61 protein-coding genes, 3 tRNA genes, 1 pseudogene and 1 riboswitch (1 of these 66 cut by a window edge) are annotated in these 56098 nt (G+C 40.8%); of the genes and pseudogenes, 33 read left to right on the forward strand and 32 right to left on the reverse strand.

Going from position 1 to position 56098, the window contains the following annotated elements; genetic code table 11:
• Both FK004_RS18430 and FK004_RS18435 read right to left on the reverse strand, forming a co-directional pair.
• Window positions 1-423, reverse strand: the 5' portion of a protein-coding gene (locus tag FK004_RS18430; protein WP_108738576.1) for an MFS transporter. The gene continues 798 nt to the left of window position 1, outside the view; only the first 423 of its 1221 coding nucleotides appear in the window; the start codon lies at window positions 421-423; its stop codon lies off the left edge, out of view.
• 284 nt (window positions 424-707) lie between these two features.
• Window positions 708-1415 carry a hypothetical protein gene (locus tag FK004_RS18435; protein ID WP_108738577.1) on the reverse strand — a complete coding sequence of 236 codons (708 nt, stop codon included), beginning with the start codon at window positions 1413-1415 and terminating at the stop codon, window positions 708-710.
• Window positions 1416-1992: 577 nt separating this feature from the next.
• On the opposite strand from FK004_RS18435, the gene FK004_RS18440 reads away from it, so the two are divergent.
• The gene (locus FK004_RS18440; protein ID WP_108738578.1) at window positions 1993-2841 is read left to right on the forward strand and encodes a transketolase; all 849 of its coding nucleotides are present in this window, start codon (window positions 1993-1995) and stop codon (window positions 2839-2841) included.
• 42 nt (window positions 2842-2883) lie between these two features.
• The gene (locus tag FK004_RS18445) at window positions 2884-3837 is read left to right on the forward strand and encodes a transketolase family protein (RefSeq protein ID WP_108738579.1); all 954 of its coding nucleotides are present in this window, start codon (window positions 2884-2886) and stop codon (window positions 3835-3837) included.
• A 77-nt stretch (window positions 3838-3914) separates the two neighbouring features.
• On the opposite strand, the gene FK004_RS18450 is transcribed toward FK004_RS18445, so the two are convergent.
• Entirely contained in the window at window positions 3915-4817 is a 903-nt protein-coding gene (locus FK004_RS18450) for an FKBP-type peptidyl-prolyl cis-trans isomerase (protein ID WP_108738580.1), read from the reverse strand.
• 79 nt (window positions 4818-4896) lie between these two features.
• On the opposite strand from FK004_RS18450, the gene FK004_RS18455 reads away from it, so the two are divergent.
• Window positions 4897-5286 (forward strand): RNA-binding S4 domain-containing protein, encoded by a 390-nt coding sequence (locus FK004_RS18455; RefSeq protein WP_108738581.1) that lies wholly within the window; start codon window positions 4897-4899, stop codon window positions 5284-5286.
• 62 nt (window positions 5287-5348) lie between these two features.
• Window positions 5349-5846 carry a phosphoribosyltransferase family protein gene (locus tag FK004_RS18460; RefSeq protein ID WP_108738582.1) on the forward strand — a complete coding sequence of 166 codons (498 nt, stop codon included), beginning with the start codon at window positions 5349-5351 and terminating at the stop codon, window positions 5844-5846.
• On the opposite strand, the gene FK004_RS18465 is transcribed toward FK004_RS18460, so the two are convergent.
• Both FK004_RS18465 and FK004_RS18470 read right to left on the reverse strand, forming a co-directional pair.
• Window positions 5843-6568, reverse strand: coding sequence for a YqjF family protein (locus FK004_RS18465; RefSeq protein WP_108738583.1), 726 nt, complete (start codon window positions 6566-6568; stop codon window positions 5843-5845). The genes FK004_RS18460 and FK004_RS18465 overlap by 4 nt on opposite strands.
• A gap of 11 nt (window positions 6569-6579) precedes the next feature.
• Entirely contained in the window at window positions 6580-7095 is a 516-nt protein-coding gene (locus FK004_RS18470; protein ID WP_108738584.1) for a shikimate kinase, read from the reverse strand.
• Window positions 7096-7224: 129 nt separating this feature from the next.
• Here FK004_RS18470 and FK004_RS18475 point away from each other — a divergent pair.
• From FK004_RS18475 to FK004_RS18485, 3 genes are all read left to right on the forward strand, one after another.
• Window positions 7225-7297: transfer RNA gene (locus FK004_RS18475), tRNA-Lys, on the forward strand.
• Between the two features lie 32 nt (window positions 7298-7329).
• Window positions 7330-7402, forward strand: a tRNA-Lys gene (locus FK004_RS18480).
• Window positions 7403-7441: 39 nt separating this feature from the next.
• Window positions 7442-7525, forward strand: a tRNA-Leu gene (locus tag FK004_RS18485).
• A 116-nt stretch (window positions 7526-7641) separates the two neighbouring features.
• Here FK004_RS18485 and FK004_RS18490 read toward each other — a convergent pair.
• The gene (locus FK004_RS18490) at window positions 7642-8625 is read right to left on the reverse strand and encodes an ISAon1 family transposase (protein ID WP_108737667.1); all 984 of its coding nucleotides are present in this window, start codon (window positions 8623-8625) and stop codon (window positions 7642-7644) included.
• Complete coding sequence (locus FK004_RS18495) at window positions 8618-8965, reverse strand: ISAon1 family transposase N-terminal region protein (protein WP_108736801.1); 348 nt, start codon at window positions 8963-8965, stop codon at window positions 8618-8620. Before FK004_RS18495 ends, FK004_RS18490 begins: the two co-directional genes overlap by 8 nt.
• Before the next feature lie 130 nt (window positions 8966-9095).
• On the opposite strand from FK004_RS18495, the gene FK004_RS18500 reads away from it, so the two are divergent.
• Both FK004_RS18500 and FK004_RS18505 read left to right on the forward strand, forming a co-directional pair.
• The gene (locus tag FK004_RS18500) at window positions 9096-9281 is read left to right on the forward strand and encodes an HNH endonuclease (protein WP_108738585.1); all 186 of its coding nucleotides are present in this window, start codon (window positions 9096-9098) and stop codon (window positions 9279-9281) included.
• A gap of 36 nt (window positions 9282-9317) precedes the next feature.
• On the forward strand, window positions 9318-9704 hold the full coding sequence (locus FK004_RS18505) for an SMI1/KNR4 family protein (RefSeq protein WP_227871732.1): 387 nt from the start codon (window positions 9318-9320) through the stop codon (window positions 9702-9704).
• 350 nt (window positions 9705-10054) lie between these two features.
• On the opposite strand, the gene FK004_RS18510 is transcribed toward FK004_RS18505, so the two are convergent.
• Window positions 10055-11104: a serine hydrolase domain-containing protein gene (locus FK004_RS18510; protein WP_108738587.1), complete on the reverse strand. Its 1050-nt coding sequence runs from the start codon at window positions 11102-11104 to the stop codon at window positions 10055-10057.
• 189 nt (window positions 11105-11293) lie between these two features.
• On the opposite strand from FK004_RS18510, the gene FK004_RS18515 reads away from it, so the two are divergent.
• Window positions 11294-11815 carry a Crp/Fnr family transcriptional regulator gene (locus FK004_RS18515; protein WP_108738588.1) on the forward strand — a complete coding sequence of 174 codons (522 nt, stop codon included), beginning with the start codon at window positions 11294-11296 and terminating at the stop codon, window positions 11813-11815.
• Window positions 11816-11883: 68 nt separating this feature from the next.
• Window positions 11884-12840 (forward strand): quinone oxidoreductase family protein, encoded by a 957-nt coding sequence (locus FK004_RS18520; RefSeq protein WP_108738589.1) that lies wholly within the window; start codon window positions 11884-11886, stop codon window positions 12838-12840.
• Window positions 12841-12921: 81 nt separating this feature from the next.
• Here the strand turns inward: FK004_RS18520 and FK004_RS18525 are convergent, their stop codons facing one another.
• The 4 genes from FK004_RS18525 to FK004_RS18540 form a co-directional block, all read right to left on the reverse strand.
• Complete coding sequence (locus FK004_RS18525; protein ID WP_108738908.1) at window positions 12922-13311, reverse strand: RidA family protein; 390 nt, start codon at window positions 13309-13311, stop codon at window positions 12922-12924.
• A 174-nt stretch (window positions 13312-13485) separates the two neighbouring features.
• Complete coding sequence (locus FK004_RS18530; RefSeq protein ID WP_108738590.1) at window positions 13486-14049, reverse strand: Crp/Fnr family transcriptional regulator; 564 nt, start codon at window positions 14047-14049, stop codon at window positions 13486-13488.
• A gap of 160 nt (window positions 14050-14209) precedes the next feature.
• Entirely contained in the window at window positions 14210-15190 is a 981-nt protein-coding gene (locus FK004_RS18535) for an alpha/beta fold hydrolase (protein WP_108738591.1), read from the reverse strand.
• A gap of 48 nt (window positions 15191-15238) precedes the next feature.
• Window positions 15239-16324 (reverse strand): alkene reductase, encoded by a 1086-nt coding sequence (locus FK004_RS18540; RefSeq protein ID WP_108738592.1) that lies wholly within the window; start codon window positions 16322-16324, stop codon window positions 15239-15241.
• Window positions 16325-16533: 209 nt separating this feature from the next.
• Between FK004_RS18540 and FK004_RS18545 the strand changes: the two genes are divergently transcribed.
• From FK004_RS18545 to FK004_RS18555, 3 genes are all read left to right on the forward strand, one after another.
• Window positions 16534-16839, forward strand: a complete 306-nt coding sequence (locus FK004_RS18545; protein WP_227871638.1) for a winged helix-turn-helix transcriptional regulator — start codon at window positions 16534-16536, stop codon at window positions 16837-16839.
• A gap of 100 nt (window positions 16840-16939) precedes the next feature.
• Window positions 16940-17515, forward strand: coding sequence for a DUF4256 domain-containing protein (locus tag FK004_RS18550; RefSeq protein ID WP_108738594.1), 576 nt, complete (start codon window positions 16940-16942; stop codon window positions 17513-17515).
• A gap of 124 nt (window positions 17516-17639) precedes the next feature.
• Window positions 17640-19337 (forward strand): carbamoyltransferase family protein, encoded by a 1698-nt coding sequence (locus tag FK004_RS18555; protein ID WP_108738595.1) that lies wholly within the window; start codon window positions 17640-17642, stop codon window positions 19335-19337.
• A 1-nt stretch (window position 19338) separates the two neighbouring features.
• Here the strand turns inward: FK004_RS18555 and FK004_RS18560 are convergent, their stop codons facing one another.
• On the reverse strand, window positions 19339-20031 hold the full coding sequence (locus FK004_RS18560) for an aspartyl/asparaginyl beta-hydroxylase domain-containing protein (protein ID WP_108738596.1): 693 nt from the start codon (window positions 20029-20031) through the stop codon (window positions 19339-19341).
• A gap of 185 nt (window positions 20032-20216) precedes the next feature.
• On the opposite strand from FK004_RS18560, the gene FK004_RS18565 reads away from it, so the two are divergent.
• Entirely contained in the window at window positions 20217-20849 is a 633-nt protein-coding gene (locus FK004_RS18565; RefSeq protein ID WP_108738597.1) for a hypothetical protein, read from the forward strand.
• A 157-nt stretch (window positions 20850-21006) separates the two neighbouring features.
• On the forward strand, window positions 21007-21963 hold the full coding sequence (locus FK004_RS18570; protein ID WP_108738598.1) for a bifunctional helix-turn-helix transcriptional regulator/GNAT family N-acetyltransferase: 957 nt from the start codon (window positions 21007-21009) through the stop codon (window positions 21961-21963).
• Between the two features lie 287 nt (window positions 21964-22250).
• On the opposite strand, the pseudogene FK004_RS18575 reads toward FK004_RS18570, so the two are convergent.
• Window positions 22251-23463: pseudogene (locus FK004_RS18575) on the reverse strand (IS256 family transposase).
• A 163-nt stretch (window positions 23464-23626) separates the two neighbouring features.
• Here FK004_RS18575 and FK004_RS18580 point away from each other — a divergent pair.
• Entirely contained in the window at window positions 23627-23956 is a 330-nt protein-coding gene (locus FK004_RS18580; RefSeq protein WP_157956152.1) for a T9SS type A sorting domain-containing protein, read from the forward strand.
• A gap of 158 nt (window positions 23957-24114) precedes the next feature.
• Here FK004_RS18580 and FK004_RS18585 read toward each other — a convergent pair whose 3' ends face one another.
• The gene (locus FK004_RS18585) at window positions 24115-25101 is read right to left on the reverse strand and encodes a hypothetical protein (RefSeq protein ID WP_108738600.1); all 987 of its coding nucleotides are present in this window, start codon (window positions 25099-25101) and stop codon (window positions 24115-24117) included.
• A gap of 311 nt (window positions 25102-25412) precedes the next feature.
• Here FK004_RS18585 and FK004_RS19295 point away from each other — a divergent pair, with 311 nt between their 5' ends.
• Window positions 25413-25694 (forward strand): hypothetical protein, encoded by a 282-nt coding sequence (locus FK004_RS19295; RefSeq protein WP_157956153.1) that lies wholly within the window; start codon window positions 25413-25415, stop codon window positions 25692-25694.
• Window positions 25695-25746: 52 nt separating this feature from the next.
• Here the strand turns inward: FK004_RS19295 and FK004_RS18590 are convergent, their stop codons facing one another.
• Window positions 25747-27189: a S41 family peptidase gene (locus FK004_RS18590; protein WP_108738601.1), complete on the reverse strand. Its 1443-nt coding sequence runs from the start codon at window positions 27187-27189 to the stop codon at window positions 25747-25749.
• Between the two features lie 118 nt (window positions 27190-27307).
• Here FK004_RS18590 and FK004_RS18595 point away from each other — a divergent pair, with 118 nt between their 5' ends.
• From FK004_RS18595 to FK004_RS18610, 4 genes are read left to right on the forward strand one after another with little or no spacing between them, the layout of a single operon-like run.
• Window positions 27308-27823 carry an RNA polymerase sigma factor gene (locus FK004_RS18595; protein ID WP_108738602.1) on the forward strand — a complete coding sequence of 172 codons (516 nt, stop codon included), beginning with the start codon at window positions 27308-27310 and terminating at the stop codon, window positions 27821-27823.
• Window positions 27804-28247, forward strand: a complete 444-nt coding sequence (locus FK004_RS18600) for a hypothetical protein (RefSeq protein ID WP_108738603.1) — start codon at window positions 27804-27806, stop codon at window positions 28245-28247. Before FK004_RS18595 ends, FK004_RS18600 begins: the two co-directional genes overlap by 20 nt.
• A gap of 12 nt (window positions 28248-28259) precedes the next feature.
• Window positions 28260-28787, forward strand: coding sequence for a DUF4252 domain-containing protein (locus tag FK004_RS18605; RefSeq protein ID WP_108738604.1), 528 nt, complete (start codon window positions 28260-28262; stop codon window positions 28785-28787).
• Between the two features lie 6 nt (window positions 28788-28793).
• On the forward strand, window positions 28794-29324 hold the full coding sequence (locus tag FK004_RS18610; protein ID WP_108738605.1) for a DUF4252 domain-containing protein: 531 nt from the start codon (window positions 28794-28796) through the stop codon (window positions 29322-29324).
• 45 nt (window positions 29325-29369) lie between these two features.
• On the opposite strand, the gene FK004_RS18615 is transcribed toward FK004_RS18610, so the two are convergent.
• From FK004_RS18615 to FK004_RS18630, 4 genes are read right to left on the reverse strand one after another with little or no spacing between them, the layout of a single operon-like run.
• Window positions 29370-29813, reverse strand: a complete 444-nt coding sequence (locus tag FK004_RS18615) for a sterol desaturase family protein (RefSeq protein WP_108738606.1) — start codon at window positions 29811-29813, stop codon at window positions 29370-29372.
• A gap of 37 nt (window positions 29814-29850) precedes the next feature.
• Window positions 29851-30687 (reverse strand): phytoene/squalene synthase family protein, encoded by an 837-nt coding sequence (locus FK004_RS18620; RefSeq protein WP_108738607.1) that lies wholly within the window; start codon window positions 30685-30687, stop codon window positions 29851-29853.
• Between the two features lie 27 nt (window positions 30688-30714).
• On the reverse strand, window positions 30715-32175 hold the full coding sequence (locus FK004_RS18625; RefSeq protein ID WP_108738608.1) for a phytoene desaturase family protein: 1461 nt from the start codon (window positions 32173-32175) through the stop codon (window positions 30715-30717).
• Window positions 32176-32231: 56 nt separating this feature from the next.
• The gene (locus FK004_RS18630) at window positions 32232-33131 is read right to left on the reverse strand and encodes a MerR family transcriptional regulator (protein WP_108738609.1); all 900 of its coding nucleotides are present in this window, start codon (window positions 33129-33131) and stop codon (window positions 32232-32234) included.
• A gap of 437 nt (window positions 33132-33568) precedes the next feature.
• Here FK004_RS18630 and FK004_RS18635 point away from each other — a divergent pair, with 437 nt between their 5' ends.
• The gene (locus tag FK004_RS18635) at window positions 33569-34327 is read left to right on the forward strand and encodes a hypothetical protein (protein WP_108738610.1); all 759 of its coding nucleotides are present in this window, start codon (window positions 33569-33571) and stop codon (window positions 34325-34327) included.
• A gap of 89 nt (window positions 34328-34416) precedes the next feature.
• On the opposite strand, the gene FK004_RS18640 is transcribed toward FK004_RS18635, so the two are convergent.
• The 7 genes from FK004_RS18640 to FK004_RS18670 all read right to left on the reverse strand — a co-directional run bounded on the left by FK004_RS18640 (window position 34417) and on the right by FK004_RS18670 (window position 42695).
• The gene (locus FK004_RS18640) at window positions 34417-35826 is read right to left on the reverse strand and encodes a DUF5689 domain-containing protein (protein ID WP_157956154.1); all 1410 of its coding nucleotides are present in this window, start codon (window positions 35824-35826) and stop codon (window positions 34417-34419) included.
• A gap of 21 nt (window positions 35827-35847) precedes the next feature.
• A complete protein-coding gene (locus FK004_RS18645; protein WP_193844345.1) occupies window positions 35848-36417 on the reverse strand; it encodes a hypothetical protein in 570 nt (189 codons plus the stop codon).
• Window positions 36418-36491: 74 nt separating this feature from the next.
• The gene (locus FK004_RS18650) at window positions 36492-37703 is read right to left on the reverse strand and encodes an IS256 family transposase (protein WP_108735429.1); all 1212 of its coding nucleotides are present in this window, start codon (window positions 37701-37703) and stop codon (window positions 36492-36494) included.
• Between the two features lie 102 nt (window positions 37704-37805).
• On the reverse strand, window positions 37806-38474 hold the full coding sequence (locus FK004_RS18655) for a PEP-CTERM sorting domain-containing protein (protein ID WP_108738612.1): 669 nt from the start codon (window positions 38472-38474) through the stop codon (window positions 37806-37808).
• 1 nt (window position 38475) lies between these two features.
• The gene (locus tag FK004_RS18660) at window positions 38476-39783 is read right to left on the reverse strand and encodes a T9SS type A sorting domain-containing protein (RefSeq protein ID WP_108738613.1); all 1308 of its coding nucleotides are present in this window, start codon (window positions 39781-39783) and stop codon (window positions 38476-38478) included.
• Window positions 39784-39817: 34 nt separating this feature from the next.
• Window positions 39818-40861, reverse strand: coding sequence for an NHL repeat-containing protein (locus FK004_RS18665; RefSeq protein ID WP_108738614.1), 1044 nt, complete (start codon window positions 40859-40861; stop codon window positions 39818-39820).
• 1 nt (window position 40862) lies between these two features.
• Window positions 40863-42695, reverse strand: a complete 1833-nt coding sequence (locus FK004_RS18670) for a TonB-dependent receptor plug domain-containing protein (protein WP_108738615.1) — start codon at window positions 42693-42695, stop codon at window positions 40863-40865.
• Between the two features lie 30 nt (window positions 42696-42725).
• Window positions 42726-42968, reverse strand: a riboswitch (cobalamin riboswitch).
• A 94-nt stretch (window positions 42969-43062) separates the two neighbouring features.
• Here FK004_RS18670 and FK004_RS18675 point away from each other — a divergent pair.
• The 4 genes from FK004_RS18675 to FK004_RS18690 all read left to right on the forward strand — a co-directional run bounded on the left by FK004_RS18675 (window position 43063) and on the right by FK004_RS18690 (window position 46382).
• On the forward strand, window positions 43063-44205 hold the full coding sequence (locus tag FK004_RS18675; RefSeq protein ID WP_108738616.1) for an ABC transporter substrate-binding protein: 1143 nt from the start codon (window positions 43063-43065) through the stop codon (window positions 44203-44205).
• 28 nt (window positions 44206-44233) lie between these two features.
• Entirely contained in the window at window positions 44234-45253 is a 1020-nt protein-coding gene (locus tag FK004_RS18680; protein WP_108738617.1) for an iron ABC transporter permease, read from the forward strand.
• Window positions 45253-46038, forward strand: coding sequence for an ABC transporter ATP-binding protein (locus FK004_RS18685; RefSeq protein ID WP_108738618.1), 786 nt, complete (start codon window positions 45253-45255; stop codon window positions 46036-46038). The genes FK004_RS18680 and FK004_RS18685 overlap by 1 nt, the downstream gene beginning before the upstream one ends.
• A gap of 89 nt (window positions 46039-46127) precedes the next feature.
• Entirely contained in the window at window positions 46128-46382 is a 255-nt protein-coding gene (locus FK004_RS18690) for a hypothetical protein (protein WP_108738619.1), read from the forward strand.
• A gap of 1 nt (window position 46383) precedes the next feature.
• Here the strand turns inward: FK004_RS18690 and FK004_RS18695 are convergent, their stop codons facing one another.
• Window positions 46384-46842, reverse strand: a complete 459-nt coding sequence (locus tag FK004_RS18695) for a tRNA (cytidine(34)-2'-O)-methyltransferase (RefSeq protein ID WP_108738620.1) — start codon at window positions 46840-46842, stop codon at window positions 46384-46386.
• Between the two features lie 152 nt (window positions 46843-46994).
• On the opposite strand from FK004_RS18695, the gene FK004_RS18700 reads away from it, so the two are divergent.
• On the forward strand, window positions 46995-47393 hold the full coding sequence (locus tag FK004_RS18700; RefSeq protein ID WP_108738621.1) for a hypothetical protein: 399 nt from the start codon (window positions 46995-46997) through the stop codon (window positions 47391-47393).
• 48 nt (window positions 47394-47441) lie between these two features.
• Here the strand turns inward: FK004_RS18700 and FK004_RS18705 are convergent, their stop codons facing one another.
• The gene (locus tag FK004_RS18705; RefSeq protein WP_108738622.1) at window positions 47442-48008 is read right to left on the reverse strand and encodes an NADPH-dependent FMN reductase; all 567 of its coding nucleotides are present in this window, start codon (window positions 48006-48008) and stop codon (window positions 47442-47444) included.
• Between the two features lie 46 nt (window positions 48009-48054).
• Window positions 48055-48492: a DUF6526 family protein gene (locus FK004_RS18710; RefSeq protein ID WP_108738623.1), complete on the reverse strand. Its 438-nt coding sequence runs from the start codon at window positions 48490-48492 to the stop codon at window positions 48055-48057.
• A 228-nt stretch (window positions 48493-48720) separates the two neighbouring features.
• Between FK004_RS18710 and FK004_RS19300 the strand changes: the two genes are divergently transcribed.
• Complete coding sequence (locus tag FK004_RS19300; RefSeq protein WP_157956155.1) at window positions 48721-48864, forward strand: hypothetical protein; 144 nt, start codon at window positions 48721-48723, stop codon at window positions 48862-48864.
• 94 nt (window positions 48865-48958) lie between these two features.
• On the opposite strand, the gene FK004_RS18715 is transcribed toward FK004_RS19300, so the two are convergent.
• Window positions 48959-49801 carry an endonuclease/exonuclease/phosphatase family protein gene (locus FK004_RS18715; protein WP_108738624.1) on the reverse strand — a complete coding sequence of 281 codons (843 nt, stop codon included), beginning with the start codon at window positions 49799-49801 and terminating at the stop codon, window positions 48959-48961.
• 167 nt (window positions 49802-49968) lie between these two features.
• On the opposite strand from FK004_RS18715, the gene FK004_RS18720 reads away from it, so the two are divergent.
• The 4 genes from FK004_RS18720 to FK004_RS18735 are packed head-to-tail and all read left to right on the forward strand — an operon-like array spanning window position 49969 to window position 53053.
• Window positions 49969-51375: a DNA recombination protein RmuC gene (locus FK004_RS18720; protein ID WP_108738909.1), complete on the forward strand. Its 1407-nt coding sequence runs from the start codon at window positions 49969-49971 to the stop codon at window positions 51373-51375.
• 5 nt (window positions 51376-51380) lie between these two features.
• Window positions 51381-51746, forward strand: coding sequence for a 6-phosphogluconate dehydrogenase (locus tag FK004_RS18725; RefSeq protein ID WP_108738625.1), 366 nt, complete (start codon window positions 51381-51383; stop codon window positions 51744-51746).
• A gap of 4 nt (window positions 51747-51750) precedes the next feature.
• Window positions 51751-52308 carry an acyl-CoA thioesterase gene (locus tag FK004_RS18730; RefSeq protein WP_108738626.1) on the forward strand — a complete coding sequence of 186 codons (558 nt, stop codon included), beginning with the start codon at window positions 51751-51753 and terminating at the stop codon, window positions 52306-52308.
• 13 nt (window positions 52309-52321) lie between these two features.
• A complete protein-coding gene (locus FK004_RS18735) occupies window positions 52322-53053 on the forward strand; it encodes a hypothetical protein (RefSeq protein ID WP_108738627.1) in 732 nt (243 codons plus the stop codon).
• A gap of 39 nt (window positions 53054-53092) precedes the next feature.
• Here the strand turns inward: FK004_RS18735 and carB are convergent, their stop codons facing one another.
• Window positions 53093-55945 (reverse strand): carbamoyl-phosphate synthase large subunit, encoded by a 2853-nt coding sequence (gene carB / locus FK004_RS18740; protein ID WP_108738628.1) that lies wholly within the window; start codon window positions 55943-55945, stop codon window positions 53093-53095.
• Window positions 55946-56098 lie beyond the last annotated feature (153 nt).

Here is a 56098-nt window from a genome sequence, read left to right on the forward strand (position 1 = left end):
GCGGGTGATATTTTCAGGCTTGGCATAATAAGCAACCGATACGGAATTCGCAGGACGAAACGTATCGGTAATAATACTTAAGATAAATACACCGAGCGCCAAAGAAAGCACAGTAGTAAACAAGGGCAGCAGTAAAAATGCCGGAACAGAAACAAACAAGCTGAGTGCCTGGGTACGAAAGTGGCCAAAGCGATCTGTCAGCCATCCGCCAAGCCAGGAACCGATAACAGCGCCCACACCATAACAACTCAATACAATCCCGGTATCTTCCATTTCGAAATGCAACGATTGTGTCATGTAGATACCCAGAAAAGGCAGTACCATAGCCCCACTCCTATTAATAAATATGACCAAAGCAAGCATCCATGCCGGCTGGGATAATCCCCGGTAAGAATCCAAATAGAGCTGTATGAATTTTTTCATAAATAATAATAATTAGCAATATGGTTTTATTTCTGAAGGCAAGTGCAAAAATATCACTTTTAGCACAATTCATTCAAATAATATAACATTATTTTATGTCGTATAACGAGTTGGGTCAACCAATATATAGCATTAGCGACAATCAGAAAAATACGTATTGATTCCAGATAGCGAAAACATGCACATCAATTGGAACTTATAATAATACAGATAGTAGTGTGGGGGGAACTATCATAAAAGGGGGGATTCTTATGACACTAAAAGCAAAGAAGGGGATTTTTTGCTTAAAAACGGTATTGTTTCACTTTTACAAACTGCAGTGAACACAGTCCATATTGTTTGCGGACATCATCAATTAGCTGCGCTACAATATCCTGTAACTGACGGTATTTATCAAGCCTTTCAAAATAATTGTGCTTAGCGACCAGGTAGGCATCCCTTACAGCATTATTCGCTGCGACAGCATCATTATGCAAAGCAATCAACTGTGAAATCTTTATGGCCGGATGGGAAGGCTTATACTGTGACCGTAATTGGATCAGTTTTGCCACAAGATCTGAAAAAAGCCGGGTTTGCACCTGATAAGCATGAAAAGCATTTCGCATTAGGGTTTCATCTGTTGTCGCTCCTGGCTTTCGTCTCCTGTTGCTTCGCATTTCAACAATAATCATCTCTACTGAGACCGCTTCTCTACTATCTTTCCCAAAGAGAGCCTTCACCTGTACATTTATTTTTACCACCACTTTGTTAATTGAATTTTCTGATTTATTCAAAAATTTGGTAATGCGCAATTCTACTGCTTTGACATAAGATTCTTTTATCGGATCGATCCGGACATTCAGCTTCCTGATTTCTTCCAATACTTCCGCAAGGGGACGGGTTATTTTTTGCGGGTTTTCCGACCCGGATTTTCCAAACGAGACGACCGTTTCCAGCAGGTTTTCTGCCTTGTCAAGCTCGGATTCGTATTCCATTTTCAGTAAAAACTCCATAAGCGTGTAACAAATTAAGTGTTAATATTATCGCAAAATAAAGCAAAAATTGCGACATTCGTGTTATAAAAATACATTTTAGAATATTTTTTGTTTATTAAAAACAAACTCCGGTTTTTTCCTCACATAAAACTTTTCTTTTTATCCCATCTTTTTCGGCAGCATTTCTATTTGATATTCAGCATTTCTATTCCGTAAAACCAAATGCATATCCTGCTTTAGTATGAAAACGATCCCTTGCTACACTTTGTCCTGACACCAAAAATAGATACCGCTTTTTAAATCCCAAAAGCATCACGACACAACCGGATACGCAATTACAATCCCTTTTATCAGTCATATTTAGAACAACACAAATTCCATTAAGAGGAAGAATCACGGTTATAATTAGTTGTCCTGAATACTTTTACCATTTTCAGCCTGACTTAATACGCCCATTAGCTGTAGTTTAGAAAATAACGAACGCCCACAGCGCAATCGTTTTATTGATGCAAACTTTTGCAAAATCTAAAAATCCAATCATCCAAAAATCGAAATATCTGATTATCTTTGCGCCAGTTTAAATTTAACATACGAAATGAAACCTAACACACAACAATTAAACGACTTAACAATCCAGGTGCGAAGAGATATTCTTCGAATGGTTCACGCAGTTAATTCCGGGCACCCGGGAGGATCACTGGGGTGTACTGAATTTCTTGTAGCCCTTTACCAAAATCTTATGGACCGTAAAGAAGGTTTTGATATGGACGGAAAAGACGAAGACCTGTTCTTCCTTTCCAACGGCCATATCTCTCCTGTTTTTTACAGCGTACTGGCAAGAAGCGGTTATTTTCCAGTTTCAGAACTGGCAACATTCCGTCACATCAACTCCAGGCTTCAGGGACACCCAACGACTCACGAAGGGCTTCCTGGCGTTCGTATAGCTTCTGGTTCATTAGGACAGGGATTGTCTGTTGCTATTGGTGCAGCTCAGGCCAAAAAATTAAATAACGACAACCATTTAATCTATAGCCTTCATGGCGATGGTGAATTACAGGAAGGTCAAAACTGGGAAGCAATCATGTATGCTTCTGCAAAAAAAGTAGACAATATCATCGCTACAATCGACCTTAACGGAAAACAGATTGACGGTTCTACCGACGAAGTGCTTCCAATGGGATCGATAAAAGCAAAATTCGAAGCTTTTGACTGGGATGTACTGGAAATCAAAGAAGGAAACAATATCGAAGCAATCATCGCAGGTATGACCGATGCAAAATCGAGAACTGGAAAAGGAAAACCGGTTTGTGTACTGTTGCATACCGAAATGGGTAATGGTGTAGATTTTATGATGTACAGCCATGCATGGCACGGAAAAGCGCCAAATGACGAACAATTGGAAAAAGCATTTACACAGAACGCTGCCACATTAGGTGATTACTAAAATTATATTTGGTGCCTGCACTAAATAGCTCAAAAACATACCATGAAAAAATATACAAATACAGGAAATAAAGATACCCGTTCTGGTTTTGGAGCGGGATTGACCGAACTGGGACAAAAAAACGAAAATGTAGTAGCCCTTTGCGCCGATTTGATTGGCTCACTGAAAATGGATGATTTCAAAAAGAATCACCCGGAACGTTTTTTCCAGATTGGAATTGCAGAAGCAAATATGATCGGAATCGCAGCAGGACTTACTATTGGCGGAAAAATTCCTTTTACCGGGACTTTCGCTAACTTTTCTACCGGAAGGGTTTACGACCAGATCCGTCAATCGGTTGCCTATTCTGACAAAAACGTAAAAATCTGTGCTTCACATGCCGGACTTACATTAGGAGAAGATGGTGCCACACACCAAATTTTAGAAGATATCGGATTGATGAAAATGCTTCCGGGAATGACGGTAATCAACACTTGTGATTACAATCAGACCAAAGCCGCTACCATGGCTATTGCAGACCACCACGGCCCTGTATACCTTCGTTTCGGACGTCCAAGCGTTCCTAATTTTACACCAGAAAATGGTACATTTGAAATCGGTAAAGCGGTAGTATTAAATGAAGGAACTGATGTTACGATCGTAGCCACCGGACATTTGGTTTGGGAAGCTCTGGTTGCAGCAGAAGCTTTAGAAGCACAGGGAATTTCAGCAGAAGTAATCAACATACACACCATAAAGCCACTGGACGAAGCAGCGATCCTGAAATCAGTTGCCAAAACCGGATGCCTTGTTACTGCAGAAGAGCACAACATACTGGGTGGATTAGGCGAAAGCGTTGCACGAGTATTATCCCTGAACCAACCTGCTCCACAGGAATTTGTAGCCGTAAATGACAGCTTCGGAGAATCAGGAACACCAGATCAACTGATGGAGAAATACAAATTGAACAACAAAGCGATTTTTGAAGCCGCTGAAAAAGTGATCAAAAGAAAGTAATTTCCACGATACATAAACTAAAAAAGCCATTCCTGAGGAATGGCTTTTTTTATGGAAATCTATTTTTTTATTTGCGCTTAATGGCAGGAAGGATCCAGGTGTTTTTTCAGTCCTGTAGTGGTTCCATTACAGTCTAATATAGCGTCATAAGATGCTGGCAACTCTCCATTGATCTTGATCTCTACTACGGTTAGTACACCGTCATTGTCATCATCGATATCCAGGTAGTTTGGCGTTCCATCACCATCGGAATCATAATCCTCGATAGGATCTTCACCCGGAGCCGGAGAAGGGTTTACCTCATCTTTGGTCAATACCCCATCTTTATCATCATCTACATATTTTACACTGTAGAATTTAAAGCTGAATACCAAAGGAGAATAGGATGGAATATTAGACACTACAGAATTGTAGTAGCCTAAACCGGAAGGCAGAAACATTACTCCTGCACCGAAATTTTCAAAAGCTGGAGGATTAGGATTATTTTCTGATTCATCGATAAGATTGCCCGCTTTAAATAATGGGAATATTTCGGTCCATCCCCTGATTACAGATTGCAATGACAAAAAGCCTTGTGGGAATGGGCTGTAATCAAATTGGGTCCCGTTTAAAAGGGTTCCTTTATAAGAAGCCAAAACCTGGTCGAATTTTGTCGGGCTATCTCCGGTACCTTCCCTGAATTTCAGGTAGTATACTTTATAAGTGATATCATGCAGGGCAACACTTTTGAAGGTCAGATTTGGCATATCCCAAATCGTTGGCTGACCCGTGGTAGCAGGAGTATCTGTAAATGTAGTATTAAAATCTGCATCAACGGTAACATAGTGTGTCTGCAGGTACGTTTCCAGTGCGGCAATATCAGTAGCATACTGGACAGCATAATCTCTTGGCGGTTCAACGGCTCCGTCATCATCCTTTTTACAGGAAAAAGTTGTGGCGGATACTATTAGTACAACCAAAAACAATTTAATTTTGTTCATTATTATAAAATTTTGGAGTGCAAGATACAATTTTGATTTATTTTTGTATTAGTTATTAACGTTCATTTTTTAAAATAGTATGAGGATCGATAAATATTTGTGGTGCGTCAGGTATTACAAAACCAGGAATATAGCCACTGAAGCCTGCAAGAAAGGACACATGACCGTTAACGGCCAAACAGCGAAGCCCTCCCGGGAGGTATTTCCTACGGATAAAATCACGCTGCGCAAAGATCAGATTACCTATACCCTCACTGTACTGGATATCCCCGCCAATCGTGTAGGCCCGAAACTGGTCGATATGTACCGGAAAGACGAAACCCCGGCCGACGCTTTTGCACATCTGGAATTGTTACGCCTCTCCAAGGAACATTACCGTGCACAAGGCACCGGAAGGCCAACCAAAAAAGACCGTCGTGACCTGGATGAATACGGCAACAGTAGTGACGATGACGACGATTTGGACTAAGCCCGCAACAGGCCACTATCCATTCGTAAAATAAATTCCTATCTTTGACAAAACAAAAAACAATGACTAAAAACATCATATTAACCCATCAGGAAATAGAGCATAAAATCAAGCGAATTGCATACCAGATCTATGAGACATTTATTGATGAAGAAGAGATTGTAATTGCAGGAATCAAAAACAGCGGTTATACGTTTGCCACCAAAATAGCAGCAGCCCTGGAAAAAATTTCTGATTTAAAAATCATCCTTTGTGCTGTGGAAATCGACAAAAATAATCCGGCATCACCAATTATCACGTCGCTGACCAAAGAGCAATACGAAAACAAAGGGCTAATTTTGGTAGATGATGTATTGAACTCCGGAACTACCTTGGTCTATGGCGTACGTCATTTCTTGGATGTGCCACTGAAAAAATTTAAAACAGCGGTTTTAGTAGACCGTAACCATAAAAAATATCCTGTAAAAGCAGATTTTAAGGGCATTTCCCTTTCTACTTCCCTACAGGAACATGTACAGGTCGTTTTTGAAGGTAATGAAGATTACGCTTACCTGAGTTAGGACAACACTTCCCTATCCCAGGCGATCACCTGTACCCCTTCTGAATAATGCATTAAATCCGGAACCTTTCCTTCCAGATTTAATGCATTTATTATATACTTACTATCGAACTTATCCATCCGGACATTTCGCAATTCCCATTCTTTATGATGGATCTGGTAGCGGTATAATTTACCATTCCGTTCCAGGTAGAGCGAATATCGCTCGGTCAGGAAACGGTCAAGACCGGTTTTAACGACAATAACCTCCTGAATTTCATATTCGGCACTGAACCGGAAATCCTGCAGTTTGTTTTGGGAAGTATATCCTTTCGGAGTACGCACCATTGTTGATTTTTTATACGGAAGCCCGGAAAGCATACGCGATAAAAAGGCGGACAACGACTTTTCAGCTTCTATACTAATAAAGAAAACTCCGGGTTTGCCCTCATAGGTAACATAAGTCCTGAGGTTAATTTCATGAAAATCGGAAACAAAGGCTAATGAGGGCAGGTATTTCGGGCGTATTTTCTGCATTGTAAACGGTACCAGGGAAATATAGGCCTTACCTTCATACAAATCGACCTCAAGATTGGACGGCACCAAAGACTGCAGCAATTCCAATGGAACCTCCCAATGAAAGAAAAGGGCATTGTTCCATTCCTGATAATAACTCCAGCCGGTAGTGGGCAGTTCCCAGGGTCGGTGTGTGGTCTGTTGCAACAATTCAGCAATGGTTCCCATAGTGATTCAATTTAAGTCAGTTCTTTTATGGCGGCGACAATAGCGTCCAGTTCCTTATCATCCGTCACTACGGTATGCTTCGCATGATGATAATAGTAGCTTCTGTCAAAAAGATGTTTCGCAATAAACTCTTTCATTTCGCTCTCGTTCATTTCAGCGATCAGAGGTCGATTTGTTTTGTGTTCCACCAACCTGTTATACAAACTATCAATTGAAGCCTTTAAATAGACGGAAATGACATTTTCCTCATTCAGTAATAAATGATTTCCGGCATAACAGGGTGTCCCTCCACCTAAGCTGAGAATCATGGCCTCCTCTTTTTGGATCATCTCTTTTAGTATTTGGCTCTCTAATTTACGAAAATAGATTTCTCCTTTCTCAGAAAAGAGCTCGGGAATTGTTTTTTGCTCTCTTTCTTCAATAATTCTGTCCAAATCGAAGTACGGAAAATCTGTCGATTCTGATAATAAATGGGCAATTGTCGATTTTCCAGACCCCATATAACCAATTAGTATAATTTTTCTCATCGAATAAAAGCCTATGAATTAAGGCGTTAAAATTTTTATTTAAAAAAAGACAAATTTATGACAAAAATACTTTGAAATATGAAGAATAAGGCCTTATATTTGCACCCGCATTCAAGGAATTAAATATATGACTCGATAGCTCAGCTGGTAGAGCATATCACTTTTAATGATAGGGTCCTGGGTTCGAATCCCAGTCGGGTCACAAAGACCAAATATTAATTCCTTAATGCAACCGACTCGATAGCTCAGCTGGTAGAGCATATCACTTTTAATGATAGGGTCCTGGGTTCGAATCCCAGTCGGGTCACAAAAAAGTTAAGCTTCCAGCTTAACTTTTTTTATTTTAGGCTACGTGGAGAAATTGGTAGACTTGCCATCTTGAGGGGGTGGTGTTCGTAAGGACGTGTGGGTTCGAATCCCATCGTAGTCACATTAAAAAACCGTAAACACTTATCAAATAAGTATTTACGGTTTTATTTTTCCATATTTTTCCGGCATCTTTCCGGCAACTAACAATTAAAACGGATCAAACGCAAAGCTTGGGGATTACCCAAAAAGATTAGATAATCTAAATAAGAAGAAATCTACTTTACGCACTCCTCTAAATTGACTTCTAAATGCTTTTACTTTAGCATTAAAAGATTCTGCTGAAGCATTTGTACTTCTATTGTCAAAATAGTTTAAGATTGACTGGTAATTAACCGTTATAGTATTTAAAAGGATATTAAAATTTTTAAACCCTGACTCCTCTACATTCCTGTACCAATGTGCCAATTTTGTCATCGCAACGTGTTTATTGTTATGATTGTTGTAAATACCTCGTAGTTGTTGGGTTAAACTGTATGCCTTTTTAATATCGGGATATAAGCCAAATAACAATTGGGCTCGTTCATTTTGTCTTTCGGTCCATTTATCGCGGGATTTATAAAGAACATATCTACTTCTGGCGAGCAACTGTTTTACAGAGTCTCCATTAGATAAAAGATCTGGGAGATAAGTTTTTTTTTCTTTTTCCGCTTGTAATATGAATCGATTCTCAGTATCCATCGCTTCCCAACGATATTTTATTCTAATCTCCTGTAATGCTTCTAGAGCTAATTTTTGAACATGAAATCTATCGGTAACCTGTACCGCTTTTGGAAAACATTTTTTGGAAATCAACTTCATGGAATTAGCCATGTCAAGTGTTATTTCTTGAACCCAACTTCTTTTTTTGTAATCAATTTTACAGATATGTTCAATGACCTGATCTGCCTTTGTCCCTGCAATAATAGCAACTAGGCAACCTTTTTTACCTTTAGCTTCCTTATTGGTTACAATAGTAAAAAGCTCACCCTGAGACAAGGCTACTTCATCAATTGACAAGTGGGTACCTATATTTTCAGGATAAATAATCCACTCATGTGCATGTTCACGTTGAGCCCACGTACTAAAGGAGCTTAAATGTTTTTTGTATTGTCTTTGTAACTTTTTCCCATTGACTCCAAAGAAACCTCCAATGGTATGACAGTCAATAGCAGTTTTATCTATTAATTTCTTTTAAAAAAGCCGCAAACTCCTGAGTCATGCGGGTTCCCTTGGCAACTAGATTCCAATCTCTTTTAACGATCTCACTTGTGTCTTTATTGGTCCAGCGACGTCTTTTGATGTGTAGATACACGAACTTCCCTCTCAAAGGAAAGTCCTGAATAGTGATCTCATCCTGGAAACCCTTTGAGATTAACTGAAGTCCATTAAATTCTGACGGAGGTTTGGCATTCTCTTCAAAGTATAGGTGTAATATTTCTTCTGTATTAGTAGAAGAAACCACTTCAAAATGGTCAACTAAAAAATCAGGAAGCATAAACTTCAATAGCTCTATTGGGGTCATATCAAATTCTTAGATTGCAAATTTCTGATTTTATTTTGACATTCCTCCCCAACTTTTGTTCTTGATCCATTAAAACATCCCTATAACGGGGCCGCAACGTGCTTCCGATTTTGCAAATGCATGGAAAGCTATGGGAATTAAACCTTCAGTAGGTGAAAAAATACTGGTCGAATTAAAATTGACTTGGCATCATTTAGATGATTTAGATGAAAATTTAAAAGGTACTATGCAACTAATCCAGACAGACATCCATATAGCAACTTTACCTCATAAAGGTAGCCCTATACAAATAAAAACTGTTTTAGATATTAAATAAAAAAATATAATTGAATTTAAAATAGAAAATAAGCTTATCACTCCAGAGGAATTAAATAAGTTTGAACTAGAAATAGAGCTATCGCTACCAGAAGATTATAAAGCCCATATGTTAAAATATAATGGAGGAACTCCATTAAGCTATTATTTCTATTTTGGAGAACCTGAAGATGGTATACGCCTATCTTATTTCTTTTCTATCGAATACGGTGCTTTGCTCGTAGAAAAACAAGATTATTTACCCAAAATGCATATTAGTATTGGTAAAACAGAAACAGGTTACCTATCTATGTCTCTTGATGAAGAAAATTTCGGCGCTATATATGTATATTATTCTGAAGTAGAATTAGAACTTATAGCCACCTCGTTTACAGAGTTTTTAAATGGCTTAATAGATTACTCTGATGATTTTGAAAACCAGTAATAGATTAAACTGGAGTTGCTAACTTAACCTGCATTGAAAGTTAAGAAATAATCTTAATTTTAATCTATGAAAAGTGGTCTTGCTAGTTTGATTAATTAATAGTAACGAGACTTTAGCCTATTGTGATGTCAACTTCCAATCATAAAATTAGAAATCATTTAAGATTTTTACGTCTTCCAGTAAATGGTTAGAATTCTTTACCGTCAAGGTCACAAAAAAGAGGCTGTCTCAAAACTAAAACAAGTCTTTGAGAATTGCATATTTGAGACCTGCGCTCCGACAGGAGTCCGAGTAAAAAACAGAAAAAGAGGCTATTTCACGAGTTGTGAGACAGCCTCTTTTTTGTTAGCCTATTTTATCTCCGGTAGATCAAAGGCTTTATTATAAATAATAGCCACTAAAATGGTCATAAAATCATTGGAGGGAATTCGTTCTCCATTGGTAGCATATGAAATGGCTATTTTATCTTTAGGATTATAGATAAGCCTGGCATGGGTACCAATCACATCGCCACTATGCCCGAAAAAAAGGTGGTCATCATAGGCGAATAACGCCAGTCCCCTGCCCCAATCTTCTTTTCCTACAATAGGCATCATCAATTCTAACGTTTCCTTTTTTATAATCTTATATTGGAACAAATCAACAATAAGCGTGTTGAGATCTTTGGTGGTACTTGCGATGTCCCCAACGCCGATGACATTTGTATATTCAATATCTTTGATTTCGCCCCAATCAGCTCCATACGTATAGGACTTAAATGTATTGGTAGGGTTTGATTTCGCTGATACAAAATTCTTTAGATGAAGTGGTTTTGCTATTTCCTGTTCCACTACTTTATTATAGCCTTTTTTGTATGTATTTTCAACAATCATTCGCAATAATATATAGGCAGAATTGGAATAGGCTACCTTTTCATTGGGTTCAAAACTCACGCCTTGTTTTTTTATCTCTTCAAAAATTTCCTGGTCGGTTACTTTATCGAACACCCAAATAGCCCCATCTCTTATCGCGAAATTCCCTAATCCGCTGGTATGTTCCAATAAGTTTTTAACGGTTATCCTATGGGCATTCGGTAGTTCCGGATAAAAATCAGACAATTTAGTGTCTAATTTTAATTTGCCCTGTTCAACTAATTTAAAGATTAAAATCGCTGTAACCATCTTGGTCACGGAAGCAATCTGATATTTGGTTTCCTTAGTATACTTTACAGGTACTAATTTCCCCTGTCCGAAACTCCTATTGTAGACTTCCTGTCCATTCTTATAAATTGACACACTGCCAATTCCTCCATTATTATTTTCTACATAATTGAGGTAATCGTCTATTTTCGCTTTATTGATTTCCTGTGAAAATAAATTACCTGAAACAAGCACTAAGAGCGCTACTATTTTTAATCTCATTTTTTATTTTTATTGAATCCCTTAGCGAATATAGGAAACATCTTAGTACAACTCCTTAAAATTCTATCAACAGGAATAGAAACAGAAGCTATTGTATGGAGCTTTGTAAATCGTGTACAAACATTGTAAGAAGCTTATAGGAGAATTATTTTCGATTTTAAAGTATATTTGAATACAAAATGATTTCTTATGGACCTACCGGAGTTTATAGCCTCTTATACTGTACACGAAGAAACCCATCCTGCAAAAACCATCCTGTTGCACGAAGGGGACAAAGCCCGGTACATCTACTTTATCAAAAAAGGCTGCCTGCGCATGTGGATCAACAGCAATGGTACCGATATTACGACCCAGTTTTTTTTCGAAGGCAGTATGATCGCCAGCCTGGAAAGCCTCCTGAAAGACGAACCCAGCGACTATACACTCGAAACCGTTGAAGCCTGCACTGTAGTTGTGATGACCAAGCAGGATTTTTTATTGCTCAAAGAAACAGATCCCAATTTCAAGACGTGGTTTGACAGCCTCATTTTAGAGCGCTTTTTCTACTATTCAAAACATCTGATCAGCTACCTGCGTACCAAACCGCAGCAACGTTATAATGAGCTACTGGAAAAGCATCCCCAAATCCTGCAGCGTGTCCCACAACTTTATATCGCCTCCTATTTAGGCATCACACCGGTTTCCCTCAGCCGTATCAGGAATCGCAAATAATACGTTCTTAACAATTGTTATTTTCCATCCGTGGAATCGATTTTACCTTTGCTTAAAATCATAACAATATGAAAGCAGCAATTTTATACCAATATGGCGAAAGCCCAAAATATGCAGAAGCGCCGGATCCAATCCCGAACACAGGCGAAGCACTCGTCACTATGGTGGCCACTTCTATAAAACAACTGGACAAGTCAAAAGCAGCCGGAACGCATTACACCAAATACCAGGCACTTCCAGCAATCGTTGGCCTGGATGGTATCGCCCAACTGGCAGATGGTACTCATGCCTATATCACAGGCATTGGTGGTACTATGGCCGAAAAAGCACTGATAGTTCCCAACAGTGGGATCCCGGTCCCGGAAAAGTTATCGATTCCGCTGGCTGCGGCACTACCGAATGCACTCTTAGGTTCGGATGCAGCAATGCTCTACCGTGGTGGCCTTAAAAAAGGAGATACGATACTCATTAATGGCGCTACAGGAGCCACCGGCAGAATCGCAATACAAATGGCCCGGAATCGTGGCGCAAAATGTATAATTGCCGTGGGTAGGCTTTCTTCCGGACTGGATGAGCTTACCGCCCTGGGAGCTGATATCCTGATCAATACACAACAGGATGACAACGCATTTACCGAAGCTCTCATCGAAGTATTCCAACAGCATCAGCCCAATGTAGTAATCGACTATCTGTGGGGGCATCCTGCGGAACTCATCCTAAAAGCACTACATGGCGTGATCACCAACAAAGTCAACTATATTACTGTTGGGGAAATGGCCGGAGCAACCATCCAACTTCCCTCCGCTTTGTTACGCAGCAGAAAGATCGAACTGCTGGGATCTGGTATCGGAAGTATTTCCTATAAGGAGATAAAAGAATACTTCACTACCGAATTGCCCACAGCTTACCAATGGGCAGCCGAAGGGAAAATTATCATGCCGCTGGAAACGGTACCATTGGCCGATATTGAGATAGCCTGGCAAACCCCGGAAAAACAAGGCAAACGTAATGTTGTGATGCTGTAATTCTTTCAACTTATTCCAAACAAAACGGCTGTACCATCTTAAAGAGAGGACACAGCCGTTTTCAGTATACTGGGCAATCGATTATTTCACTACTGTAGCCTCAAGTTCCACCTTTAACGTTTCGAAAAGGCTTTTTACTTCCAATAAGGTGAGCGATTGCTGAATGCCATGTTTCGCTATCCAATCTTGGAAAATAGCAAAGTGGGGCCAAAGTTCTGCCGTTGAAGTCGTATAGATATTCAAACGGACGATATTTTTAGGTTCGTAACCGGCCGTACTAATGACCTCTTCTAAGTTTTTTAAAGCTAAGATCAATTGGGATTCCATATCCGCATTGCTGGAGACCCCTTCGGCACTGATTGCCGTTTGTCCGGAAACATAAAGTGTACCGGTTACATTTTTGACCTCGACAGCCTGCACATAACTGCGTTCGTCCTGCCATTTCCAAGGATTAATGATTCTTTTTTCCATTGTATTAGCGTGTTTTGTTTGTGCCAATACCGGCACAGTGGTTAATAGTACTACTGTTAAAAGTTTTGTTATTTTTTTCACGACTGCAGTTTAAAATTATTACTGCAAAGTTGTGCATAACCACTGGAATTGGATCTTGATGTACCGCACGATTATACTGTGATAAAAGTCACACTATGATGACAAGCGGCTTAAGGTTTCGCGGAAAACACCCAGATAGGAGGCCAGCAGGCTTTTGGGGATGCGCTGGATCAGGGATGGGTATTGTTTGATAAGCTGTTCGTACCGTTCTTGGGCATTGGAGGTGAGCCAGGATATAATACGACGCTGGGCGCCCAGAAAACCAAAATTTGATTTTTCAAGAAAGAAGCGTTCCATCTTTTGGAGTCCATCGCATAACTTTTTGTAATCGTCAAAGGAAAGGCAAAGCACTACCGTATCTTCGACACACTCTAACGACATTGTTGCTTCCGTCTGAGTATAATAGGCATAAAAATCACTTTCCCACCAGTCTTCCATAGCAAACGAAACAATATGCTGTTTTAACGAGGCTTCGGTATAAACCAACTTCAAAAGCCCGGAAACGATAAAATAGGAATACTTCACAGGATCATCTTCCTGAATCAGGAACTGGTGCTTCTTGAATTTTTTAAGGGTAAAATGACCCCGTACAAAGGTAAATTCCGCATCCGTGAGGGGTATTACTTTTTCAATATGTTCCCTTAATTTTTCCTGCATCGTAAAGAAGATTAGTACACCTCCAAAGTTATCAAAATTTAAGAAACGAAGGACCGATTCGCCTAAATCGATTTACCAGACACACCCCAATTATAAAAAAAAAGAATACAAAAAGGCCTCTAAATGATTTAGAGGCCTTCCTTTATTTACACGGAATGCACTATTTACCGTTAAAGAATCCAATTAATCTGTTGGTGAACCACTCCGGATTATCTTCTCCTAAGGCATGCCCGCTATCCGGGACAACAGCAGTAGTTACAGTATAAGCTACCGCTTTGATGCACTCAAAAGTTTGTTTATACGGAATTCCTTTTTCACCGTTAATCGCCAGTACGGGAATCGTTAACTTTCCTTTGAAGTTGGCACGATTAGTCTTTCCGTCCCCAAGGATTGCAGCATACTGCATAAATCCTCCTTTCATCGCTCCCGGCTTACTGTATTGCCGGATGTATTCGGTAATAGTAGCCTGGCTAATGTGTCCCCCTGGTGACATCAGTTTGTACATTGGGTTGAGATAAGCTGCTTCTTTTCCTTCCGTAAGCATGGCTGCTAAACCCGCCTGGGCATGAAAGCCAAAATGCCAATAGCCGCCTGTTGCCGGATTCATCAACTCTTCCAGGCCAAAACCCGGGATTAAAGATTCCCCAAGTACAAGCTGTTCAATTTCATTTTGGTGGGCTACAGCATACGGATAGGCTACCATCATACCAATATCAGTGCCGACCAACCGGATAGTTTTGAATCCCAGTTGCTGTACCAGCTGGTGTATGTCTTCGGCAACATTTACCTTATCATACCCTCCCTCAGTAATCTCAGAATCTCCCATTCCCCTCAAATCCGGAGCGATAGCCGTATAGCCCGATTTAGCAAGTAATACCATTACTTGCTGCCATTCTATCCAGGTGAATGGCCATCCGTGTAGCAACACCACAGCAGGACCTGAACCGCAGGTAACATAATGCAGTTTTATGTTATTCACATTTGCAAAATGATGAACCATCAATGTATCCGGGGCACTTTTGGAAGCCGTAAGCGCTACTCCTTTATCCTGCTCTTTGGAACGTGTACTTGTTTTTAGTGCCTGGGCAGTTGTAGTTGTGATGGACAGTACCATCCCCAACAGCAGTATTATATATTTCATTGTTTTTTAATTTATTGTTTTAATTCGTCATCGGCTGCGAAGCCTGTTTTACTGTTGTTCCAAAAAGGGATAATCGGTATACCCTTTGGCATCGCCACCGCCATACATCGTATCCCTATCAAGTACATTTAAAGCAGCGTTTAAGCGAAAGCGTTCCGGCAAATCCGGATTGGATAAAAACAACGCCCCGAAAGAGACCAGCTGGGCTTTGTCTTCCTGTAGCATTTCTTCTGCAGTAGCACGCGTATAACCCGCATTGATAATGAGCGGCTTACGGATCAGATGCCCAAAGGCCGGAATGACATCTTTGGGATATTGCGGAAATTCATCAACAGGAAACATCGGCTGCATGATATGGATATAGGCCAATGGCAATTTATCCAGCTCCTCTAGCAAATAGGTGTATACAGCCACCGGATCCTGATCCATTATACCATGATAGATACTGCTGGGCGACAATTTAATCCCTACTTTATCCGCTCCTGCCACAGTAATCAGCTGCTTGAGCACTTCCAGTATAAAACGGCTACGATTTTCGATACTGCCCCCATATTCATCCGTTCTGGTATTGGAGGATTCCGATAAAAACTGATTGGGTAGGTACCCAAAAGCTGCATGCAGTTCCACGCCATCAAAACCAGCTTCTAACGCATTAATTGCCGCTTGCCGGTAGTCCTGTAGTACCGCTTTTATTCCGGCATGGGTCAATTCACGCGGTGTTTCAAATCCGGATCTGCCAAATCCCGTATACACTTCCTGGTTTTCTATTGCAACAGCAGAAGGCGCAACTGGCATTTCACCGTCCTTATTTGCCGAATGGGCAGCACGGCCGGTATGCCATAGCTGGGCTATTATTTTTCCTCCGGACTGGTGTACCGCGTCAGTTACTTTTTTCCAGCCGGCAATTTGTTCCTGGGTGTATAAGCCCGATATAAAGGGCATCCCGATGGCTTCTTTGGAAATAGCAATCCCTTCGGATATAATCAATCCTGCTGTGGCTCTTTGCTGATAATATAAAGTAGTTAAGGGAATCAGATTGCCTGTGGCATCTGCCCTGCTCCGGGTCATAGGTGCCATCACCATGCGGTTTTTTAGTGACAGTCCTCCTATTGTAATGGGTTCTAAAAGTTTCATTTTTTCTCTCTCTTAAATTGTTTTGTACACATTAAAAAAAATACAATAGCATCCGTGATGCTGATCTTTTTACGAAAAGATAGTACAAAACTATCTCCATTACTTTACTTTTGCAAGTAGGGACACTTTTGTATACTAAGCACATAATGTAAAGTAATATGGCCAATTCAGCAGCTAACAATAAAAAAGAAATAAAAAAAATTTGCGACATGCAGACCGCACTTGATATATTGGGTGGAAAATGGACATTCCTCATCGTTTATTCCCTCCTCGATGGTAAAAAACGCTTCAAGGAACTGGAACGTGCTGTCACAGGAATCAACACCCGGATGCTGGTCAAAGAACTAAAAAGCCTCGAAGCCCACAAAATCCTGACAAGGGAAGCTTTTGCCACCGTTCCCCCGACAGTGGAATATACACTGACTCAAAAAGGAAAAGATTTACAGGCGACAATGCAAAGCCTGCACCAATGGACTATCGATTGGGGTGAGGATACCGATACCGATAAAGTATAATTAAATCTTTTCACATCGGGCACCTTTAAAGATGTACCAACAATTTGTACAGCAATCATTTTCAATGTAATTTAGTATTGTAGCTCTAAAATCATTTTATATGGACAGCAATAGTAGTATTAAAAAGGAACTTACTTCCGCAGCACAACAAACAGTACTCCGCACATTGAAAACCCGTTTTGAGAAAAATTCCAACCGTCATAAAGGACTGGAATGGGACAAAGTGCAGGCAAAGCTGGAAGCGGCTCCTGAAAAACTGTGGTCGCTCGATCAAATGGAAAATACGGGAGGTGAACCTGATGTTGTAGGCTATGATCCCCAAACGGACGCCTATATTTTTTATGACTGTTCCCCGGAAACCCCAAAAGGCCGCAGGAGTACCTGTTACGACCGGGAAGCACTGGAATCCCGCAAAGAATTCAAACCCAAAGACAACGCTATCGATAGGGCTGCAGCAATGGGAATTTCAATTTTGACAGAAGCCCAATACCGGGCATTACAGGAATTTGGCGAATTTGACCTGAAAACATCAAGCTGGATACAAACCCCGGATCCGATCCGGAAACTGGGTGGCGCGCTGTTTTGCGATCGGCGCTATACTACCGTATTCGTATACCATAATGGCGCATCTTCCTATTATGCTGCCAGGGGATTCCGCGGTATGTTGAGCGTCTGAGTCAGCGGTGAAACCCCATACCTATTAATCTCCTTAGTTTTCTTATCGTTATAAACTTTAACATATCCTAAAAGGCTATATTTGGTACACCTATAACGAATAAACTTTACACCAACACTTTTAGATGAAGTCTCCTATTTATATTCTCGGCACCGGGCTTTCGCACAATGGTTCTGCAATTTTGTTAAAAGATGGCCGAGTTTGTGCCGGAATTGAAAAAGAACGATTAAGCCGTATCAAACATGATGGCGGCAATGATACATTGGCGGTTCAGTACTGCCTCGATGCCGAAGGGATAACCTTAAAAGATCTTGCCCTTGTCGTACAATGTGCTAATCTGGATATCCCGGACCGGAATTATTTTAAAGGAAAGCGGCTTTTTGCAGCAGCACCAGAGCTTAAAGTGATTACTATTTCCCATCATTTAGCTCACGCGTACAGTGCTGTGGGAACCTCCCCATTTACAGAATGTGCCGTTATGGTAATTGATGGATGTGGAAGTCAACTGGAACATTTCCTGGAACTGCATCCGGAACAGAAAAAGTACATCCCCCAAAACCTGCAGGACGACATACACATGCAGTGTGAAAAGGATAGTTTTTATCATTTTGACGGACAGCAGCTTATTCCTTTAGTAAAGGATTTCAGTCGGATGGCAACATCCAAATCCAATATATTTTCACCGCCCACCACCCTGCATTCTATCGGTGGTTTTTATGCTACCATCAGTAATTACATTTTTGGGGACCTCGATGATGTCGGTAAATTAATGGGGCTCGCTCCATTTGGCACCTCAGGTGTATTCGATTTCAAGGCGTTCGAATTCCAATCCGGAAATGTATTGGTTAATGAAGACTGGAAAAGCCAATTGACCAATCCCTCACACGGCTATGACTATTTCAAGACCCATTTTGATTATTATGCCAATGTAGCACGCTGGGCACAGGAGCAGGTAGAGCAAGCAGTAATCACATGCATTACAAACCGTTTGGAACAGTTCCCTCATGACAATCTATGTTATTCGGGTGGAGTGGCACTGAACGCAGTTGCCAATGCCAAGCTTCAGGATAGCAACACTGTCAAAAACATTTATTTTGAACCTGCCGCTGCCGACAATGGTTTAGCGCTCGGCTGTGCTTTTTACGGGTGGCTGGAATACCTCAAAATGCCTAAGGTAGCCCATGATGGCAGTACCTGTTTTGGAAAACACTATACCAATGAAGCAATTGATGCCGCATTCGCTAAAGCCGAAAACCAAAAATACACTCCTACAAAATACAATAGTGACGAAGCCCTGATGGACTACTGTGCAGCACAATTAGTCCAGGGCAAAACAATCGGCTGGTTTCAGTCGGGATGTGAATTTGGCCCACGTTCGCTCGGTAGGCGAAGTATCCTCGCACATCCCGGCATAGAAAATATGAAAGACCATATTAACCGGGATATCAAATTCCGGGAAGACTTCCGCCCTTTTGCTCCGGCGGTATTAAAAGACAAAGTAGATGAGTATTTTGTGACCGGCAGGAATAGCCCCTATATGATTTTGGTCGACCAAACCCGTCCTGAATATCGCGAAGCCCTGCAGAATGTTACCCATAAAGACGGCTCCGCACGGGTGCAAACGGTCGAAGCAAGCTGGAATCCGAAATTCGCCGGACTGCTTACTGAATTTTACAGGCAAAGTGGTATTGCGGTACTATTGAATACGAGCCTGAACAAAAGGGGTATGCCCATTGTAGAAACCCCCGAAGAAGCCATTCAACTGTTCGAAATAACGGCACTGGATATTTTGGTAATCGAAAATTATGTACTGGAGAAATAACTTATTTCCCCAACTCTTTAAGAATCGCAATGGCTGCGGGTGTATTCATGCGGGTTAATTCGGCCATCATCGCCTCTTGCTCCTTTTCGCTCATGATTCTGGCCGGTTGTACAAACTGGTCCTGTGCCGCTTCTTTATAAAACAACGCATCAGTCCAGTCATTACGAATACCATCAATAACTAAATGAATGCGATCCTTAGTCCCGCGATTGGCGACGGAATGCGTAAAATTAGCATCGATATACCAACATTCCCCTTCATTCATAATTAATCGGTTCCCATCCAGGATAAATTCAACTTCACTATTGGTGATAATTGGAATGTGCAACCGGAAAAAATTGTCTTCATACCCCAGGCAATTATCGGTATGGGGTTTAATAACGGCACCTACTGCCAACTGCAATAAACGTACTGATGTCTTTTCGAATAAAAAACCATCCAAAATTTCTTTAAAGTAGGTACAGGAATCTAAGATTTCAGTAGGAACCAGCTTTTCATCATCTCTTAAAAAACCATAAATAGTATCCGATCGCCCCGTTTGAGACATTAATGCAATAGAAGTCCATTGCCCCGAATAATCATTGGTATTGTAATGAGCCACCCATTTTTTAGCCATGATTTTTTGAAGGTCCTTTTGCAGCCTTTCGACATCAAAAACAAGAGGAAATTTTATCGACCGTATTAAATTATCCATAGGTATAATATTGGTATTTTAAAGACAACAATTAGGATGCTGGAATTTAATCTCTAAATTTTAAATCAGGCTCCCGTCCCTGCCAAATATAATGAAAAATCAAAATGGTGCCACTGCTAAACTCAGCCCTTTTTGCATTATTAAAAATCGTATATTATGCCTTCATTTAATCCCTACTGCTTCAGATGCCAATAATAACCTACCTTATACCCGGACTGATTGTATTGGCGTTCGTAGGTATCATTTTATTTTGGCGCAGTAGGAAAAGTACGGCACCGGTACGCTCTATCCCAGCAAATCCTGGAACGGAGAAAATCTACGTCGCCCAAAACCGGGTACTGTTACTCTCTTTTGTACTGTTCTTTATAGGCGGTGATTTAGGGGTTATGGGCTACCTGGTTACCGATATTGCTCCGTGGGGCATAGGAATAATTCTCATCGCAGCAGGATGCTTTTTGTGCTTTCATAGTGTACGCTTTTTCCTGAAAAGAAAGACAATGCTACAGCTTACCCTTACTCCGAAAGGCATTTACCATAAACCCGTAAAATGGTACAGCTACGGCAGGAATGGCCATATTGGTCCCCTGTCTGTTTATTTTGCCAAAGACTGGATTTTTACAGCCTATACCGATTTGAGTTATGTATCCTTAAAAGAATCTGGTTTCTTAGGAAACACGATTTACCTGGTTCCAAAAGGGGATAAAAGCTTTAAATTGCTTTTCGTTATTGATGACAACCAGCAGATTGTACGCCTATACCAGAAAATAAAATCCCATATACCCAATAATGGATTTGATGGAACTGCTGAATTGCTATAACATCCTGATACCTGTTAGTACTACTGCTGGAATGGTTCATTTACTAACGCATTTGTAGTTCCTTTTTACTCCCACACTGTTAAAAAACAATCCAGTTATTGGACGTTATAATTTAAATTATACATTTGCATAACTAATTATGTAATCTACTATATACATGGGTCTATTTGAAAGAACAGGCAAGATGGCTTTAGGAAGCCGGCTAAGGTTGCTTACGGCCAAAGTAACAGAAGATGCCGCCCGGATTTATGAACTCTATCATATTGAATTTGCACCAAAATGGTTTCCTGTTTTTTTTGTCCTTGCGGAAGAAGGCAAGAAAACCATCACTGAAATTGCCAATGAAATTGGGCACTCCCAGCCATCGGTAAGTAAAATAATCAAGGAAATGACCGTTGCCGGACTGGTAAAAGAAAAAAGGAACTCAACCGATAAACGCCGAAACGTAGCCATATTGACAACAAAGGGAATTCAACTCACCGAAGAGATAAAAACACAATGGAAAGATGTAGGTGCTGCAGTCGAAAGCGTGATTTCCGAAGCCCGTCATAACCTTTGGGAAGCCATACAGGAATGGGAATTTCTGCTGGAGCAAAAGTCTTTATTGCGCCGTGTACAGGAACAGAAAAAATTGCGGGAGAGCCAAGCAGTACAAATCGTATCCTATGACGAAAAATACCAAACTGCCTTCAGGGCACTCAATGAGGAATGGATCACGACCTATTTCCAAATGGAGGAAGCTGACTATAAAGCACTCGACAATCCCAAAGAGTATATCCTGGATAAAGGCGGCAAGATATTCGTAGCCCTGTATGAAAACGAACCGGTTGGGGTGTGCGCCCTCATCAAGATGAATGATCCCGACTATGATTACGAATTGGCTAAAATGGCAGTCACTCCCCGTATCCAGGGAAAGAGTATCGGTTGGTTATTAGGCCAGGCCGTTTTAAATGCCGCCAAAGAATTAGGGGCATCCAACGTCTATTTGGAAAGCAATACGTCCCTAAAACCTGCTATTAACCTCTACCACAAATTAGGGTTCAATAAAGTCGTAGGCCGCTCCACGCCTTATGCGCGTTGCAATATCCAGATGGAAGTACGCTTCAGCAAATAGCTTCCCTAAAAAACATAAAAAACCGATTCTCAGTACAAGAATCGGTTTTTTTTATGGTGTATTATGTAAAGTATTTTTTTTAAATTAAATTTCAACCGATTCAATAATCCCGGCTCTTCGTCGATTTGCGGATGTATATAATTCCAGAATATTTTGTAACAAAAACCGCCTACAATTTAAGCAGGTTCATGATGCTATAAAGCACCACTGAACCTATTAAAAAGGGGGCGATACTGGTAAAAATACGTTCTCAAATGAGACTGGTCGAAATTTTGTGTAAACAGTTCTTAGTGTTTAATATTACACCTTTCTCCAAATATGACCAAGAACTGATTCATGATTAATCCCCAGCTTGGTATTGCATTTATCCAGCTTTTTTCACAATTTTGTATTGCTAAATAGACTGATTTCTTGACGCTTTTTTCATCTGGGAACTGCACTTTTGTTTTGGTATATTTTCTAATTCCCCTGTTTAAGTTTTCTATTGTATTTGTGGTGTACATTATTTTCCTGATTTCAGCAGGATAGGCCAAAAAAGGCATGAGATTTTCCCAATTCTTTTCCCAGGAGCAAACGGCATATTTATATTTTGCTTCCCAGTTTTTTTTTAAATTCAGCCAGAGCTAAAACGGCTTCTTCCTGATTTATTGCAGTATATACTTCTTTCATTGCACTGCAAAATGCTTTTCTATCCTTAACTACTACAAACTTAAGGCTATTCCTTATTTGATGAACAATGCAAAGCTGGGATTCTGTATTTGGAAAAACACCTCTGATAGCTTTTGTAAATCCGGTAAGGTTATCTGTACAGGCAATGAGAATATCCTTTACTCCACGAGATTTTATGTCAGAGAGTACAGTCATCCAAAATGAAGCCGACTCTTCTTTATTTAGCCACATTCCTAATACTTCTTTCTTACCATCTGTTTTTAGTCCGATTACAATGTAAATTGCATGGTTTTCATATTTCCCATCTGTTCTTACTTTCATATGCACAGCATCCATCCAAACAATCAGATACTGTGGTTCTAAAGCCCTTTTAGTCCATAAATCAACATCAGCCAGTATTCTATCAGAGATGGTCGAAATCGTGGACTCACTTACTGATATCCCATAAACTTCTTTAACTTGTTCTACAATATCACTACGGGTCATTCCACGACTGTACATTCCTAAAATAGCATCTTCAATCTTTTCACTCATCGATTGGCCTTTTCCGATGACCTGAGGCTCGAATTCACCATTTCTATCCCGGGGAATAGCCAGGACCATATTGCCCAAAGTCTCTGATTTTATATTCTTTGAGAAAGAACCATTACGGCTATTGCCTGTATTGTATCCGTCAATATTATGCTTCTCATATCCCAGATGAGCATCCAATTCTCCCTGGAGTAGCTGTTCAATGCCTTGTTTATACAGGTCTTGAAAAAAAGTATGGAAGTCTTCTTTGTTTTTAAATTGCTTTGCAAAATCTTTGGGTAATTTACCATCTTCGATCATAATCCGCTCTTTTTAAATTATTTAAATGTAGTTCTTTTAAATTCTATACTTAATGATCTGTTGTTTTTTGGCTAAGCCTTAAAATCTCAAATCAAATTAAAATCAATTTCTACGTTTACACAATCTAACGACTACTCCCTCTTATGATGCTTTGGGCAATGCGGTGAATGAATCCTTTCCTACCCCTTTTATTTCGGGAGGATTTGATTTGCAGGCTGTCGGAGTATTCCATGAAGCGACTTTAGGAGTGGGGGACTTTTCCAAATCAAAACTGGTCCTGTACCCTAATCCGGCAAAGGATTACTTTATGCTGACTGTCGGGGAACCTGCAACAGTAGTCGTATATGATGTTTCCGGAAGACAGGTTTTACAACAGCAGATCGAACCTGCAGGACGTATTGCCGTTTCGGATCTTGATACAGGCGTATACTTTGTAGCAGTCACAATAAACGGGCAACAACAAAAATCCTTACAACGCTTAATCGTGCAATAGCCCGAGCATTCTCATAAAAATAAAAAACCGGTACGTTCGCTTACCGGTTTTTTTATGCTGTGATTTGCTGTAATGGCTGTTGCCGATGTTAGGATAGGATCCTGAAAACAGGGTCGTAATGTTTCCGGATCAAAAAGAAATCCATCTCAATAATCCGATTATAATACGCCAAAAAGTTTGTTTTTATAATCAATGATAACGGTGTTCTCCAGAAAAAAGGCATTTCCTGTTAAGCCCCATAATTTAGCAAACTTGTAAAAATCGCCAAAGGTTTCCTGTTCATCATAATATACGAGGAAGTCATTCAGGGCTTTCTTTCCAAACATTACCGGTTTATTTGTCTTAACGCCATAGTAGGTTATGGGTTTCCCCCAGCTCGTTACTGTTACGGTGTTTTCAATGGTAGGGCTGGCTATTTTAAGCGCATCCTCTTTGGTCGTCATCATCGTAAAAAGGCTCGATCCGGTATCAAATAACAAATACTGAGTTGTACCATTGATAACTAAGGGGATTTTTATCCTACCATCCTCACTGCGTTTAAAAGTTGCCGATCGGTAGTGTTCGGGTAATTCTTCGCTTACACCTTTAAAGGGCTGAAAAGTGGCCGATTTGTATTGTTTTGGTAATTTGTCACATACAGCAATCCTTTTATGGGGATAATCGATGATTAAAATTTTACCCTGGAATAAGTCTGGCCCAATCGTTCCAAGATGTTTCTCGGTACCGGAAGCTATTGAATCCAGAGTCATTTTTGTACCGAAGTTTTTAAAATAGCCCATTTCAATACCTTTAAAAGAAGTGGTGCCCATTTTAAGCTCCATGTTGGTAAATACCGGATTGTGTTCTCCCTGGATTAAAAACTTTTTTGTGTTGTCAATTTTGTGTTGTAATTCAGGATAAGCGGCCAAATAGGGTTCGATTACATTTCCATAAATGACAGTTTTGACGGAACCCAGATCAAACTGCATATCAAATTTGGCCGGGATATTATCAATTTTAACCGGGATGGCTATGGAATATTTATCGAAATATTTGCCGTAAACAGAATCTCCTACCCATTTGAAGGGAATCCATTTTAGCTCTTGAGCATTAGCGGTGATCGTAGTAATAAGAAATAGGAAAACAATAGGAATTCGGAATGCCATATTTTAAATTTTTAGTGGGGAATGCTAAAAGTTAATACAATACATAACTCTTTAATAGTGGCTATATACTGAATGTATTATGAGTGCTAATATAATTTAATTAATTTTCTTTCCCTATTTTTTTGATGCCTGTACTTGATATTGGTTGTTTTGTCAGTGGTGCCTTTAGCAATGCATATCTTAAACGTTACAAGGGAAAGGCTATTCCTATTTTGGTATAAAAACCGATATCTTATCGGTAATTCGAATTAATGATGGGCTGTTGCACTTTTTAGGAAGCTGTCCACTACTGTAGACGAGCCGCCGTAAGTGTGCAGGAAGGAATCTACTATCGTGGACAGGCTGCTGCAAACTGCAGGGAGCTGTCTACTACTGTGGACGGGCCGCTGCATGTGTGCAGGAAGGAATCTACGATCGTGGACGGACTGCTGCAAGCTGCAGGGAGCCGTCTACTACCGTGGACGAGCCGCCGTAAGTGTGCAGGAAAGAATCTACTATCGTGGACGGCCATTACAGGAAAAAATGCTGTCTACTATCGTGGACGAATCCCTTTTTTTGACACACCCTATTTATTTTGGAATAGTACTCCATAAAAAAATCCCAATGGTAGCTAAGCATCGGGATTTTTTTGAAATTATATTTTTTTTAAGGCTGTACTGTACCAAGGCCTTCCGGCAGCTTGTCGATATACATTTCGGTTTGCATTGGGTTTATGGATTTGGAATCTTTAAAATGCCGGAACTGCTCGGTTGGATTTTGTTTTTGCATCCGCGCCGCATTGGTAATAATCCCGATTGCGGTACTCAACAGGGGTTCGCTGGTATCGCCCAGTTGTCCCAGATTGCCCAGGTTTTCAATGAGGGGGTAAGTAGGCTGTATTCCTGCAGTATAATCGCCGTAACCATCTTTGTTAACGGTTTTTAATACCAAAGGCTGCATCGCATACCGGTGGGAACTACTTCTTTTGTTGGCCGAAAAATCAGGGGAATCATATAAGGTAATGGATCCTGCATTTTTACCAGTAGTAATATCACCAATTTGTACTACATCAATGTAAGGTTTCAGGCAGTTGATTACCAGTTCGCTTGCCGAAGCAGTACTTTGGGAGGTCAGGATGTAAACTTTGGTCAAATTCAGGCTGTTGATACCACTGCCATTGCTAAGGCTATTGGTAAAATTATTGACCAGTGAGGCTGAATTGGCTTGTTCCAAACGGGTCTGTATTTTAGGGTTCCATTGTTGCCGGTTAAATACCTGCCCGTTAAATTGGCCAGTGATCATACTGCCCAGGCGTACGGCAGACGAAATCAGCCCTCCCGAATTATAGCGTAAATCCAGTACCAGATCGGTTATGTTTTCGCCGGCCAATTGTCCAAAAGCCGCATTCAGCTGGTTATCGTAATCGCCATAAAAACCATTATAAACCAAATAGCCTATTTTATGATTGCCCATAGTATAGGTTTGTGTCTGGTATACCGGGTTTTCAGAGAATGGGGTTTTGGTCAGGGATACCGTTTGCCCGTTTGGCGTGATCGCACCATTGTCATAATCGGCAAGGTTCAGGGTGTAGCTGTCTCCCGAATTGAGCAGGCTCCTGTAATTGGAACTGGTCAATGGCGTACCGTTAACGGCATAAAAGATAGTGCCACGGTGGATGTTTTTGGTCGAAGCATCAGAATTGGGCAATATATAACGTACCCATCCGAAGATTTCGGTGCTGCCGCTGTTTTTATAGCGCAGGCCATAGTCCACACCATTATTTTTTACCGTTCCGGTTAGTGCTTGTTCCAATAAAGTATAATCGCTATAAATGACGCTAAAGCGATCGATGACTCCTTTTTGATACAATAAATTGTCAAAAAGATTTTCAGGACTCGAGAACTCCTGCAGGAACATATTCAACTGAGCCTGGTTGGCAGCCTTGGAATCCGCAAGGTTAGGGACGTCCTGTTGCCATAAGTAATAGAGGTTCATTCCTTTCCAGATAAAATCATTTACAGGAACGGCATGGTCATCCAAATCATCACAGCCCTGAAGTGTGAGTGCACCGACAAAAGTCAGAAGCAAAAGTCTATAGTATTTTTTCATATCCGGTACGGTTTAAGCTGTAAATTTATCAACTTTAAATTAAATTTTGATTTATTTCTGTAACAAAATAAATAGTGCCTCGTCTTGACTATATACGCTAACCAATACCACTTGAAAAATGAATAATAATGAGTTTGTAAAACTGGTTTTCCCTTTTAGGGATAAAGTCTTCCGGCTCGCCAAAAGGCTGCTCGTCAGTACAGAGGAGGCAGAGGATGCAACCCAGGAGGTATTGGTGAAATTATGGAATAAAAAACAGAGCTTGTCAGAATACACCAGTGTGGAAGCTTTTGCAATGACCATCACCAAAAACTTCTGCCTGGATCAGCTAAAATCAAAAAGGGCTGGGAATTTACAGCTTGTCCATAGTAATTATACTGATCGGGAAGCGGGATTACAGCAGAAGATCGAAGATAAGGACAGTTGGAACTGGGTCGAAAAGATAATGGCTCAATTACCGCAGCAGCAACAACTGATTATCCAGATGCGGGATGTGGAGCAATATGAATTTGATGAGATTGCAAAAATTATGGATATGAATGAAACGGCAGTGCGCGTGGCACTGTCAAGAGGACGGAAAACGATACGGGAAGAATTAACAAAAAAACACAGCTATGGAATCAGACAGAATTGAAATATTATTAGAACGCTATTTTGATGCCGAAACGAGTATTGCCGAAGAGAATGAATTAATGGCCTATTTTTCTTCTTCCGATGTTGCGCAGCATTTGGAACAATACCGATCTTTATTTGGCTATTTTGAACAGGAGCAACACCAAAAGTATGAGCAGGCGCTACCACTACAAACCAATAAGCCAAAGGCAGTGTGGTTATCAATTGCAGCATCAGTCGTGGTGTTACTCGGAGCAGGAATCATGTATTTTACCACATCGAAACCCGTTCCACAGGATTTAGGAACATTTGATGACCCCGAAATTGCATTCCGAGAAACTCAAAAAGCCCTGAACCTATTGTCTCAGAATGTAAATGTCGGTGTCGAAAGCGTCAAATATGTCGGAGAATACGAGAGATCAAAACAACTTATTTTTAAACAATAACCCTTGGAAATCATGAAAAAATTTATAATCACATTCGCTTTATTTTTAACCCCATTATTCTTTTTTGGACAGACTGTATTTGATAAATACGAAGGCCAGGAAACCGTGACGGCTGTATCAGTAAACAAAAAAATGTTCCAGCTGATGAGTAATGTTAAGATGGATGCCAAAGACAAAGAGATGGCACAGTATGTTAGCCTGCTTAAAAAACTCGATAACCTGAAAGTGTATACAACGACTAATACCAAAATAAGCACGGACATGAAAGCGACTTTTGAAAAATATATGAAAACAAATGCGCTTGAAGAGCTGATGCGTGTGAGCGACAAGGGCCAGAACATCAGGATTTATGTAAAATCCGGAGCTACTGAAAACCAGGTGAAAGAACTGTTGATGTTTATTGATGGTGGTGGCACTAAAGAAAATACGGTATTGATGTCACTAACGGGTAACTTTGACCTGAACGAAATTTCAACGCTGACCAATAAAATGAACCTGCCCGGTGGCGAAGAACTAAAAAAAGCCTCTAAGAAAAAATAAAAAACCATGAAAAAATCAATCGTACTCCTGCTCTTTAGTGTATTGCTTATGAGCTGTAACAATGAACTGACCCTGCAAAAATATTTTGTCAATAATACCGATGCTCCTAATTTTATGGCCATCGATATGGATCCCGGAATGCTCAATATTGACAAAACAAAATTGACAGCGGACGAAGCCAGTGCCCTGAAAGCATTTGACAAAATCAACATCCTGACGTTTAAAGCTACCGAGCAAAATAAAGCCAAGTTCGAAGCAGAACGCGTAAAAGTAGCGGGTATCCTAAAGGAAAAAAGCTATGATGAACTGATGAAATTTGGTAGTGGTAAAGATGGTGTAGCGGTCTATTCTGTTGGTGAGGGTGAGCATATTAAAGAATTTGTAATCTATGCCAACAAGAAAGATAATGGATTTGCTATTGTACGTGTATTGGGAACTAACATGACACCCAACCATGTAATGACGCTAATGAGTGTGCTGAAACATTCGGATATCAAATCCGACCAATTGAAATCTTTAGCAGATTTCATGAAATAATAGGAATGAATCCAAACAAATAGCGTCCCGAAAAGGACGCTTTTTTTATTTCTTGAAGTATTTAAACGGAACCATCAGCATCCCGAAACATTCACCGTCTTCTTTACCGGTATGTTTGTGGTGCATTTTGTGTGCCCTTCGGACACCTTTGGCATACGTATGATTGGCATTGCGGAATAATTTAAAACGTTGGTGGATAAAGATATCATGCACCAGGAAATAAGCCAGGCCATACGCAAAGATACCCAATCCTATTGCCAGCCCGATTTCGAGAATGTCATAACGCCAAAGCAGGAAAAACCCGATACTGATGACGGCATAAAAAATAAAAAAGGTATCGTTACGTTCAAACCAGGAGTCATGGTCTTTTTTGTGATGGTCTTGGTGCAGGCTCCATAAAAAGCCATGCATGATGTATTTATGGGTGAACCACGCCATAAATTCCATAAACAGGAAGGTTAGTATAAAAACCAGAATATTCAGTCCCATGGTCAATTGCAATTTAAGTTGATAGTACGGCCTGTGTTTACAGCAGGTTGAATTTGTAATTAAAGTAGCATTGTGCTAATATGCCTGCTTTTTGGTAATCCGGCACGCGGATGCGGGTCGTCTTGATTTCTACCGAAGGGGTCTTTTTTAGCTTTTTCAATAACCTTTTGTAGTACACATACGCAGTATAGACACCAAATTTAGCTTCGAGTGGCAGGCGTTGGATGCCTTCATACCCTTTCTCAAAATCGGCTTCTATTTCTTCTATGATTTGTATTTTGGACGCTTCGTTGAGTTCATTGAGGTCGGTATTTGGAAAATAGCTGCGGTTGAGGAGCTCAAAATCATTCTTGAGGTCGCGCAGGAAATTCACTTTTTGGAAAGCCGATCCCAGGTGCATTGCTGCATCTTTCAGCTCTTCATATTTTTGGTCGTCCCCCTTTACAAATACTTTCAGGCACATCAGGCCAACAACATCCGCAGAGCCATAGATGTATTCTTTGTATTCTGCAGCGCTGTATTCTTTTTTGTGTAAATCCAGCTTCATGCTTTCCATAAATGCCATAATGAGCGGCATCGGGATGTGGTATTTGTGAACGGTATGCTGGAATGCATTCAGGATAGGGTTGAGGTTTATCTTGTATTCGATAGCATGGATAAGGTCGGCTTCAAATTTCTCGAACAGCTGTATTTTATCATAGTCATGAAAGCTATCGACAATTTCATCGGCAAACCGCACAAAGCCATAAATATTATAAATGTCCTGACGGATACCCGGCGAGATCATCTTGATTGCAGATGAAAACGAAGTACTATAGGATTGCGTAACATATTTGCTGCATTCAAAAGAAACAGTGTCAAAAATAGATTTCATGGCGGATGTTTTTGAGGTGGACTGCGTTTACTGTTGTTTCTCTATGAGTTCTGCTACCAGTTTTCCGGAAATTAGTGCCGGTGGTACACCGGGTCCGGGAACTGTAAGCTGTCCGGTGAAATAAAGATTATTGACTTTATCACTTTTTAGCTTGGGGCGTAAAAATGCAGTCTGGAAGAGCGTATTGGCGAGTCCGTATGCATTTCCTTTATAAGAATTGTATTCCCTGATGAAATCGTTGACACAAAAGGATTCCTTAAAAATAATATTATTTTTGATAGGTTGTTGTGTTAGTTTTTCAAAACGGGTAATAATTTTATCAAAATAGCGTTCCCGCAGGGCTTCGGTATCTTCTATTCCGGGTGCTATGGGAATGAGGAATATTCCGGCTTCCTGTCCTTCAGGTGCCGCATTAGTATCCGTTTTAGACGGGAAACTGGCATAAAAAAGCGGTTCTTCCGGCCAATGCGGATTGTCATAAATGGCGGCCGCATGGGCATCAAAATCCACATCAAAAAATAAGGAATGATGCTCAGTGTTTTTTATTTTGGTGTCAAATCCGACATAAAACAACAGGCAGGAGGGCGCAAAAGTCTTTTTAGCCCAGTATTTTTCGGAATATTTCCGATGCTCCGGATCCAATAATGTTTCGGTATGATGGTAATCGGCACCACTCAGTATGAGGTCGGCAGCGATTGTTTTTCCATTCACGACCAATGCGGTTGCTTTTTTTCCTTCCACGATGATTTTTTCAATTGCCGCATCGGTATGGATGGTCACGCCTAATTCTTTTGCCAATGCTTCCAGGGCGAGAATGACACTGTACATCCCATTTTTAGGATGCCATGTACCCAAGCCAAAATCGGCAAAGTTCATAAAACTATAAAAAGAAGGGGTGTCGGATGGTTTGGCACCCAGGAAAATGACCGGGAATTCCAATACCTGAATGAGTTTCGGGTTTTTAAATTTCCTGCGGATGTCTTTGCTGATAGTGCTGAAAAACTGATTGATGTTCAGCGTTGTTTCCGGTGTGATGAGTTCCAGTGGGGAAACTCCGGGACGGTATACAATATCCCCAATGGCAATGGTATAATTCTTTTCGGCTTTTCGGATAAATTGTTCCAGGACTTTACCGCTTCCGGCCTCAATAGCTTCAAAAGTAGCGATGATTTCCGGGAGGTTATCGGCAATGGTAATAAATTCATTAGGGCCAAAATAAACGGAATAGGCCGGCGATAGCTTGATCAGGTCGTAATAATCGGAAGGCTTTTTGCCAAAGTCAGCAAAGAAACGCTCAAAAACATCCGGCATCCAATACCAGGTAGGCCCGATATCAAATGTAAATCCTTCTTTTTTCAGTTGTCGTGCGCGTCCGCCGATAGTGCTGTTTTTCTCATACACTGTAACCTGGTGTCCTGCTTTGGCAAGGTAAGATGCCGCTGCCAAAGCCGAAAATCCGGAGCCGATTATTTTAATGTCTTTTTTCATATTGTTTAACAAATATATAGAATTGTTAAACAAAGAAAAACTGCCTGAGGCAAGAATTATAATTTATTTAGGAAATCCGGAATACTTTCGAGGACTGCAATCTTATCACTTGGTAAGATATGCTTCAGATAGTTCGTCATACGGCCCATCACCCACAACTGGGAGTTGGTATCGTTCAGGATTTCACTGGCAAATAAACCAATATACGTATTGACCTCTTCTTTGGAAGGTTCGGTGGTCATGTAGGTCGTAAAGATGATATTGTCGTAAAATTCTTTTAGCGACTTGAGGTCTTCAATGGAGACATTGCATCCCAGATAAATGGTTTGGTAATTTTCATTGAGCGCTTCATAATTCAGGTACAGCAGCCCCAATTCGTGGATCTCATTTTTTGGAAGGTAAAACACGAATATATTAGAGGTTACGGTTGGTTTTTGCGCCTGCAGCAAATCAATATTCACCATCAGCTTCTGACGGATAAGATTGGTAATAAAATGCTCATGTGCGGGTGTGATCGTTCCGGCCTGCCATAACATACCGATCTCATTTAAAAGCGGTATAAAAACAGCGGTGAAGATTTCCCGGAAGCATTTTTCCCCCAGTAGTTCTTCATAGGTAGCTACAAATAGATTCTGGTCAAAATTGAGCATGGCTATTTTAAAAGCATTAATAGTATGGCCTTTAAAATTTTTATTGGTGATAATTTCCTGTACCAGCTGGGGTATTTTTTCCGGTGGGTATTTTGAAATTTGTGAGATTTTATAACCGTGGTTGTGCAGCAACGTAATGTTGAGTAATTTCTGCACATTCGGAAGGTCGTAGTAGCGCACATTGTTATCAGTCCTCATGGGTTCCAGTACGGCGTATCGTTTTTCCCAAATCCTGATAGTATGTGCCTTAATGCCGGAAAGATTCTCTAAATCTTTTATGCTGAATACATTCTTGCTGTTGTTCATTAGTCGTTTGTCTTATGCAAAATTAAAAAAATAAATAGGATACTGTCAATAACTTAGTAGTATTGATTTGATAATAATAAAATAACCAGGCCATTGTTGTGATATTTGTTTTCAGCAGTATAAGATTTTGCCTTTTGGGATAATATACGATAAAGACGACAACTGGGTTTTTGTGTAGTACATTTTTCAGGAGTCTATCGTATTGAAAAGAACGGGGGCAATTGTATAACGTTTATTGCGTAATTTAATTATATAAAAACCATTTTTTAACGCCTGTAGTGCACTACAGCCCCGAATATGCTATTTATGGCTTTGCATGGTAGGGCAGTGTTTTTTTATTTTTGAAAGCGATATATAGTGTTATTTAACTACTATTTTGCATATATAGTGAATTAATGTGGCGAATTTATAGATACTTTTAGGCAAAATAAATCGTGATGCTGTCCAATCGATTCGAAAAGCGGAATACTGCGACTGTTATTCTTTTGCTATTTTTTACATTACCATCGCTGGCACAGGAGCGTTTATCGATCCAGGGGAAAGCTGCAACGGGTAGCGTTGGCATAAAAAACCTGATTGTCATTAACCTGACAACGGAAAAAGAAACCCATACTGCTGCGGATGGCACTTTTAGAATGGTTGCAGGAGTAGGAGATACGCTGGTGTTTTATAGCAGCCGCCGGTTGCTGAAAGAACTGATCCTTAGTGCGACGGAACTACAGCAAGCCCTGCTGTGGGTTCCGGTACAAACGGATGGTTATGAACTGGACGAAGTAGTGGTAGAAAGGATAACACCGGAGTCGCTGGGAATTGTACCGAAAGGACAGCAAAAATATACTCCTTCGGAACGTAAATTATATACTGCCGGGGATTTTAAGCCCGTTCATTTGTTGGGATTATTGGGCGGTTCACTGAAGATAGACCCGATCCTGAATAAAATTAATGGGCGTACGGAAATGTTTAAAAAAATGATCGTAACAGAGCAGAAAGAAGCTGCGCTGGCCCAACTCCAAGTCTATGATCCGGAGTGGCTGGAAGAGCATTATAAAATCCCTAAAGATTACGTCAAAGGTTTTATGTATTATGTGGCTGAAAACGAAGAGTACGCTGCAGCAATAGCGGCTAAAAATGAAACCATGGCAACGTTTATCATGGGGAACCTGGCGGAAAAGTACCGAAAACAATTACCCGAATAGCCCTTGCGGAACATCAATTCATCAAAGAGTATAAAAAGAAGAAGCCACTATTTTCATAGTGGCTTCTTTTATAAAAATGCGAAAAGCAATTAGTTGATTACGATATCATCCAGCTGAATGGTAGTCGTTACTGTTGCACTTCCGGTATATTCGAATACAAAGAATCCGGTTCCAGTCAGGGAAGCAGGAATTGTATAAGTTCCGGCAGTGGTGAAGTTATTTTGAGACTGGTCTGTAGCCGGGTAAGTAAGTCCGGTGAAACTACTGGTGATGTCTACAAAATTACTCACGTTGATAGCACCACGCGCTGTGTAATTTGCAGAAGTTACATAGTATACTTTTAAAGCAGCACCCTGCATGTAACGTATTTCTTTGCTGAAGCTAAAGGTATTCGCAGCTGTAAAGTCAGCAGGCACAAAGAAGTAAGTTTTTGCAGCAATTCCAGGATTGGTATTTCCACTGAAAGAAGTCATTTCAATGTATTTGTTTCCGGTATTTGCCGGGAATTGTTTCAATTGCCAGTAACGATCGCCTGTAGTATGGTCATTTACATATTTAGGGAAAGTAGTTGCATTCACAGCATAGCTTTCGAAGTTTTCAGTAAAAGCACCTAAGAATGCAGTTTCAGTACCACCCAAAGCAAATTCGCTTCCACCAGGTTGTCCCGGATTGGTTGGCTCTTCTCCAATTCTTGGATTGATCAGTTTGATATCATCTTCTGTACGGGCTACAAACTGATAGTCGTTGTTGAATTTTGTTAATACACCACGTACTGTCCCTGATTTTCCAGGTACGATACTTCCGGCATAGCTTGCAAAACTGCTGGTTCTGAAGATGATCTGGCCACCATTCTGATCTACAAGGATATGGTTGGTAGCACCACCAATCTGATTGTTGGCATCATAATAGGTTTTGTTAACTGACTCATCTTTGAACTGTACGTTTTGCAGTTCAATTAAAGTATTGATACGTGCATTGGATAACGTTTGTGCGATCGTAAGATTCTGAACTAAATCTTCTTCACTCACGACTGTACAGGAACGGTTTAATATTGTTTCATATTGTGTAGCAGAAAGCCTTCCAACTTCCCCCTGGTATAAAGCACCAATTCTCATGGAACCGAATTTAATGTCGGTATAGGTTCCGTCCAGTTTGATTAATACTTTTCTTCCCGGTTCGAATTTGGTGAATACGGTTGTAATATCAACAGGAATACTAAATCCGAAAGAACCGTCTAAAGTTTGAAGTGAGATCGATTTGAAGAAATTTCCTCCAAGGTCACTGGATACTACATAAGCTTCAATAATTCCGCCTGCAGGGCCACTGTAGGGAGCGACTACGCTCGCAGCCGGTACAGCCTGAGGTTCCAGGTTTTTTACCAATGAAGTTTCAGTACAGCTCAATGTTGGTACGCTGTAATCGTCATCGTTAATACAGCTGCTTAGTAGTGTGGCACTGCATGCCATGAATAGCATTGATTTTTTAAATATTGATTTCATTTTTTATTTAGTGTTTAGTTTTTAAAGATTGATATAAAGATTGACAAAGAATGTTCTTCCGTAGCCATAGAAATATTTCGGTCCGAAGGAAGGCGTTCCACTGGAAACATCCTGGTTCAATTGTCGGTAATTGGCATTTCTTCCCTGTTCGAAACCACCTGTTTTATAGGTTACATCGAATATGTTGTTGATACTGGCAAAGAAACCTACAGTGTTATTACCAAGTTTCCATGATTTTCCTCCTGTTAAATTTACTAAGTAGAAATTGTCGAATTTCTCTTGTTTTAATAATTCTCTGGATCTGCTTTCGGTTGCTTCCGGGAAGCCGAATCCAGTTTCTGGGTTTCTCATAAAATTGTTGGTTCTCAATAGTGCAGAAACATCAATATAGTTGCTCGCTAAGTAGTTGGCATTTGCACCAATCCACCAGAATTTAGGATCCCTGTATTCCAATCCGATCGAGTAGGCCTGTTGTGGCATTCCCGGAAGTTTGTAATCTTTTAAAGTAGATTTTCCAAAATCGGTGATTGCAGTTTTAGTGTTTACGACATTAACATCTTCTGCCAGGGCAGCAATAGCATCATTGTTCACTGTTACATTCGGGTTATTGGCATAGGTATACTGACCATAAGAAGAGACTGGTCGAAATTTTGTGTAAACAGTTCTTAGTGTTTAATATTACACCTTTCTCCAAATATGACCAAGAACTGATTCATGATTAATCCCCAGCTTGGTATTGCATTTATCCAGCTTTTTTCACAATTTTGTATTGCTAAATAGACTGATTTCTTGACGCTTTTTTCATCTGGGAACTGCACTTTTGTTTTGGTATATTTTCTAATTCCCCTGTTTAAGTTTTCTATTGTATTTGTGGTGTACATTATTTTCCTGATTTCAGCAGGATAGGCCAAAAAAGGCATGAGATTTTCCCAATTCTTTTCCCAGGAGCAAACGGCATATTTATATTTTGCTTCCCAGTTTTTTTTAAATTCAGCCAGAGCTAAAACGGCTTCTTCCTGATTTATTGCAGTATATACTTCTTTCATTGCACTGCAAAATGCTTTTCTATCCTTAACTACTACAAACTTAAGGCTATTCCTTATTTGATGAACAATGCAAAGCTGGGATTCTGTATTTGGAAAAACACCTCTGATAGCTTTTGTAAATCCGGTAAGGTTATCTGTACAGGCAATGAGAATATCCTTTACTCCACGAGATTTTATGTCAGAGAGTACAGTCATCCAAAATGAAGCCGACTCTTCTTTATTTAGCCACATTCCTAATACTTCTTTCTTACCATCTGTTTTTAGTCCGATTACAATGTAAATTGCATGGTTTTCATATTTCCCATCTGTTCTTACTTTCATATGCACAGCATCCATCCAAACAATCAGATACTGTGGTTCTAAAGCCCTTTTAGTCCATAAATCAACATCAGCCAGTATTCTATCAGAGATGGTCGAAATCGTGGACTCACTTACTGATATCCCATAAACTTCTTTAACTTGTTCTACAATATCACTACGGGTCATTCCACGACTGTACATTCCTAAAATAGCATCTTCAATCTTTTCACTCATCGATTGGCCTTTTCCGATGACCTGAGGCTCGAATTCACCATTTCTATCCCGGGGAATAGCCAGGACCATATTGCCCAAAGTCTCTGATTTTATATTCTTTGAGAAAGAACCATTACGGCTATTGCCTGTATTGTATCCGTCAATATTATGCTTCTCATATCCCAGATGAGCATCCAATTCTCCCTGGAGTAGCTGTTCAATGCCTTGTTTATACAGGTCTTGAAAAAAAGTATGGAAGTCTTCTTTGTTTTTAAATTGCTTTGCAAAATCTTTGGGTAATTTACCATCTTCGATCATAATCCGCTCTTTTTAAATTATTTAAATGTAGTTCTTTTAAATTCTATACTTAATGATCTGTTGTTTTTTGGCTAAGCCTTAAAATCTCAAATCAAATTAAAATCAATTTCTACGTTTACACAATCTAACGACTACTCCCTCATAAGAAGCATATAGTGGATCTATAGCACCTACTACATCAATAATCCTGACATGTGTAATGTTATTTTTATTTAGCTGGGCATCATTGGGAAGTTCACTCAAATCAAACGGCGTTCCGTAACTGCCTGCATATTTCCCTGCGAGATTGTTCAGGTAGGGTGCCGATGGGCTGCCAAACGATCCGATTTGCGTATCGGTTTGGGTCTGGCTATGGGCTGGAAAGCGAAAAAAATGAGTACCGTCAGAACTCACTTCTACAAAAGCCAGCTCTAAAAAGCCAGGCCCTCCATTTTCAAAAACTGCAAAGTCAAAACCTTCCCCGTTACTAATCGGTCTCGCAAAAGTAAGCGTAGCTGTACCTCGATCACCCAGGCTCACCGTAGGCCCCGTAGGTGCTCCCAAGGCATTTTCCGGTGTACCCGAAGAAACCCTATTGCTTCCCCCGATCATAAAATCAGGATTGGAAATATTGAGGTACCCTCTTTCAACCGTAATTCCTGTAGCCCACGCCACATAAAGCGGGCTATCCTTATGGACCGCTGTGGACCCCGGGCTTTCAGCTTCCGGCGGATACGTTTGCCCATGGGAAACCGAAGCCGCCAACAGCGCAAAAAGTAAGATTTTGTTCATCTTATTTAACGATTATACGTTGGTTGTACTTCGCGTTTTCAATCGTAACCTCAACACTGTAAATTCCAGCTGTAAGATCGGTAACGTTGATTCCTGAAAGCGTATATTTTTGGTCTTTTACCAGTCTTCCGGTAAGATCATATACTTTAATCATAGCATCGCCCGTTTTAACGGTACGAATATAAAACACACCCGAAGCCGGGTTAGGATATACGGTAACTGCCAATGCAGCTTCAGGATTAGTAACGCCAAGACTACTTTCAGTGGCTTTGTAGAATCCGTTTGGTAATTTCCCTACAACATGGCTGGAACTCTGTGTCCCTTCCATAGTATACACATAAACGGTTCCATTGCTCACATAATTTCCGGCATCACCCAGGTAAATTTTGCCATCAATCACTTCCATTCCATAGATACCATATACGCCTTGTGCCCCAAGGCTAAATAATGGTGCAGCCGGTACTGAAAATGGGGTGACAGTTGTTTTATATACCGCAGCATCCTGTGTATACAATAATGCATTACCTTCAATTTTCAGGTTGGAAGGATGTTGGTTTGGAAAGTCAGTTTCACTGATTACCGTATTATCAGCCAGATTAATTTTTACAAGTTTACCATACGTCTGGGTTCCTGCCCAACTCGGTTTCCCACCACATAATACATACAGGCTTCCTTCTTTTTCAATAATAGAATTGGGAACATCCCCCACAGTAATCACCTGTTCTATAGCAGCAGTCACGGGATTGATCACCGAGATGGTATTGCCATATCCATACCCGCCCTGGTGTGCCACATATAGTTTTCCGCTGCTTTCAAGAATGCGCTCCACACCTTCTGCCATTGCAATAGACGATTCGACTGTGTTGGTTTCAAGGTTGATGACCGCAACATAGCTGTCACTAACCCCTCCATTACCCCAGTTGGTCACATACCCTTTACCATTAGCAAAAGCAATATACCTTGGATTCACAAGTCCTGTACTGATGGTTGCTACATAAGCAAAAGTATTTCGGTTTACGACCTTGATCGTATTGGACATGTTGAGTACGATATAAGCATAATCCCCGTGGAATCCGATATGCTGTGCTACATCACCCAAATTGGCCTGTCCCGGATTTACCGTTCCATAGATGTTATTTTGCAGTATCCCTTCATTGGAAATAAAAGAAACCGAAGCAGTAGGTGTTCCTGCACTGCCTTCATTCAGGATATAAACCCCGTCATAAAAACCAGTTTGTGCAAAAACGGAAAATCCGCCTGTCAGGATTGTAAGTAAAAATGTAAAAATTAATCTGTAAAATTGTTTCATAAGTATGCGCTATTGGTATTTAAAAAATAGTGTATTAGTCGTTGAAATAGAAATTGTTTGGCCCCACACCTACGGAAACTGTTTTTTCCAGGTTTCCAGTTGGGGAATACACAAAGACCTGGCTGTCAGAAGCAAAGTTACCACCTTCAGCTACGTAAATTTTGCCGTCATTAACTGCAAATCCGTACATACCACCATATAGTGATCCAGAAGTATACGTTAACAAAGGAGTAGTAGGTGCCGATGTCGCATTAAGAGCCATAACGTATACACTGGTGTTCACTGTATAATAGATTTTATCATCTTCTATTGTCAAATTTTTAGCGTCGGTTTGAGTTTCCGGCAATGTGATGGTGCTGGTCAGCTGATTCGTCGTAAGGTTGACCTTCCCGATTTTGTTGTTTCCCATTACATATAAAGTGTTGTTTTCTTCATCAAAAGAGTTCGGTATGAAACCTAAATTGATTACCTGCTCTGAAGTATTTGTAGCCGGATTGAAAACAGTTACTGTTTCATGACCACTAAAAGAGCCGTTAGAGATGTATAATTTTCCGTTCTCTTCGAGGATTTTCTCCGAAACCTTATTCAGGTTTACTTTTGTAGTACTGTTATCCGCCAGGTTGATTACGGTCAGGAAGTCATCGGTATTGCTTTCAAAGTCAGCTGAATTGGTCACATATGCTTTTCCGTTCAGGACCACACCATATCTCGGGTTTTGGATATTGGTAGTGATCGTTGCAAGGTATTGAAAAGTATAACGGTTTACTACAGTAATCTGATTCGCCAGCCCTGAAATGATAAACGCACGCGTATCATCAAAAAACATCGATTGCAGGTAGGTTCCTGTCGCAGGTGCTGTAGGGTTTACATTGCGAAAAATATCCTGCTCTACTGCTCCGGAATTGCTTACAAAAGTAATCGTCGCTGTAGTACTCGTCCCTTCATTCAGCACAAAGAAGCCATGATCATAATTCCCAAGGGAAACGTTGTCATTGCTATCGTCATCACTGCTACAGGACACCAATACAACACTACTGGCTAATAGGACTAAAAGTAATTTTGAAATCTTTTTCATCATTTTAAAAATTTAAAGTTAGATAGGTATTAATATTCCTCCCGGGTAAAAACCGGTTTTCCACACTTTGGTAGTTTTCATTCCAAAGGTTTAAAACCTGGACACCGAGTGTATAGGAGAATTTCTTTCCGAAAGTATAGTTTACCGTTGCGTTGCCTACCAGATACGGATCAATGGTGTACCGTGAATTATTATCGGTGCGGGTATACACTTCCCCAACATATAACGCCTGGTAATTGGCCGTAAATCGTTGTACCGAATAGGTCAGCGATCCCGTTGCTTTATGATGCGGAACATAAATCAGTTGTTTTTTCGTATCATCATTTTCCGATACGGTATAGGCATAGGTTCCATTAAGAGAGACCTGGTGCATTCCTATTTTCCGGCTCCAGTTCAGCATTGCTTCCCCACCGTAGGTAATTACTTTATCCGTATTGACCGGCGACCAGTTGGCGCCCATCGGGATCCAGCGTAACATGTCTTTGATATCCATATAATACCCCGTCACGGAAAATTGCAATTCCTTGAAGGTAAAAGCATTCCCCAATTCTGCCTGGTAGGACGATTCCGGTTTCAGGTCGGGATTGCCACCCGGCTCCCAGTACAGGTCATTAAAGGTTGGCACCCTGAAATTCCGGGATCCGTTCAGTTTAAGCGTATAAAAATCAGTTACTTTATAATTCGCACCTACAGAAAACAACACAGGACTTTTGTAATTATCCGTTACTTCCTTACGACCGCTCAGCTCATATAAAAACCGTGAACCGACTTCGTGTTTAAAGAGCAGTCCTGCCGAAGCAATGTTACGGGTTTTATGAAGTATTCCCGTCCCTGTTCCTTTGTTTTGCGTATAATCCACAATGGCATTCAGCTTCATAGTCGTGTTGATATCATAGGTAAGGTCATATTTACCAATGACGGTTTCTACCTTACCATCGCTATAGTTATCATTCGCAATGTTGGCGAAATATTTGTATTTTTCACTCAGGTAGGCCACCTTGACACGGGACGTAAAAAGTCCCATAAAGCGATCCCATTCCAACAGGTTCCGGCTATTGAAATCCTGGTATTTTGTTTTTGTTTCCGCTGGGAAAAGTATGGCAAAATGCCGCTCACTATCAAAAAACTGACTGTAGGCCTTGATATAATTCCGGGCATTAATCTTATACCCAAATGCCATGTTCAGGCTGGTATTGTAAAATTCACCATTTTGGTTTTTCCAGTTGGATTCCGGAAACTTGTAATCATTTTCCGAGCTATTCCTGGAAATCGCTGCCTGAAAACTAAACTTAGTATCGGAAACACTCACTTTATAATTGGCACCGATGGTATTGAAACTACCGTAATTCAGGTGCAGTTCATTCGAAAAATGGTCTTTGAAATTGAGTTCATTATTCAGGTGGATACTTCCGCCAATAGCACTGCTCCCGTATAAGGCACTACCCCCGCCGGCACGAACCGTGATATTTTGAAAATCCCGCGTGGTAATGGTATTGAAATCGGTTTGTCCGGTAAGTTGTGAATTGATATTGATCCCATTCCAGATTACAGCCGTCTGTTGGGCTGTAGTACCTCGAAAAGAAGGGGAAGATACCATTCCAAGCCCATTCTCCTTGAAATAGATCACTGTATTATAATTCAAAAGCGAAGTCAGGGAAGGCTGGTTTTCACGGATCAGAGAATCCGAAAGGGAAAGTACCGATTGGGAATCGGAAAAACTTTTGAGCTGTACATCGGAAATCCGGACCACATCCAGGTACTGAATGCTGTCGTGCTGTGCCATTACCAACTGGCAGGCAAAAAAAGCAAGGAATAAAAAGAATCTTTTAGTTGTCATAATCCATAAACCTTTTTTCCCGAAGGTTCGTTATTAATTAAGAATAAGGCAGGTCTCCTGGCTTGCGTCCTGTTGTTTACCTTCCCGCCCTGGGGCAGTGGTTTCGGAGTTAACAACAAGCATTATAGCATACAGTTGCGGGTACAGCTCAAGATTATTGGTAGTGCTTTAATTCCGGTTTGCTTAAAAAACCGACAGCAGTAACAAGGACTTGATTCCCTTTTAATGTGATTTACGAAAAAACAAATCACAACCTTAATTCGCCTGCAAATATATACTTATCATTTGGAATTCTGAATAATTTGTGTGAATACCGTAAAAAAAACATGGTTTCGTTTTACCTTTGTCCCATCAGAATGATCTAAAAATGAGAAAAACAGTAATCCGGATTTTATTTTGTTTCCTTGTAGTCACACTTGCGGCCTGCAAAAAAGAAACTCCTACTCCTACTCCTTTAACTACCAGTGCGAAGAATAATATTTCGTATGCCAAAGGGCTTGAATTGTACCATTATGCTACTTTCAGCATCGTAAAAATCACCAGTCCATGGCCGGATGCCAAAAAAGAATATACCTATGTCCTCTATAAAGCGGGAGCTGTAATTCCTGATAGCCTGAAAAGCGCCACTGCCATTCAGGTACCTGTGAAATCTTTAGTCGCAACTTCCACGACCCATATTCCATCCCTGGAAATGCTGGGTGTGGAAAACACGTTGGTTGGTTTTCCCAATACGGATTACATCTCTTCTGAAAAAACAAGGAAGCGTATCGATTCCGGAAAAGTAAAAGAAGTAGGCAATAACGAAAGCCTCAATACCGAAGTACTCATTGACCTTGATCCGGACGTGATTGTAGGCTATGGTATTGACAATAATAATCCCTCCCTGGATATCCTGGAGAAAAGCGGCTTAAAAGTAATTTTAAATGGCGACTGGAATGAACAAACGCCTTTAGGCAAAGCCGAATGGATCAAGTTTTTTGGCACGCTTTACGGTAAGGACGACGAGGCAGCGACTATTTTCTCCGGAATTGAGAAAGAATACCTCGCTACTGTGGCACTCGCGAAAAAAGCGGTTACCCAGCCCACTGTATTCACTGGGGCGATGTATCAGGATCAATGGTATATGTCGGAAGGCAATAGCTGGGCTGCCACCTTTTTAAAGGATGCCAATGCTGCCTATCTCTGGAAGGATACTCCCGGAACCGGAAGCCTTTCTTTGAGTTTTGAGACGGTTTTCCTCAAAGCCCAGAATGCGGAATTCTGGATTGGGCCTGCCCAATTTACAGCACTACGGGAGATGGCAGATGCCAATCCTCATTATGCGCAATTTGATGCTTTTAAAAATAAAAAGGTATATTCGTCCAGTACTAAAAAAGGGGCTAAAGGTGGCGTACTCTATTATGAAATCGCTCCCAACCGCCCGGACCTGGTCTTAAAAGATATGATTAAAATCCTGCATCCGGAATTGTTACCCGATTATGAGCTTTATTTCTTCGAAAAACTAAACTAATACCCTAACCTCACTGTTCCTTAGCCGTATGAGAAACCAATTTCTTTTCTCGGGACTGATCGTCAGCCTGGTACTTTTATTCCTAATCAATATGAGCCTGGGATCTGTTGCCATACCCCTAAAAGAAGTTTTTACCACACTAACGGGAGGAACATCTGAAAAAAGCACCTGGCAGTATATTATCCTGAATTACCGCCTGCCTAAAGCTTTTACAGCAATAATGGTAGGTATGGGACTTTCGATAAGCGGTTTACTGATGCAGACCCTTTTCCGGAATCCTTTAGCCGGGCCTGATGTATTGGGATTAAGTTCCGGTGCCAGCCTTGGCGTAGCAATGGTCGTGATGGGCGCCGGTTTTTTTCCGGCACTGCTAAGCGGAATACTGCTCTCCCAGTTTAGTATTGTTATCGCCTCCAGCCTGGGTAGCTTTTTAGTGCTGCTGGCGGTACTGGCAGTATCACAACGGCTGAAAGATACGATGGCCATACTGATCGTCGGGCTGATGTTTGGGAGCATTACCAGTTCGGTCGTTAGTGTACTCACCTATTTCAGTTCGGCAGATCAACTCCAGAAATTTACCTTTTGGGCACTTGGCAGCCTTGGAAATTTATCCTGGAATTCCATTATCAACCTCAGCACCTGTACACTAATCGGGCTTACCCTAAGCTTTATCAATATCAAACCGCTGAATGCACTCCTACTCGGGGAGAATTATGCCCGCAGCATGGGAGTCGATTACCAACGTACCAAAACACTATTGATTTTTACCACCAGTATCTTAACCGGGAGCATTACTGCCTATGCCGGGCCGATCTTTTTTATAGGGCTGGTCATTCCCCATATTGCGAAATTGGTATTCCAGACCAGCAATCACGCGATCCTTTTTTGGGCAACATTGCTTTTGGGCATTAGTATCATGTTGTTGTGTGATACCATTTCCCAAATGCCGGGTTGCGATTTCACATTGCCCATCAATGCTGTAACTTCAATTATAGGAGCACCTGTGGTAATCTGGCTTTTGCTTGGAAAACGAAAAATGGCGACCTGATGAAACAACATAACACAGTACTCGAAACCCGCAAACTTCAAATTGGCTATTCCCAAAAGGGGAAACACCCCATCATTGGGGATGCAATCGATATACAACTGCAAAAAGGCCAGCTGATTACCCTCGTGGGGGCAAATGGCATTGGTAAATCTACCTTGCTACGAACCATTACCGCAATCCAAAAACCGCTACAGGGTGAGGTACTGCTTCATAACAGGAACCTCCGTGATTTCAATACCCAGCAGCTCGCGCAGGAAATGAGCATTGTATTAACCGAACAGTTGCCGCCCAGTAATCTTACTGTTTATGAATTGGTCGCCCTGGGAAGGCAGCCGTACACCAACTGGCTCGGTAAATTATCTGATTTGGATATTCAAAAAGTACAGCAGGCACTCCAACTGACGCAGATTGAGCATTTGGCAGCCAAAAAACATTATGAGATCAGTGACGGGCAACTTCAAAATGTACTGATTGCAAGAGCACTTGCCCAGGATACGCCGCTAATTATATTGGACGAACCAACCACACACCTTGACCTGCTGCACAAAGCTGCATTATTCCGGTTATTGAAAAAATTAGCTGCTGAAGCTGGAAAATGTATTCTTTTTTCTACCCACGATATTGAGCTCGCCATCCAGATGAGCGACAGTATGATTATCATGCACGATAGTAAAGCGATCCAGGGCACACCGCAGGAATGTATTGCTGATGGCAGTTTCGACCGCATATTCAAGGAAGGTAATATTAGCTTTGATCCGCTACGGGGTATCTTTATTATAGCTTAGCCGCGACTTCTTTGTTTTAACATAAACACAACATAGCGCGTGTAGTATAATCCGTACTTTTATATGGTTAATCCCCAAATACAATAGCTATGGCTTGCCAGTTTACCATTTTTTATAACGGATCCAAACCCGACCTCATCGAAAAAATCAGAAATACCATTGGTGACAAAGGAGAACTGATTGGTGATGAAATCGAAGGGCATTTTGAAGGGCATACCCTCGTAGGCAAATTCACCGGATCGTATCATATCGAACTCCACGATATCGAAATTACCATTACCGATAAACCCTTCCTGATTTCCTGTTCCAAAATCCAGGAAGAATTTGAAAAAGCACTGCAATAATCTATTTTTCAGGCGTTGCCAATTGCCGTAATCCTTCGCCCAGGGCAAAAGCAACAGCATTGGCGATATTATAACTGCGGATCAGTGGGGAAGATGGGATTTTGACATGGTTGGAAAAAGCAGCTAATACCTGCGCACTAAGTCCTACCGATTCTTTTCCAAAAACCAGCCAGTCGCCTTCCTGGAATTCAGCAGAAAGATAGGATTGTGTTGTATTGGAAGTAAAGAGGAATACCCGTGACGGATCCGGAACTGTTTTGATCCAGTCTTCAACAGAAGGATATTCAAACCAGTCCAGGTGTTTCCAGTAATCCAGTCCGGAGCGCTTGAGGTTTTTGTCATTTATTACAAAACCAAATGGATGGATCAGGTGCAGCCTGCTCTGGGTTCCTACACACAAACGTCCAATATTCCCGGTATTATTCGGGATTTCAGGCTCAACCAAAACAACATTCAGCATACTTTTATTTTATAAGGATTACCGCAAAAATACACTTTATCCCATTCAAATACAAAGTCGCCAATGGGGGTTCTATAAACTTTCGAAGAAATTATATAAGCCCAACAACCTCAGATTACACGATCTTTATAGAAACCCTAAATACGATTATCATGGCTACTGAAAAAGACGATAAAAAAGATCTCGGATCCAAAAAAATCAACAATCAGCAACAAACGAATGAAGGTTTTAGCGGTAAAAATCTCCCTAAGGATTATGACCCCTCAAAAAAACTCAATACGGAAACTGAAAAGGATGAGGAAGGACACGAAAATACGGTAAAAAGAGCCCGAAGCGTCGATACGAACACCGCACCCGATGTAGATGAAAGCAATCATACTATGGAAAACGGCAAAACTGTCAAAAAGAACCGGGGTACTTCCAGTGAATCGGAAGATATGGAGACTGCAGAAAACCGGGACAAAAATTCCGATACAGAAAAAAACCGCTATACCAACTCCAATCCGGAGAGCCACAGGGATCGTGGCAATTTTGATGTCAATGAAAAGTAATATAAAAACAAAATCCCGGTTGATGAACAACCGGGATTTTTTATAGTTTTATTTTGCAGCGCGAATGGTCTTCAGCCCTTCCGTCCATTTTACCAATTCTTTGAACTGGACTTCTATAGCCTTATCCATCACTTCATTGGCAACCAATTTTCCATCGGTAATCATTTTTTCGAAAAAAGGAATATTAACCATTTCAAACAGAGGCACTATTTTCTTAGTGGCTAAATCCAGTTTCAATCCATTGGCAGCTCGCGTTCCTGCAGAAACTCCGCCATAACTTACAATTCCACCGGCTTTATACGCCCATTCATGCACTAAATATTCCAGTGCATTCCGTAAAGGCGCAGGATAGGTATGGTCATATTCAGCGGTAACAAAAATATAAGCATCTGCTTCCCCAATAGTGGCACTCCATTTTTTGGTATGCTCATGTTCATATTTTTGTTGGGACGGATGCAGTTTTTCATCCATCAATGGTAATTTTACGACACCAAGATCCAGAAATTCAACTTTGAAATAACCCGAAGCCAGAGCTTTTTCTACTACCCATTGGGCTACAATTGGCCCTTTTCTGCCCGGGCGTACAGTGGACGAAATAACTTTTAACGTATACATAAATTAGTGTTTTGAGGTATTAGTATTCAGGGGTTCTGGGTGATTTTTAGACTCTGTTGTAATCGGGAAACCAATGCACTATACTTTTCTTAATAGCAGTCCCGGAAAGATTTTCAGCCACCGTACGGTGAACCAAATCCGGAAGCTCAGCATCCGGGGCAAACCGTAAGGCAAAAAGCTGGCTGTCGTTGAGTTCTGGCGCTACAAGTTCCAGCCTTTTATTGGTCAGTACATAATACCGGTACCGCAGTTCGTCCCGTACAATCCGGTTTTGCAAGATCAATGCATAATGCTGGCGCACCATATACATACTCCATATTACCAGTGCAATTGTACTACTTATAAAAATCCAAAGCTTCGTATTTTCGGTATCGGTAACCGCATAATAAGCTGAAACAATGAGTAAAATAAGGGTTACTGGATAGAATACAAAATGATGGGGAGGATAGAAACGGATGTGGTTTTCGTAGGATTGCGGTTTCATAGGATTGGTTTTGGTGAACATTCAGGGATTATGCAGGCTCTTGGGGCAGCATAAGCTCCTACAAGGTAATAATTTTTACAAAACAATAGGATGCAACTTAACATTTTACAAACAAAAAAACAGTCCTTATCCTACAGCCCGAACAGTCATTAAATTCATGTTAATTACATAGTGATCAGCATATTATAACCTTACATTTAAGTAGATATAAATTTAATACTTTTAATTATGGCAACTTCTGATAAAAAAACGTCCGGTGCAGGGAAAGCTGTTTCCCAAAAAGAGAAAGAAAAGATTGCAGACAAAGCAGTTGAGAAAAACAAAACCACAAAAAACAGTACGCCAGTACCTAAAAAAGATGCTAAGAAATAACAAAAAAGGCCTGTACAAAATACAGGCCTTATTCTTACTTATCTTTTTACAGCTTCCTTTTCATCATCCCTTTTTACTTCTTACTTTTTACTTTTTACTTCTTATTCCATTCCACATCGATAAGTACCGGAAAGTGGTCGGAAGGATATTTACATTGATCCGAATTGCTTAACACAGCGTATTTTTTCACCGTTATGCCTTTTTTAGAGGTAAAAATATAATCGATACGCATGGTCACCGGTTTTGTAAATTCAAAATTATTAAATGTCCCCGCCGGGCCATACACCAATTCCGCCACCGCTTTCGAATCATTCAGCTGTGACGCAATGTATTGTATAGGCGCACTATCCGACTCCAGGTTAAAATCGCCACTGAGGAAGAAAGGCAGGTTTTGGGTATTAATGGCTTTTATCTTTTCGATAATCAGCTGGGCACTCTTGATACGGGCCACATCTCCTACGTGGTCAAAATGAGTATTAAAAACATAAAACTTTTTGTTAGTGGCCTTATCCTGGAATAAGCCATAGGTACACACTCTTTTATAAGCAGCGTCCCATCCCATGGATACCTGATCGGGATGTTCCGAAAGCCAGAATGTCGCGTTATCCAATAATTTAAATTTGTCTTTGTTGTAAAATATAGCACTGAATTCACCCTGCTCTTTACCATCATCACGGCCTTTACCGATATAACCATAGGTAACCAAACTACTGTCGATATAATGCATCTGATGGGGTAAAGCTTCCTGTACGCCGACGAAGTCCGGGCTGTAAAATTTCAGAAGCCCCACCAGTTTGTCTTTTCGTAACGACCATTGGTTTTCACCATCACTTTTTACATCCAGTCGTAGATTGTAGGACATCAGGCGTGTCGTTTGGGCGGTAACGGTATACAATCCCGAGCATAACAATACTGCAATAACAATAATTTTTTTCATTTTCAAATTCCGATTTTTAAGGTGCTAAATATATAAAAAAGCGACTGCCTGCCCAAATCGCCCGGATTAAATTTGCCATGACAATACATGCGCCTTCTTCCAAATATTTTGAACACAGACCCCAAAACTGGATAAAGAATCACTATTTTTACTTTAAAAAAGCCGGAATGGATAGTATCACCATCTTATTTATCGTTGTCAGCCTTATTATCGGAATCCTCATCGGCCGTTTTATTCTTTCAGGAAGCTCCAAAGCAGTTGCAGCCGAAAAAATAGCAACTTTACAGGAGCAACTGAATCAGATCAAAGAACAGCTGAATCAGGAAAGACAGGCCACCACACAACAACAATCTCAATTGCAGGACGAAAAAGAGCAACTCCGTGCCGAAAAGGAAGACCTCCGGTTACAGCTCACCATTAAAGAAGTCGATTTTGACAACCTCCTGGAACGCAGCAGGGAACAGAAAGCAGAAACGGCAGAACTGCAGGCTAAGTTCACCACCGAATTTGAAAATTTAGCCAATAAAATCCTGGAAGAGAAATCCAGCAAATTCACAGAGCAAAATCGGGAGAACATTAAAAATATCCTTTCGCCACTCCAGGAAAAAATCCTGCATTTTGAAAAAAAGGTGGAGGATAGCCAAAAAGAAAACATAGGGATCCATGCTTCATTACGTGAGCAATTGGTACATCTTCAAAGCCAGAATCTCCGTATTACCCAGGAAGCGGAAAACCTCACCAAAGCCTTAAAGGGCGATAGCAAAATGCAGGGAAATTGGGGTGAACTCATCTTGGAACGGGTACTGGAAAAATCTGGATTGGAAAAAGGGCGCGAATACGAAGTCCAACAGCATTTTACCAATGAGGAAGGTGCTCGTGTCTTCCCCGATGTAGTTATTAATCTTCCCGATGGAAAGAAGATGATTATTGATTCCAAAGTTTCGCTGGTTGCCTATGAACGCTATGTAAATGAAGAAGACGATCAGCAAAAAAATGGGCACCTGCTACAGCATGTCACCTCTTTAAAACGCCATGTGGATCAGTTGAGTGCCAAAAATTACCACGACCTGTATAAAATGGAAAGCCCGGATTTCGTATTGCTTTTCATCCCCATCGAGCCCGCCTTTGCTATCGCGTTAAATACGGATAATAGCCTGTACAATAAGGCCTTTGAAAAAAATATTGTGATCGTCACGCCTTCCACACTATTGGCCACGCTACGAACCATTGACAGCATCTGGGCCAACCAGAAGCAACAGCAAAATGCCTATGAAATCGCACGGCAGGCGGGTGCTTTATACGATAAATTCGAAGGATTTGTAAGTGATCTGGTGAAGATTGGAAAAAAAATGGACGAAGCCAAAAGCGAATATGGAAATGCCATGAATAAGTTAGTAGAAGGGAAAGGCAATATGATCAACAGCATGGAGAAACTCAAAAAAATGGGGGCAAAAGCCAAAAAATCACTCCCGGAAAACATATTGAACAGGGCCGAAGAAGCGTCAGCTACCGAAAGCAATAACACAGATGACGACACCAACGGAACCTCACTTACCTCCAATTTCTTAAATTAACCACCATGAAAAGACTATTGATCCTCATCGGGGCCGCTGCAGTAGCGCTGTTTTTTATTGTTTATACGATTTTATATTTCACCAATTATAGTGAGGGTGTCCGCTCAGGCGAACTCATCAAGCTCACTTCCAAAGGGGTGCTTTTTAAAACCTGGGAAGGCGAAATCAGCCAGGGTATTGCCGGAGCGCAGCTCTTTCAATTCTCCATTACCGATGATGCTGTTGTCGGGCAGTTAGAAAACCTACAGGGGAAATACGTCAAAATTACTTATATCGAACGATATACTTCTTTTTTCTGGCTGGGCGACAGCCGTTATTTTGCGACCAAAGTAGAAGAAGAAACACCTCCTTATCCTAATACAAATTATTGATTTCATGTTAAAGACTTTAAAGACCGTTAAAAACTCAAGGGTTAAAATATCCGAACTGATGTTGCCCTCCCATTCCAATTTCAGTGGCAAAATACATGGGGGCTATATCCTTTCCCTCATGGATCAGATTGCTTTTGCATGTGCCTCCAAATATTCAGGCGTCTACTGCGTCACGGCTTCTATCGATACCGTAGATTTCCTAAATCCTATTGAAATCGGGGAACTGGTAACAATGAAATCCTCCGTGAATTATGTCGGCTCTACATCGATGATCATTGGCATCCGTGTCGAATCCGAAAACATACAAACCGGAAAAGTAAAACATTGCAACTCCTCTTATTTCACTATGGTAGCAAAGGATTCAGAAGGCAATAATGTAAAGGTTCCCAAGCTGATATTGACGGATTTTGATGACGTAAGGCGCTTTTACAATTGCGTAAAACGGATCAACCTAAAAAAGGAAAAATCACATCACGAAGAAAATTTTGATCATACGACCCAGGAAGCCATAGCCGGACTGGAACAGTATAATGTGATCCTGGATATGAAACAACCTTCTTAATCCATTATACGGTATGAGAATCCCAACACTATTTCTGGCCAGCGCACTTACAATGGCCCTTATAGCCTGTACAGACAAAAAGGAAACCACTGCTATTCCCGAAGAATCGGTCTCTGATACGTTATCTAACGCTACAGAAACAAAAAGGCCGGAAGCTCAAATTGAATCGGATACCGTGACATTTGTACAGTACAATGATGATGGGGACTATTTTTTCATGCTGGTACAAAAAAACAACAGCAGCTACCCCCTGATTTATGACTGGGAAAATTCCGGTGCCTATGACTTTCATCGCGGCGATGTTTTACAGGTGACCTGGAAAAACGATACGATCACCATTGCAGGAGACAATGAAAGTCGCGAATTAGCTGCCAAAGCATTAACCGCGCGAAAGATCAAAGACGGAGCCGTATCAAAGTTCCGTAAGCAGCATCCGAATCCAATGAAGTATACCTATACCGAAGACCTAACCGATTCGTTCAGGGATAAACTCTACCTGCTGACCGAATATTATATCGCCAACAGTAAAGATCCTCTTGTAACCCTTGTAACCAAGAACCCAAAGGCAGCAATTCAATATTCTATTGAAAAACAGCAACGGGACTCAAAGGAATACTATGCGATTGGGATCTCCAATGAAACGTCAGAAAACAAGGCCGTTTTTCATTGGCTCTATATCGATCCGGAAGAAATGATAATTTATGATTATGATCTGCCCAATGACAAATTACTCTTTTTTCCGTAACGATACTCCATAAAAAAAGCCCCATTAGGGGCTTTTTTATTATTTACTCAGGTACATTTTCCTCCTGGAATACAATTCATAGAACTGATCATCTTTCAGGTCGTCGATAAACAATATACTCTCTCCTGTAGATTTCATTTCTGGTCCGAGGGCTTTATTCACGCCATTGAATTTGCTGAAAGAGAATACCGGTTGCTTGATGGCAAACCCTTTAAGCTGTGGATTAAACTTGAAGTCTGTTACTTTGTTGTGTCCTAACATCACTTTCGTAGCATAATTCACATAAGGCTCACCATACGCTTTCGCGATAAATGGTACCGTTCTGGAAGCTCTTGGATTGGCTTCAATAATATATACAGTGTCATCTTTAATGGCGAACTGGATGTTGATTAATCCTACTGTTCGTAAAGCCAGTGCTATTTTTTTCGTATGGTCTTTAATCTGTTGCATTACAAATTCACCCAGATTGAAAGGAGGCAATGTAGCATTAGAATCTCCGGAGTGCACCCCACAAGGCTCAATATGCTCCATAATTCCGATGATGTATACATTTTCACCGTCACAGATTGCATCTGCTTCCGCTTCAATCGCTCCGGCCAGATAGTGGTCTAACAGCAATTTATTGCCCGGAATACTGCGTAGCAGGTCGATAACATGCTCTTCCAGTTCTTTTTTGTTGATGACAATTTTCATCCCCTGGCCACCCAATACATAAGAAGGGCGCACCAATAATGGGAAGTCCAACTGATCGGCAAGTGCCGAAGCTTCATCAGCGGTTTCTGCAATTCCAAATTGAGGGAAAGGAATATCAAGTTCCGTCAGCAATTCAGAAAAACGTCCGCGGTCTTCTGCTAAATCCAGGGCATCAAAACTGGTTCCCAGAATCTTAATTCCATATTTAGAGAGCTTTTCAGCCAGTTTCAAAGCCGTTTGGCCTCCCAACTGCACAATTACTCCTTCTGGTTTCTCATGCTGAATGATTTCATAGATGTGTTCCCAGAAAACAGGCTCGAAGTACAATTTATCAGCCGTATCAAAATCGGTAGAAACCGTTTCCGGGTTACAGTTGATCATGATCGTTTCATAACCGCATTCTTTGGCAGCCAGTACCCCATGTACACAGGAATAGTCAAATTCAATTCCCTGTCCAATCCTGTTAGGTCCTGAACCCAGTACCACAACTTTTTTCTTATCCGTTACGATACTTTCGTTATGAACGTATCTTTTTCCGTCTTTACTCTGTATTTCCGCTTCAAAAGTAGAATAGTAATAAGGCGTTTTAGCGGTGAACTCTGCAGCGCAGGTATCCACAAGCTTAAACACTCTTTTTACATCCAGTTCTTCACGGCGTTTGTATACCTGGCTTTCGAGGCAACCCGTCATGTGGGCAATCTGTCGGTCGGCAAAACCTTTTTGTTTCGCTTCCAGCAGCAATTCTTTTGGCAGGCTCTCGATTTTAAAACCGGACAGCTCTTTTTCCAGCGCATACAATTCCTCGTATTGTTTCAGGAACCACATGTCTATTTTCGTAATCTCATGGATGGTGCTCAATGGAATTCCCATTTGAATGGCATCATAGATTACAAAAACACGGTCCCAACTCGCAAAAGTCAGTTTTTCAATGATCTGGTCATAATTGGTATAACTTTTACCATCAGCGCCCAGTCCATTTCTTTTGATTTCCAGCGATTGTGTCGCTTTGTGCAATGCTTCCTGGAACGAACGTCCAATTCCCATCACCTCACCTACTGATTTCATCTGAAGTCCTAACGTTCTGTCAGCCCCTTCAAATTTATCAAAATTCCATCGTGGTATTTTTACGATTACATAATCCAGTGTCGGCTCAAATAAAGCTGATGTAGATTTGGTTATCTGATTTTGAAGCTCATCCAGGTTATACCCCAAAGCCAGTTTGGAGGCAATTTTAGCGATTGGATAACCCGTAGCCTTCGATGCCAAAGCCGAAGAACGCGATACCCTTGGGTTGATCTCAATGGCTACAATATCTTCTCTTTCGTCTGGTGAAACTGCAAATTGCACGTTACAGCCTCCGGCAAAATTCCCGATACTGCGCATCATTTTGATTGCCATATCCCGCATTCTCTGGAATGTTTTGTCTGACAATGTCATTGCTGGTGCTACTGTGATAGAATCACCGGTGTGGATTCCCATAGGATCCATATTTTCAATGGAGCAGATAATCACCACATTATCGTTTTGGTCCCTTAAAAGTTCCAATTCGTATTCTTTCCAGCCCAATAGTGCTTTATCGATCAATACTTCATGAATTGGAGAAGCTTCCAGTCCACGGGTCAGAAGGTCATCGAAATCTTCTTTCTTGTGTACAAAAGCAGCCCCGGTTCCCCCTAATGTAAAGGATGGACGTATTACCAAAGGAAATCCGAATTCCTGAGCGATTTCTTTTCCTTCCAAAAAGGAAGTCGCTGTTTTTGCCGGAGCAAAAGGAATATCAATACGGGTTAACAGCTGCTTGAACTGTTCCCGGTCCTCTGTAATGTTGATGGCATTAATGTCCACTCCTATCAGGCGTACGCCAAAATCCGACCAGATTCCTTTTTCATCTGCTTCCAAACATAAGTTCAATGCCGTCTGCCCACCCATTGTAGGCAAAACAGCATCAATTTGTGGATGCTCTTTCAGGATCTCAATAATTGATTTTGTCGTTAATGGCTTTAAGTAAACGTGATCCGCCATAGAGGGATCCGTCATGATCGTAGCAGGATTGGAATTGATAAGGATTACTTCGATTCCTTCCTCTCTGATGGAACGTGCAGATTGTGAACCAGCATAATCAAATTCGCAGGCCTGACCGATAACAATAGGACCTGAACCGATGATTAAAACTGATTTGATAGAAGTGTCTTTAGGCATTGTATGAAGTTTGTTGTTGTGTCGTTTTTAAAAAAATTCGGATCTTAAAACCGAGTAGGGATACTTTACGCATTCGTACTCAAACTTTTAAGGAAAAGATATAAAAAAAGGCGTTACTAAAAAATAGTAACACCTTTATTTATGTTTATACAA

Origin of the sequence: Flavobacterium kingsejongi (assembly GCF_003076475.1) — a bacterium.
Classification (GTDB): domain Bacteria; phylum Bacteroidota; class Bacteroidia; order Flavobacteriales; family Flavobacteriaceae; genus Flavobacterium; species Flavobacterium kingsejongi.

Excerpts from the sequence above, each read along its gene's own strand:
- FK004_RS18620 (WP_108738607.1), bottom strand. The coding sequence starts at position 30,687 with ATGAAATCTATTTTTGACACTGTTTCTTTTGAATGCAGCAAATATGTT.
- carB (WP_108738628.1), bottom strand. The coding sequence starts at position 55,945 with ATGCCTAAAGACACTTCTATCAAATCAGTTTTAATCATCGGTTCAGGT.
- FK004_RS19300 (WP_157956155.1), top strand. The coding sequence starts at position 48,721 with ATGGCAACTTCTGATAAAAAAACGTCCGGTGCAGGGAAAGCTGTTTCC.
- FK004_RS18735 (WP_108738627.1), top strand. The coding sequence starts at position 52,322 with ATGAGAATCCCAACACTATTTCTGGCCAGCGCACTTACAATGGCCCTT.
- FK004_RS18560 (WP_108738596.1), bottom strand. The coding sequence starts at position 20,031 with ATGGATAATTTAATACGGTCGATAAAATTTCCTCTTGTTTTTGATGTC.
- FK004_RS18725 (WP_108738625.1), top strand. The coding sequence starts at position 51,381 with ATGAAAAGACTATTGATCCTCATCGGGGCCGCTGCAGTAGCGCTGTTT.
- FK004_RS18730 (WP_108738626.1), top strand. The coding sequence starts at position 51,751 with ATGTTAAAGACTTTAAAGACCGTTAAAAACTCAAGGGTTAAAATATCC.
- FK004_RS18550 (WP_108738594.1), top strand. The coding sequence starts at position 16,940 with ATGGACAGCAATAGTAGTATTAAAAAGGAACTTACTTCCGCAGCACAA.
- FK004_RS18610 (WP_108738605.1), top strand. The coding sequence starts at position 28,794 with ATGAAAAAATCAATCGTACTCCTGCTCTTTAGTGTATTGCTTATGAGC.
- FK004_RS18570 (WP_108738598.1), top strand. The coding sequence starts at position 21,007 with ATGGGTCTATTTGAAAGAACAGGCAAGATGGCTTTAGGAAGCCGGCTA.
- FK004_RS18635 (WP_108738610.1), top strand. The coding sequence starts at position 33,569 with ATGCTGTCCAATCGATTCGAAAAGCGGAATACTGCGACTGTTATTCTT.
- FK004_RS18685 (WP_108738618.1), top strand. The coding sequence starts at position 45,253 with ATGAAACAACATAACACAGTACTCGAAACCCGCAAACTTCAAATTGGC.
- FK004_RS18515 (WP_108738588.1), top strand. The coding sequence starts at position 11,294 with ATGGACCTACCGGAGTTTATAGCCTCTTATACTGTACACGAAGAAACC.
- FK004_RS18640 (WP_157956154.1), bottom strand. The coding sequence starts at position 35,826 with ATGAAATCAATATTTAAAAAATCAATGCTATTCATGGCATGCAGTGCC.
- FK004_RS18455 (WP_108738581.1), top strand. The coding sequence starts at position 4,897 with ATGAGGATCGATAAATATTTGTGGTGCGTCAGGTATTACAAAACCAGG.
- FK004_RS18590 (WP_108738601.1), bottom strand. The coding sequence starts at position 27,189 with ATGAAAAAATACTATAGACTTTTGCTTCTGACTTTTGTCGGTGCACTC.
- FK004_RS18680 (WP_108738617.1), top strand. The coding sequence starts at position 44,234 with ATGAGAAACCAATTTCTTTTCTCGGGACTGATCGTCAGCCTGGTACTT.
- FK004_RS18675 (WP_108738616.1), top strand. The coding sequence starts at position 43,063 with ATGAGAAAAACAGTAATCCGGATTTTATTTTGTTTCCTTGTAGTCACA.
- FK004_RS18540 (WP_108738592.1), bottom strand. The coding sequence starts at position 16,324 with ATGAAACTTTTAGAACCCATTACAATAGGAGGACTGTCACTAAAAAAC.
- FK004_RS18440 (WP_108738578.1), top strand. The coding sequence starts at position 1,993 with ATGAAACCTAACACACAACAATTAAACGACTTAACAATCCAGGTGCGA.
- FK004_RS18630 (WP_108738609.1), bottom strand. The coding sequence starts at position 33,131 with ATGAACAACAGCAAGAATGTATTCAGCATAAAAGATTTAGAGAATCTT.
- FK004_RS18655 (WP_108738612.1), bottom strand. The coding sequence starts at position 38,474 with ATGAACAAAATCTTACTTTTTGCGCTGTTGGCGGCTTCGGTTTCCCAT.
- FK004_RS18460 (WP_108738582.1), top strand. The coding sequence starts at position 5,349 with ATGACTAAAAACATCATATTAACCCATCAGGAAATAGAGCATAAAATC.
- FK004_RS18535 (WP_108738591.1), bottom strand. The coding sequence starts at position 15,190 with ATGAAATATATAATACTGCTGTTGGGGATGGTACTGTCCATCACAACT.
- FK004_RS18585 (WP_108738600.1), bottom strand. The coding sequence starts at position 25,101 with ATGGCATTCCGAATTCCTATTGTTTTCCTATTTCTTATTACTACGATC.
- FK004_RS18660 (WP_108738613.1), bottom strand. The coding sequence starts at position 39,783 with ATGAAACAATTTTACAGATTAATTTTTACATTTTTACTTACAATCCTG.
- FK004_RS18695 (WP_108738620.1), bottom strand. The coding sequence starts at position 46,842 with ATGCTGAATGTTGTTTTGGTTGAGCCTGAAATCCCGAATAATACCGGG.
- FK004_RS18650 (WP_108735429.1), bottom strand. The coding sequence starts at position 37,703 with ATGATCGAAGATGGTAAATTACCCAAAGATTTTGCAAAGCAATTTAAA.
- FK004_RS18605 (WP_108738604.1), top strand. The coding sequence starts at position 28,260 with ATGAAAAAATTTATAATCACATTCGCTTTATTTTTAACCCCATTATTC.
- FK004_RS18715 (WP_108738624.1), bottom strand. The coding sequence starts at position 49,801 with ATGAAAAAAATTATTGTTATTGCAGTATTGTTATGCTCGGGATTGTAT.
- FK004_RS18495 (WP_108736801.1), bottom strand. The coding sequence starts at position 8,965 with ATGACCCCAATAGAGCTATTGAAGTTTATGCTTCCTGATTTTTTAGTT.
- FK004_RS18510 (WP_108738587.1), bottom strand. The coding sequence starts at position 11,104 with ATGAGATTAAAAATAGTAGCGCTCTTAGTGCTTGTTTCAGGTAATTTA.
- FK004_RS18600 (WP_108738603.1), top strand. The coding sequence starts at position 27,804 with ATGGAATCAGACAGAATTGAAATATTATTAGAACGCTATTTTGATGCC.
- FK004_RS18525 (WP_108738908.1), bottom strand. The coding sequence starts at position 13,311 with ATGGAAAAAAGAATCATTAATCCTTGGAAATGGCAGGACGAACGCAGT.
- FK004_RS18530 (WP_108738590.1), bottom strand. The coding sequence starts at position 14,049 with ATGCAGGAAAAATTAAGGGAACATATTGAAAAAGTAATACCCCTCACG.
- FK004_RS18450 (WP_108738580.1), bottom strand. The coding sequence starts at position 4,817 with ATGAACAAAATTAAATTGTTTTTGGTTGTACTAATAGTATCCGCCACA.
- FK004_RS18465 (WP_108738583.1), bottom strand. The coding sequence starts at position 6,568 with ATGGGAACCATTGCTGAATTGTTGCAACAGACCACACACCGACCCTGG.
- FK004_RS18710 (WP_108738623.1), bottom strand. The coding sequence starts at position 48,492 with ATGAAACCGCAATCCTACGAAAACCACATCCGTTTCTATCCTCCCCAT.
- FK004_RS18545 (WP_227871638.1), top strand. The coding sequence starts at position 16,534 with ATGCAGACCGCACTTGATATATTGGGTGGAAAATGGACATTCCTCATC.
- FK004_RS18555 (WP_108738595.1), top strand. The coding sequence starts at position 17,640 with ATGAAGTCTCCTATTTATATTCTCGGCACCGGGCTTTCGCACAATGGT.
- FK004_RS18565 (WP_108738597.1), top strand. The coding sequence starts at position 20,217 with ATGCCAATAATAACCTACCTTATACCCGGACTGATTGTATTGGCGTTC.
- FK004_RS18445 (WP_108738579.1), top strand. The coding sequence starts at position 2,884 with ATGAAAAAATATACAAATACAGGAAATAAAGATACCCGTTCTGGTTTT.
- FK004_RS18470 (WP_108738584.1), bottom strand. The coding sequence starts at position 7,095 with ATGAGAAAAATTATACTAATTGGTTATATGGGGTCTGGAAAATCGACA.
- FK004_RS18595 (WP_108738602.1), top strand. The coding sequence starts at position 27,308 with ATGAATAATAATGAGTTTGTAAAACTGGTTTTCCCTTTTAGGGATAAA.
- FK004_RS18625 (WP_108738608.1), bottom strand. The coding sequence starts at position 32,175 with ATGAAAAAAGACATTAAAATAATCGGCTCCGGATTTTCGGCTTTGGCA.
- FK004_RS18705 (WP_108738622.1), bottom strand. The coding sequence starts at position 48,008 with ATGTATACGTTAAAAGTTATTTCGTCCACTGTACGCCCGGGCAGAAAA.
- FK004_RS18690 (WP_108738619.1), top strand. The coding sequence starts at position 46,128 with ATGGCTTGCCAGTTTACCATTTTTTATAACGGATCCAAACCCGACCTC.
- FK004_RS18435 (WP_108738577.1), bottom strand. The coding sequence starts at position 1,415 with ATGGAGTTTTTACTGAAAATGGAATACGAATCCGAGCTTGACAAGGCA.
- FK004_RS18700 (WP_108738621.1), top strand. The coding sequence starts at position 46,995 with ATGGCTACTGAAAAAGACGATAAAAAAGATCTCGGATCCAAAAAAATC.
- FK004_RS18500 (WP_108738585.1), top strand. The coding sequence starts at position 9,096 with ATGGGAATTAAACCTTCAGTAGGTGAAAAAATACTGGTCGAATTAAAA.
- FK004_RS18670 (WP_108738615.1), bottom strand. The coding sequence starts at position 42,695 with ATGACAACTAAAAGATTCTTTTTATTCCTTGCTTTTTTTGCCTGCCAG.
- FK004_RS18615 (WP_108738606.1), bottom strand. The coding sequence starts at position 29,813 with ATGGGACTGAATATTCTGGTTTTTATACTAACCTTCCTGTTTATGGAA.
- FK004_RS18720 (WP_108738909.1), top strand. The coding sequence starts at position 49,969 with ATGGATAGTATCACCATCTTATTTATCGTTGTCAGCCTTATTATCGGA.
- FK004_RS18665 (WP_108738614.1), bottom strand. The coding sequence starts at position 40,861 with ATGATGAAAAAGATTTCAAAATTACTTTTAGTCCTATTAGCCAGTAGT.
- FK004_RS18520 (WP_108738589.1), top strand. The coding sequence starts at position 11,884 with ATGAAAGCAGCAATTTTATACCAATATGGCGAAAGCCCAAAATATGCA.